The 56950-nt window shown below is 70.3% G+C and carries 54 protein-coding genes (1 of these 54 cut by a window edge); 24 read left to right on the forward strand and 30 right to left on the reverse strand.

Annotation, left to right across the window (positions count from 1 at the left end; all coding sequences use genetic code 11):
• Positions 1 to 189: 189 nt before the first annotated feature.
• Positions 190 to 315, forward strand: a complete 126-nt coding sequence (locus D457_RS37530) for a hypothetical protein (protein ID WP_017581742.1) — start codon at positions 190 to 192, stop codon at positions 313 to 315.
• Entirely contained in the window at positions 303 to 539 is a 237-nt protein-coding gene (locus tag D457_RS37060) for an alpha/beta fold hydrolase (RefSeq protein WP_017581743.1), read from the forward strand. The genes D457_RS37530 and D457_RS37060 overlap by 13 nt, the downstream gene beginning before the upstream one ends.
• A 297-nt stretch (positions 540 to 836) precedes the next feature.
• Here the strand turns inward: D457_RS37060 and D457_RS0116325 are convergent, their stop codons facing one another.
• Together D457_RS0116325 and D457_RS0116330 are read right to left on the reverse strand one after the other, a co-directional pair.
• The gene (locus tag D457_RS0116325) at positions 837 to 1727 is read right to left on the reverse strand and encodes a dihydrodipicolinate synthase family protein (RefSeq protein ID WP_017581744.1); all 891 of its coding nucleotides are present in this window, start codon (positions 1725 to 1727) and stop codon (positions 837 to 839) included.
• Positions 1728 to 1736: 9 nt separating this feature from the next.
• Positions 1737 to 3038 (reverse strand): aminotransferase class I/II-fold pyridoxal phosphate-dependent enzyme, encoded by a 1302-nt coding sequence (locus D457_RS0116330; protein ID WP_017581745.1) that lies wholly within the window; start codon positions 3036 to 3038, stop codon positions 1737 to 1739.
• A gap of 348 nt (positions 3039 to 3386) precedes the next feature.
• Here D457_RS0116330 and D457_RS0116335 point away from each other — a divergent pair, with 348 nt between their 5' ends.
• Positions 3387 to 4028 carry a hypothetical protein gene (locus D457_RS0116335; RefSeq protein WP_017581746.1) on the forward strand — a complete coding sequence of 214 codons (642 nt, stop codon included), beginning with the start codon at positions 3387 to 3389 and terminating at the stop codon, positions 4026 to 4028.
• A gap of 28 nt (positions 4029 to 4056) precedes the next feature.
• Here the strand turns inward: D457_RS0116335 and D457_RS0116340 are convergent, their stop codons facing one another.
• Complete coding sequence (locus D457_RS0116340; RefSeq protein ID WP_017581747.1) at positions 4057 to 4809, reverse strand: response regulator; 753 nt, start codon at positions 4807 to 4809, stop codon at positions 4057 to 4059.
• Positions 4806 to 6047 (reverse strand): sensor histidine kinase, encoded by a 1242-nt coding sequence (locus D457_RS0116345; protein WP_051072946.1) that lies wholly within the window; start codon positions 6045 to 6047, stop codon positions 4806 to 4808. Before D457_RS0116345 ends, D457_RS0116340 begins: the two co-directional genes overlap by 4 nt.
• A 168-nt stretch (positions 6048 to 6215) precedes the next feature.
• Here D457_RS0116345 and D457_RS0116350 point away from each other — a divergent pair, with 168 nt between their 5' ends.
• On the forward strand, positions 6216 to 7337 hold the full coding sequence (locus D457_RS0116350) for an ABC transporter permease (RefSeq protein WP_017581749.1): 1122 nt from the start codon (positions 6216 to 6218) through the stop codon (positions 7335 to 7337).
• On the forward strand, positions 7334 to 8029 hold the full coding sequence (locus D457_RS0116355; RefSeq protein WP_017581750.1) for an ABC transporter ATP-binding protein: 696 nt from the start codon (positions 7334 to 7336) through the stop codon (positions 8027 to 8029). The genes D457_RS0116350 and D457_RS0116355 overlap by 4 nt, the downstream gene beginning before the upstream one ends.
• Positions 8030 to 8329: 300 nt before the next feature.
• On the opposite strand, the gene D457_RS0116360 is transcribed toward D457_RS0116355, so the two are convergent.
• The 5 genes from D457_RS0116360 to D457_RS0116380 form a co-directional block, all read right to left on the reverse strand.
• Positions 8330 to 9109, reverse strand: a complete 780-nt coding sequence (locus D457_RS0116360) for a putative hydro-lyase (protein WP_017581751.1) — start codon at positions 9107 to 9109, stop codon at positions 8330 to 8332.
• Positions 9110 to 9147: 38 nt separating this feature from the next.
• Entirely contained in the window at positions 9148 to 10050 is a 903-nt protein-coding gene (locus D457_RS0116365) for a 5-oxoprolinase subunit C family protein (protein ID WP_051072947.1), read from the reverse strand.
• A gap of 26 nt (positions 10051 to 10076) precedes the next feature.
• Positions 10077 to 10688: a 5-oxoprolinase subunit B family protein gene (locus tag D457_RS0116370; RefSeq protein ID WP_026116709.1), complete on the reverse strand. Its 612-nt coding sequence runs from the start codon at positions 10686 to 10688 to the stop codon at positions 10077 to 10079.
• 28 nt (positions 10689 to 10716) lie between these two features.
• A complete protein-coding gene (locus tag D457_RS0116375) occupies positions 10717 to 11523 on the reverse strand; it encodes a LamB/YcsF family protein (protein WP_017581754.1) in 807 nt (268 codons plus the stop codon).
• 113 nt (positions 11524 to 11636) lie between these two features.
• Positions 11637 to 12893 carry an NRAMP family divalent metal transporter gene (locus D457_RS0116380; RefSeq protein ID WP_017581755.1) on the reverse strand — a complete coding sequence of 419 codons (1257 nt, stop codon included), beginning with the start codon at positions 12891 to 12893 and terminating at the stop codon, positions 11637 to 11639.
• A 190-nt stretch (positions 12894 to 13083) separates the two neighbouring features.
• Here D457_RS0116380 and D457_RS0116385 point away from each other — a divergent pair, with 190 nt between their 5' ends.
• Entirely contained in the window at positions 13084 to 13791 is a 708-nt protein-coding gene (locus D457_RS0116385; protein ID WP_017581756.1) for a GntR family transcriptional regulator, read from the forward strand.
• Between the two features lie 102 nt (positions 13792 to 13893).
• A complete protein-coding gene (locus D457_RS0116390) occupies positions 13894 to 14679 on the forward strand; it encodes an aminotransferase class IV family protein (protein WP_017581757.1) in 786 nt (261 codons plus the stop codon).
• Here the strand turns inward: D457_RS0116390 and D457_RS0116395 are convergent.
• From D457_RS0116395 to D457_RS0116405, 3 genes are all read right to left on the reverse strand, one after another.
• A complete protein-coding gene (locus tag D457_RS0116395) occupies positions 14639 to 16873 on the reverse strand; it encodes an MMPL family transporter (protein ID WP_017581758.1) in 2235 nt (744 codons plus the stop codon). The genes D457_RS0116390 and D457_RS0116395 overlap by 41 nt on opposite strands.
• 148 nt (positions 16874 to 17021) lie before the next feature.
• Entirely contained in the window at positions 17022 to 18509 is a 1488-nt protein-coding gene (locus tag D457_RS0116400) for an SDR family oxidoreductase (protein WP_017581759.1), read from the reverse strand.
• Entirely contained in the window at positions 18506 to 19126 is a 621-nt protein-coding gene (locus D457_RS0116405) for a DUF4383 domain-containing protein (protein ID WP_017581760.1), read from the reverse strand. The genes D457_RS0116400 and D457_RS0116405 overlap by 4 nt, the downstream gene beginning before the upstream one ends.
• A gap of 95 nt (positions 19127 to 19221) precedes the next feature.
• On the opposite strand from D457_RS0116405, the gene D457_RS0116410 reads away from it, so the two are divergent.
• Positions 19222 to 20178 (forward strand): MerR family transcriptional regulator, encoded by a 957-nt coding sequence (locus D457_RS0116410; RefSeq protein WP_239646122.1) that lies wholly within the window; start codon positions 19222 to 19224, stop codon positions 20176 to 20178.
• Here D457_RS0116410 and D457_RS0116415 read toward each other — a convergent pair.
• The gene (locus tag D457_RS0116415; protein ID WP_026116710.1) at positions 20126 to 21313 is read right to left on the reverse strand and encodes a lycopene cyclase family protein; all 1188 of its coding nucleotides are present in this window, start codon (positions 21311 to 21313) and stop codon (positions 20126 to 20128) included. The two genes, D457_RS0116410 and D457_RS0116415, sit on opposite strands and share 53 nt — an antisense overlap.
• A 90-nt stretch (positions 21314 to 21403) precedes the next feature.
• On the opposite strand from D457_RS0116415, the gene D457_RS0116420 reads away from it, so the two are divergent.
• Both D457_RS0116420 and D457_RS0116425 read left to right on the forward strand, forming a co-directional pair.
• Positions 21404 to 22228: a class I SAM-dependent methyltransferase gene (locus D457_RS0116420; RefSeq protein WP_086002207.1), complete on the forward strand. Its 825-nt coding sequence runs from the start codon at positions 21404 to 21406 to the stop codon at positions 22226 to 22228.
• Positions 22225 to 23787 (forward strand): FAD-dependent oxidoreductase, encoded by a 1563-nt coding sequence (locus D457_RS0116425; RefSeq protein ID WP_017581764.1) that lies wholly within the window; start codon positions 22225 to 22227, stop codon positions 23785 to 23787. Before D457_RS0116420 ends, D457_RS0116425 begins: the two co-directional genes overlap by 4 nt.
• Positions 23788 to 23819: 32 nt before the next feature.
• Here the strand turns inward: D457_RS0116425 and D457_RS0116430 are convergent, their stop codons facing one another.
• The 4 genes from D457_RS0116430 to D457_RS0116445 form a co-directional block, all read right to left on the reverse strand.
• Entirely contained in the window at positions 23820 to 24827 is a 1008-nt protein-coding gene (locus tag D457_RS0116430) for a DUF5914 domain-containing protein (protein WP_026116712.1), read from the reverse strand.
• A 37-nt stretch (positions 24828 to 24864) separates the two neighbouring features.
• On the reverse strand, positions 24865 to 25821 hold the full coding sequence (locus D457_RS0116435) for a phytoene/squalene synthase family protein (protein WP_017581766.1): 957 nt from the start codon (positions 25819 to 25821) through the stop codon (positions 24865 to 24867).
• Positions 25818 to 27284 (reverse strand): phytoene desaturase family protein, encoded by a 1467-nt coding sequence (gene crtI / locus D457_RS0116440; RefSeq protein WP_017581767.1) that lies wholly within the window; start codon positions 27282 to 27284, stop codon positions 25818 to 25820. Before crtI ends, D457_RS0116435 begins: the two co-directional genes overlap by 4 nt.
• A gap of 73 nt (positions 27285 to 27357) precedes the next feature.
• Positions 27358 to 28455 (reverse strand): polyprenyl synthetase family protein, encoded by a 1098-nt coding sequence (locus D457_RS0116445; protein ID WP_017581768.1) that lies wholly within the window; start codon positions 28453 to 28455, stop codon positions 27358 to 27360.
• Between the two features lie 182 nt (positions 28456 to 28637).
• Between D457_RS0116445 and D457_RS0116450 the strand changes: the two genes are divergently transcribed.
• The 3 genes from D457_RS0116450 to D457_RS0116460 all read left to right on the forward strand — a co-directional run bounded on the left by D457_RS0116450 (position 28638) and on the right by D457_RS0116460 (position 31491).
• Positions 28638 to 29147: a MarR family winged helix-turn-helix transcriptional regulator gene (locus tag D457_RS0116450; protein ID WP_017581769.1), complete on the forward strand. Its 510-nt coding sequence runs from the start codon at positions 28638 to 28640 to the stop codon at positions 29145 to 29147.
• 284 nt (positions 29148 to 29431) lie between these two features.
• Positions 29432 to 31027, forward strand: a complete 1596-nt coding sequence (locus tag D457_RS0116455; RefSeq protein ID WP_026116714.1) for a BCCT family transporter — start codon at positions 29432 to 29434, stop codon at positions 31025 to 31027.
• Entirely contained in the window at positions 31024 to 31491 is a 468-nt protein-coding gene (locus D457_RS0116460; RefSeq protein ID WP_017581771.1) for an Hsp20/alpha crystallin family protein, read from the forward strand. The genes D457_RS0116455 and D457_RS0116460 overlap by 4 nt, the downstream gene beginning before the upstream one ends.
• 72 nt (positions 31492 to 31563) lie before the next feature.
• On the opposite strand, the gene D457_RS0116465 is transcribed toward D457_RS0116460, so the two are convergent.
• The 4 genes from D457_RS0116465 to D457_RS0116480 all read right to left on the reverse strand — a co-directional run bounded on the left by D457_RS0116465 (position 31564) and on the right by D457_RS0116480 (position 37121).
• The gene (locus tag D457_RS0116465) at positions 31564 to 32898 is read right to left on the reverse strand and encodes a M16 family metallopeptidase (RefSeq protein WP_017581772.1); all 1335 of its coding nucleotides are present in this window, start codon (positions 32896 to 32898) and stop codon (positions 31564 to 31566) included.
• A gap of 108 nt (positions 32899 to 33006) precedes the next feature.
• Positions 33007 to 35328 (reverse strand): polyribonucleotide nucleotidyltransferase, encoded by a 2322-nt coding sequence (locus D457_RS0116470; RefSeq protein WP_017581773.1) that lies wholly within the window; start codon positions 35326 to 35328, stop codon positions 33007 to 33009.
• A 288-nt stretch (positions 35329 to 35616) separates the two neighbouring features.
• Positions 35617 to 35886, reverse strand: coding sequence for a 30S ribosomal protein S15 (gene rpsO, locus D457_RS0116475; protein WP_017581774.1), 270 nt, complete (start codon positions 35884 to 35886; stop codon positions 35617 to 35619).
• A 287-nt stretch (positions 35887 to 36173) separates the two neighbouring features.
• Positions 36174 to 37121, reverse strand: coding sequence for a bifunctional riboflavin kinase/FAD synthetase (locus D457_RS0116480; protein WP_026116715.1), 948 nt, complete (start codon positions 37119 to 37121; stop codon positions 36174 to 36176).
• 179 nt (positions 37122 to 37300) lie between these two features.
• Between D457_RS0116480 and D457_RS0116485 the strand changes: the two genes are divergently transcribed.
• The 3 genes from D457_RS0116485 (at position 37301) to D457_RS0116495 (ending at position 39028) form a co-directional block, all read left to right on the forward strand.
• A complete protein-coding gene (locus tag D457_RS0116485; protein WP_017581776.1) occupies positions 37301 to 38173 on the forward strand; it encodes an alpha/beta fold hydrolase in 873 nt (290 codons plus the stop codon).
• Between the two features lie 154 nt (positions 38174 to 38327).
• Entirely contained in the window at positions 38328 to 38618 is a 291-nt protein-coding gene (locus D457_RS32705) for a hypothetical protein (RefSeq protein ID WP_017581777.1), read from the forward strand.
• Entirely contained in the window at positions 38615 to 39028 is a 414-nt protein-coding gene (locus tag D457_RS0116495; protein WP_026116716.1) for a type II toxin-antitoxin system VapC family toxin, read from the forward strand. Before D457_RS32705 ends, D457_RS0116495 begins: the two co-directional genes overlap by 4 nt.
• A 12-nt stretch (positions 39029 to 39040) precedes the next feature.
• Here D457_RS0116495 and truB read toward each other — a convergent pair whose 3' ends face one another.
• The 7 genes from truB to rimP form a co-directional block, all read right to left on the reverse strand.
• Positions 39041 to 39928, reverse strand: coding sequence for a tRNA pseudouridine(55) synthase TruB (gene truB / locus D457_RS0116500; protein ID WP_017581779.1), 888 nt, complete (start codon positions 39926 to 39928; stop codon positions 39041 to 39043).
• 66 nt (positions 39929 to 39994) lie between these two features.
• The gene (gene rbfA / locus D457_RS0116505) at positions 39995 to 40435 is read right to left on the reverse strand and encodes a 30S ribosome-binding factor RbfA (protein WP_017581780.1); all 441 of its coding nucleotides are present in this window, start codon (positions 40433 to 40435) and stop codon (positions 39995 to 39997) included.
• 2 nt (positions 40436 to 40437) lie between these two features.
• Positions 40438 to 40734: a DUF503 domain-containing protein gene (locus D457_RS0116510; RefSeq protein ID WP_026116717.1), complete on the reverse strand. Its 297-nt coding sequence runs from the start codon at positions 40732 to 40734 to the stop codon at positions 40438 to 40440.
• Between the two features lie 88 nt (positions 40735 to 40822).
• On the reverse strand, positions 40823 to 43951 hold the full coding sequence (gene infB, locus D457_RS0116515) for a translation initiation factor IF-2 (protein ID WP_017581782.1): 3129 nt from the start codon (positions 43949 to 43951) through the stop codon (positions 40823 to 40825).
• Positions 43952 to 44184: 233 nt separating this feature from the next.
• Positions 44185 to 44532, reverse strand: coding sequence for a YlxR family protein (locus tag D457_RS34825; RefSeq protein ID WP_338043086.1), 348 nt, complete (start codon positions 44530 to 44532; stop codon positions 44185 to 44187).
• Positions 44507 to 45529: a transcription termination factor NusA gene (nusA, locus tag D457_RS0116520; protein ID WP_017581783.1), complete on the reverse strand. Its 1023-nt coding sequence runs from the start codon at positions 45527 to 45529 to the stop codon at positions 44507 to 44509. Before nusA ends, D457_RS34825 begins: the two co-directional genes overlap by 26 nt.
• Before the next feature lie 24 nt (positions 45530 to 45553).
• Positions 45554 to 46036 (reverse strand): ribosome maturation factor RimP, encoded by a 483-nt coding sequence (gene rimP / locus D457_RS0116525; protein WP_017581784.1) that lies wholly within the window; start codon positions 46034 to 46036, stop codon positions 45554 to 45556.
• 394 nt (positions 46037 to 46430) lie between these two features.
• On the opposite strand from rimP, the gene D457_RS0116530 reads away from it, so the two are divergent.
• Both D457_RS0116530 and D457_RS0116535 read left to right on the forward strand, forming a co-directional pair.
• On the forward strand, positions 46431 to 46976 hold the full coding sequence (locus D457_RS0116530; RefSeq protein ID WP_017581785.1) for a ferritin-like domain-containing protein: 546 nt from the start codon (positions 46431 to 46433) through the stop codon (positions 46974 to 46976).
• Positions 46977 to 47046: 70 nt separating this feature from the next.
• Positions 47047 to 47493, forward strand: a complete 447-nt coding sequence (locus D457_RS0116535) for a ferritin-like domain-containing protein (RefSeq protein WP_017581786.1) — start codon at positions 47047 to 47049, stop codon at positions 47491 to 47493.
• A gap of 71 nt (positions 47494 to 47564) precedes the next feature.
• Here the strand turns inward: D457_RS0116535 and D457_RS0116540 are convergent, their stop codons facing one another.
• The gene (locus D457_RS0116540; protein ID WP_017581787.1) at positions 47565 to 49328 is read right to left on the reverse strand and encodes a proline--tRNA ligase; all 1764 of its coding nucleotides are present in this window, start codon (positions 49326 to 49328) and stop codon (positions 47565 to 47567) included.
• A gap of 163 nt (positions 49329 to 49491) precedes the next feature.
• Here D457_RS0116540 and D457_RS0116545 point away from each other — a divergent pair, with 163 nt between their 5' ends.
• From D457_RS0116545 to D457_RS0116570, 6 genes are all read left to right on the forward strand, one after another.
• Complete coding sequence (locus D457_RS0116545; RefSeq protein WP_017581788.1) at positions 49492 to 50343, forward strand: spermidine synthase; 852 nt, start codon at positions 49492 to 49494, stop codon at positions 50341 to 50343.
• Positions 50344 to 50465: 122 nt separating this feature from the next.
• On the forward strand, positions 50466 to 51653 hold the full coding sequence (locus D457_RS0116550) for a sensor histidine kinase (protein WP_017581789.1): 1188 nt from the start codon (positions 50466 to 50468) through the stop codon (positions 51651 to 51653).
• Positions 51650 to 52324: a response regulator gene (locus tag D457_RS0116555; RefSeq protein ID WP_017581790.1), complete on the forward strand. Its 675-nt coding sequence runs from the start codon at positions 51650 to 51652 to the stop codon at positions 52322 to 52324. The genes D457_RS0116550 and D457_RS0116555 overlap by 4 nt, the downstream gene beginning before the upstream one ends.
• A 200-nt stretch (positions 52325 to 52524) precedes the next feature.
• Positions 52525 to 53853, forward strand: a complete 1329-nt coding sequence (locus tag D457_RS0116560; RefSeq protein ID WP_026116718.1) for a cytochrome ubiquinol oxidase subunit I — start codon at positions 52525 to 52527, stop codon at positions 53851 to 53853.
• A 49-nt stretch (positions 53854 to 53902) separates the two neighbouring features.
• The gene (locus D457_RS0116565; RefSeq protein ID WP_017581792.1) at positions 53903 to 54886 is read left to right on the forward strand and encodes a cytochrome d ubiquinol oxidase subunit II; all 984 of its coding nucleotides are present in this window, start codon (positions 53903 to 53905) and stop codon (positions 54884 to 54886) included.
• 609 nt (positions 54887 to 55495) lie between these two features.
• On the forward strand, positions 55496 to 55768 hold the full coding sequence (locus D457_RS0116570; RefSeq protein WP_017581793.1) for a hypothetical protein: 273 nt from the start codon (positions 55496 to 55498) through the stop codon (positions 55766 to 55768).
• An 883-nt stretch (positions 55769 to 56651) separates the two neighbouring features.
• Here the strand turns inward: D457_RS0116570 and D457_RS0116575 are convergent.
• On the reverse strand, positions 56652 to 56950 hold the 3' portion of the coding sequence (locus D457_RS0116575) for a DUF6406 domain-containing protein (protein ID WP_017581794.1). 4 nt of this gene lie beyond the right edge of the window; the window shows 299 of its 303 coding nt (coding positions 5-303); the start codon falls outside the window, past its right edge — the gene reads right to left on this strand; it ends in the stop codon at positions 56652 to 56654.

The raw sequence follows: 56950 nt of genomic DNA on the forward strand, positions 1-56950 counted from the left end.
AACTCGGAGTTGACAGCCCAGCCCGTTCCTTAACTACGCGGCCTTGGTCACTGCCTACTGTCGCCGCATGGTTGAACACTTCTCCACACAGAGGGCTCCGGCCCCGGCCTGCTGCTCGCGCACGGCGGCGGTGGCGGGGCCGAGGCCAACTTCGGTCCGCTCACGGACGATCTGACCTCGACACACACGGTGGTCGCCCCGGATCTTCCCGGTTCGGGCGCCACCCCGCGCAGCACGGTCCCGCTGGATCTGGACTCGGTGGCGTGGCTGGCGGGCTTCATCCCCGAGGGCACCCCGAACAGGTGGACCTGGTGATCGCCGCGGACACCACCGGAGAACTGGCCGACATCTCCGTGCCCACCCTGGTGGTGGCCGCGACCCTGGACCGGCTGGCCTCCCTCGAGCTCTCACGCGAACTGGCCGCGGGCATCCCGGGCGCCGAACTGGTGGAGGTGGAGTCCGGCCATCTGGTCTCCGCCGAGGCGCCGGAGGCCTGGCGGGCCGCGGTCCGGGACTTCCTGGACCGGCACCGTTCCTGACCGCTGCCGGGGAGTGACAACTGATGCCGCTCCCCGGCGCTGCGCCCACCCCGAACGGTCTTGGTTCGCTGCTCCCCCGCGTTCTTCTCCTATGCGTCCGAGTGCGCGCACCGGGTGCGCGCTCCAAGGCAGGGTGGCGGGGTCCCTCACCCCGGGGATGCCGGTTCGCCCTGGACGGTCCAAGACCTGATGACGTCGATCAGCAGCAGAGCGGTACCGCTGCGGGGGTGCGGTAGGCCGGCGCCGCAGCCACAACCTAGCGTGCGAGGCCCCCTCGGGGAGGCGTGGTAGCGCGGCTCATGACAGGTGCAGCTTCTCCACGACACGCACGACCTGCTCCCGCTGGGAAGCGGACAGCCCCAGAAGCGGGCGGGGCAGGCAGGACGGGGAGACCAACCCCAGGTGTTCGGCGATGGCCGCCGTCACCCGGAGGCTTCCGTGGGCGGCGAACAACTCCCACAACGGCCGCAGGCGCTCGGAGCGGGCCAGGGCACCCCCGGGGTCGCCCTGGCGTGCGGCGCGCACGATCGGCAGCACCGCCTCGGGCAGGGTGCCGCCCACGACGGAGAACCATGCCTGGCAGCCGGCGTTCAGACCGGTGGCTGCGGTGCCGTCCCCGGACACACCGATGCTCACGTGGTCGGGCACGACCGCGCGGATCGCCTCGACCCGCTCGCGTGCCGCGTTCGCCTCGAGCGGGACCGGGGGGATCTTGATCGCGGCCACGTTGGGCAGGACGGCGATACGCGCGTACAGCTCGGTGGAGAAGGTGAAGCGCGTGGTGACCGGGTTGTCGTAGACCACCAACGGTACCGACAGCCTCGCGGTGACGTCCGCGTAGAGCTCGAACACGTCCTCGTCGGTGAGCGGCTGGTAGCTCATGGGGGCCAACAACACTGCCGAGGCTCCGGCTTGTTGGGCGTCCTCGGCCAAGGCGTGCACGTGGGAGGTGCGCAGCGCGCCGATACCGACCACCACCGGCACCCCGCCCGCCGAACGCACGCTGGCCCGGGCGACCTGGCGGCGCTCGTCGCGGTCGAGGTAGGCGTAGGAGCCGGTCGAGCCCAGCGCGCCGATCGAGTCGACACCGGCCTCGACCAGGCGGGTGATGAGCCGGGCGTGCGCGGCTTCGTCGAAGCGGTCCTCGTTGAAGGGGGTCAGGGGGAAAGCGCTCAGTCCAGTGAACACGGGGTTCTCCTAGTTGATCGAGGCAAGGGTGGCGGACAGGCGTACGGCGAAAGCTTCGGTGTGTTCGGGGGCCAGGGTGGCGGTGGTGACGCGGATGGCCGGTCGCTGGGTCAGGGTGAACAGTGATCCGGGGCGCACGGCCCACCCGTGCTCGGCGAGCTCCTCCACCACGGCAGCCTCCGCGTCCTCGGCCAGCGGAAGCCACACGTTGAGGCCGTCGGGACCGGCCAGCCAGGGCACGCCGTGAGCGTCCAGCGCATCGGTCAGCATCCGGCGGCGACGTGAGTAGACCTGGGCGGCGTGTTCCAGACGTTCCGGTGTGGCGGGGTCGGTGAGAACCCTGGCGACCAGGTGCTGCAACAGGTGGCTGACCCACGTGGCCGCCGCCAGGCGGGCCTGCAACCGGGCCGCGGTGTCGGCATCGCACACGGTCAGGCCCAGGCGCAGGTCCGGTCCCAGGAACTTGGACACCGAACGCACCAGCGCCCACCGTGTGGATTCGGGCGGGGTGATGCGCCGGTAGGGAGTGCGGGCCAACGCCGAGAAGTGGTCGTCCTCGATCACCAGCACGTGCGGGTGCTCGGCCAACAGGGCACGCAACTCCCGGGCGCGCTGCCCGGTCAGGCTCGCACCGGTCGGGTTGTGTGCCCGAGGCGTGCACACCACCGCCCGCGCTCCGGCTTCCAGGGCCGCCCGCAGCCCCTCGGTGCTCATGCCGTGTTCGTCCATCGGCACTGGCAGAGCACGGTAGCCGTTGAGGCGGAACGTGCCGATGCTCGACAGGAAGCACGGGTCCTCGACCGCGACGGCGTCCCCGCGGGTCAGGTGGGCGCTCAGCAGACGCTCCACAGCGTCCACGGCCCCGTGGGTCAGCACGAGGGTTCCCGAGTCCCCGGTGTCGGGGAGCATGTGCCGCCGAGCCCAGTGGTTCAGCGACTCGTCGATACCGGGAGCACCGTACAGGACGGTCTCGTAGCCTTGAAGGTCGGGCAGCGGCGGTAGGAGTGCCGGGTCGGGGTTGCCGTCGGCGAGGTTGACCGTGTTCTTGGGCGCTGACGCGCCTTCGCTGGGGACGGGCACGATGCCGCGTACCACCGTGCCCCCGCGGCGGCGGGTCTCGACCACACCTGCGGCTGACAGCGCCGCGTAGGCGGCTGCGATGGTGTTGCGGTTGACCCCCTGCCGGGCCGCGAGCCCACGGACCGAAGGCAGGACCTCACCCGGGCGCAGCTCCCCCTGTGCGATCAGGGCACGTACCGAGTCGGCGATCGCGGCGGCGGTGTCTCCGGTGATGGAAGGTTCTTCGGGCATGCACGCACCATACACAAATATGTCCTAGGACAAAAAACGAAGGTGTCTGGTCGGGTGCGGTCAGACCCGGCATCTCCGACCCGGGCGCGAATCCCGATCCGGAGATGTCCGCCGCACCGGTGAAGATCCCGATCGATCCCTGGGTGCTCCCTGCGGCTCCGGGCCCCGTTGAGCCGAAGGGGACGCCGGAGGCATGGGGCAGAGTGGCCACTTCCGCGCAACCAGCTCCAAGGCACCGGGGGCCGGGAGAAGGGCTGCGGGGCGGGTGTTTGCGGGCGGAAACGGGTAACGGGCAAGCGTGGGTCGCCTCGCCGCAAACCACACCCTCCTCACCCCCTGGGAGCCTTCGTGAAACTGTACGCCGACGCCCCCGTCCGCGCCTGTCTTCAGCTCGTATCCGATCTCTTCGCGCTCGTCTGGGTGTTCGTGTGGATCTCCGCGGCCCTGTCCCTACGCGAGGTCCTCCTGTCCCTGAACCGGCCCGGGGAGCTCATGACCAGCACCGGTGACGGGTTCACCGAGCACATGAACTCCGCGGCTGAGAACGTCCGACAGGTGCCCCTGGCCGGGGACGCCCTGGCCACCCCCTTCGCCGGCCTCAGTGAGAACGGAGAATCCCTCAGCGCGGCGGGTGACTCCTTCCAGGAGAGCGTGTCCTCGCTCGCCCTCACCCTTCCTCTACTGGTGGCGGTCCTGCCGCTGCTCCTGCTGGCCGCTACCTGGCTGCCCGTGCGTGCGCGGTGGATCAGTCGCGCGACCAGCACGAAGCAGCTCATCGGGCTCGCTCCCCAGGCGCGGACCCGACTGCTCGCGCTGCGCGCCCTGTCCCTCGCCTCCCCCACGCAACTCATGGCGGTGCACGAGGACCCCGCCGGGGCCTGGCAGGAGAACGACCCCGACACGGTGACGGAGCTGGCCGCGCTGGAACTGCGGCGGCTGGGTCTGCGCACGGAGCCGATCGCTGAGCAGAAGGCCTTGGAGCCCTCCTGACCACGGAGGGCTCGGAAATCGACCGGGTTCAGTCGACCCGGATGATCCCCCGCTGCAGCGCCGTGGTGATGGCCGCGGTGCGGTTGTCCACCCCGAGCTTGTCGAACACGTGCACGAGGTGGGTCTTCACCGTCGCCTCACTGATGAACAGCTCGCGGGAGATCGCCCGGTTGGACAGCCCTTGGGCCAGCAGTCCGAGGATCTCCAGTTCGCGCCCGCTCAGCGCGGGGCGAGGAGAGCGGAGTCGGTCCATGAGGCGGTTCGCGACGCCGGGGGCCAGCGCTGTCTGGCCGCGCGCCGCCGCGTGCACGGCCTCGCACAGCTGCTCCGGCGGTGCGTCCTTGAGCATGTAGCCGGTGGCCCCGGCCTCGACCGCCGCGAGGATGTCGGCGTCGGTGTCGTAGGTGGTGAGGACGAGGACGGGCGGCGGGGAGTCGAGCTCGGTGATGTGCCGGATCGCGGTGACCCCGTCCATGCCCGCGCCCATCCGCAGGTCCATGAGCACGATGTCGACCTCTGTCTCCCGCGTTCGGGTGCCGCCCGTGCCGACGGTACCGGTGAGCACGTCCAGTGCGGCCCGGCCGTCGGCCGCCTCCGCCACCACGTCCATGTCGGGGCGCTCGGCGAACATCGCCTTGAGTCCGTGGCGCACGACCGGGTGGTCGTCCACCAGCAGGATGCGCAGCCGCGGCTCCTGGGGGAGGTCGCGCCCGGCCACTGACGGAGCGGTCCGCGCACCCCCGAGATTGCTCTCCTGGTGACGGTCGGTCGGATCGGTCACGGGTTCTCCTCATGGGTCAGGGGAAGTCGGACAGCCACGGCGGTGCCCTCGCCCGGGGCGGACTCCACCTCCAGGTCCCCGCCCAGAGCGGTCACGCGCTCCCGGAGTGCGGCGATCCCGTAGCCGGTACCGTCCGCGCGGGTGCGCGGCGCCTCCGGATCGAAGCCCTCCCCGTCGTCGTACACGTCCAGGGTGACCTCCTGCCCCAGGTAGCCGAGGGTGACCACTGCGGTGCCGGCATGAGCGTGCGCGGTGACGTTGGCCAGACTGGCCTGGGCGGCACGCAACAACGCGACCTCATAGCCGGAGGGGAGTTCGGTGGGGGTGCCGTCGGTGCGGAACCGGCAGTCGATCCCGTCGGTGCGGCTGACCCGTTCGCAGAGGCGGATCAGCGCCTCGGGCAGGTTGGCGCCGGTCAGCGAGGGCGGGGCCAGGTCCCGAACGAACCTGCGCGCCTCGGCGAGGTTCGTGGAAGCGCTCTCTCGGGCCTCGGCGATGCGGGTGGCCGCCAGATCGGTGTCCTGAGGGAGAGCGCTCTCGGCCGCGCGGAGGAGCAGGACGATGCTGGACAGCCCCTGGGCGAGGGTGTCGTGGATCTCCCGGGACAGGCGTTCCCGTTCGTCGAGGACACCCGTGCGGCGCTGGGCGGCGGAGAGTTCGTCGCGAGTGCGGGTGAGGGTGTCGATGAGTTCCCGGCGCCGCTCGCTCTCCCGGTGCAGGGCCATGTACCCGGCGGCAATCGCCACCGCGAACACGGCCCCCAGCACCGGCCCCAGGACCATGCCGGCGGTGAGGTCCCCACCGTGCAGGGCCTGCCCGAGAACCACGGAGGCGGTGATGACCACGACCGCCACCACCGAGTGGAGCCCTCGCAGCAGGTGCAGGTGGAGGAAGTACAGGGGGAAGGCCAACCACACGAAGTCCGGCCCGGCCAAGGCCAGCAGCGCCCACAGGAGGGTGACCGTCGCGAGCCAGACGAGGGAGCGGGTTCGGTGGACGTCGTGCCGGACGACCAGAGCACCGGCGCAGTAGACCGCCCCGAGCAGCACGGCTCCGCAGACGACCGCCCCGTGTGTCCACTGGGGGTGGGCCGAGTCGGAGCCGAGGTGGGTGAGCAGATATCGGAGGGTGCCGACCCCGAGCAGGAACAGGAAGCAGGCGTGCAGGAGCAGACGCAGCACCCGGAGCACCGTCGTCACCCCGGGCAGTTCGGGAGCCCGCATTCTGCTGTACCGCATCAGTGCAGCGTACGACGGTGAGGAGGGGCGGGGCATCCATCGTTCGGTTGAGTCCGCGCTCCACCTGGACGCCCCGGGGAACGCTCCGTTCGCCCGATGCCGATGATCTTGGTCCGGACGAGGCTGGAAGCACAAACCCACCGAGTGTTTCCAGGAAGGAGGGCCACCGTGTTCGTCGCCCTTCGTGACATCCGCTTCGCCAAGGGGCGGTTCGCGCTGATGGGCTCTGTCGTCGCCCTCATCACCCTGCTGATCGTCCTGTTGTCCGGGCTGACCGCGGGTTTGGCGGACCAGTCCACCTCAGCGGTCCAGAACCTGCCCGCGGACCGCATCGCTTTCGGGACGTCCGGGGACGGCGCCCCGGAGGAGTCCTACGCGGACAGCACCGTCACCCGGGCCCAGCTCGACGTCTGGACCGGCGCCGAGGGGGTGGAGTGGGCCGAGCCGGTCGGCATCACCCAGAGCCGGGTCGAGTTGGAGGACGGCAACGGCACCGCCGCCGCGCTGTTCGGTGTGTCTTCGGACGGCCGCCTGGCGCCCGAAGGTCTGGTGCCCGAGGACGGTCTGGTGGTCAGCGAGGTGATCGCCGAGGACTTCGGGATCACTACCGGCGACACCGTGACCGTCGCCGGTACCGAGCTGACCGTCAGCGCCCTCGCCCCCACCGAGCACTACAGCCACACCCCCGCCGTGTGGGCCGACATCGAGGTCTGGCAGGGCATCGACCCCCGGGTGCGGCACGCGGAGGGGGACGACGCGCCGATCGCCAATGTGATCGCTTCGCGGATCGACTCCCAGGCGAGCCCGGAGGCCGTGACCGAGGCCGAGGACGGTGCCGTGGACGGGGAGGCCGACACGGTGTCAACCACCCTGTCCGGCAGCCTCCAGGCGATCGGTTCGTTCTCCTCCGAGAACAGTTCCCTGGTCACCATGCAGGGTTTCCTCTACGCGATCTCCGCGCTGGTCATCGGCGCGTTCTTGACCGTGTGGACGATCCAGCGCAGTGGTGACATCGCGATTCTCAAGGCTCTGGGCGGATCCACCCGCTACCTGCTGCGCGATGCCCTGGCCCAGGCCCTAATCGTGCTGCTCCTCGGCACCGCGGTAGGCGGCGCCGTGGGGGTGGGGTTGGGTGCCCTGGCTGCTTCGGTCCTGCCCTTCGCGCTGACCGCGGGCACCACACTCGGCCCGGTCGCCGCCATGGTCGTGCTGGGCATGCTCGGTGCTGTCCTGGCCGTCCGCCGTATCACCTCCGTTGACCCGCTGACCGCCCTGGGAGGCGTCCGATGAGCCTGGAACTGAGCAACGTGACCCTGACCTATCCCGACGGGGACGGGGTGGTCACCGCCCTGGACCGCGTGTCGGTGCGGGTGGCCCCCGGTGAGCTGGCCGCGGTGGTCGGCCCCTCCGGTTCGGGTAAGTCAAGCCTGCTGGCGGTGGCCGCGACCCTCATCCGGCCGGACTCCGGCCGGGTGACGGTCGGCGGGATCCAGACTCTGGGGCTGCGGCCCCGGGAGATGGCCGAACTACGCCTGACCGAGGTGGGGATCGTCTTCCAACAGCCGAACCTGATCAGCTCGCTGACCGCCGTGGAACAGCTGATGGTCACCGATCACATGCGTGCGCGTTCGCTGCGCGAGGCACGGACGTCGGCGAGGGAGACCCTGGCCGCGGTGGGGCTGTCCGGTAAGGAGCAGCGGCTCCCGCACCAGTTGTCCGGTGGTGAGCGCCAGCGGGTGAACATCGCCCGCGCGCTGTCGGGGCGCCCGAGCGTGCTGCTGGTGGACGAGCCGACCGCCGCGCTGGACCACGAACGGGGCGCTCGGATCATGGAACTGCTGGGTGAGGCGACCAGGACGTTCGACGTGGCGACCCTGCTGGTCACCCACGACACCGAGTACCTGGGCTCGGCAAAGCAGGTGCTGGAGATGCGCGACGGCCGACTGAGCGCCCTTACCGCGGACGGATTCCGGACCACCTGACAGAGGGACCGTTCGAAGGCCCGGCCCCGGAGGGGCTTCTACGCTGGGGGCCAGTCGATACCCCTGGAGGCGGTCCCATGTGCCGGTCCGAGCGGTCGGAGTCCGATGTCCCAGCCCCAGAAGAGAAGGACCGGGGCCAGGATCAGGAAGAGGGCGGAGGCCGGGAAGGGGAGAAGGCCCCGCGGGAACGGCAGGGTGCCCGGCTCCGGGGCGGGCAGAACCGTTCCGACCAGTCCTTCCCCGACGCTCCGGGGCCAGCCCCAGAGGAACGCTAGAGCCGGGCTCCGGAGCGACCGGCGGCTAGGGCACCTGGTACTCGGTGTCCCTGGCGTCGGTAATCGCCATGTGGCCGGGCGCGTGGCCGATGGCGAACTCGGGGGCGGAGGCTATCACCGCGGCCTGCGGGGTCACCCCGCAGGCCCAGAACACCGGTACCTCGCCCTTCCTGACCTCCACCGGGTCACCGTAGTCGGGCCGGTCCAGGTCCGCGATGCCCAGAGCAGCGGGATCTCCGACGTGCACCGGTGCCCCGTGCACCGCCGGGTAACGGGACGTAATCCGGACGGCGTCAGCGACCTGACCGGCCGGGATCGGACGCATGGACACCACGAGCGGCCCGGAGAAGCGTCCGGCCGATCGGCAGGGCCGATCGGTCTCGTACATGGCGGCGTTCGTGCCGGCCTCGATGTGGCGGACCGGCACCCCGGCCTCCAACAGCGGGGTCTCGAAGGTGAAGCTGCACCCGATGAGGAAGGACACGAGGTCGTCCCGCCACAGGTCGGTGACGTCGGCGCACTCCTCAACGAGCTTCCCGTCGCGGTACACCCGGTAGGCGGGCAGGTCCGTGCGCAGGTCCCCGTCGAACACCGAGGCCGACACCTCTCCCGGCTCGGTCACGTCCAGCACCGGGCAGGCCTTGGGATTGCGCTGGGCGAAGAGCAGGAAGTCGAAGGCGAGGTCCCGTGGCAGGGAGATCAGGTTGGCCTGCGCGTACCCGGGGCTGTACCCGGAGGTGGGTACGCGCAGGCCGCCGCGGAACAGGGCGCGGGCCTGGGCCGGAGAGAGTTCGGTGGGTTTCATCGGCTTCTCCTCACCACACCTGCTCGTACGGCATGCGCTCACAGAACGAACCGAATACGTGTTCCCGGGCGAGCCTGGGCGGCCTTGCACAGGTCAGCGGAGCACACCACCGCCACCACCGGGTAGCCGCCGGTCACCGGATGGTCGGCGAGGAACAGCACCGGTTCCCCGCCCGGGGGTACCTGGAGTGCCCCGGCGACCATGCCCTCGCTGGGCAGTTCGCCCTCGCGCGACCTCTCCAGGGTCGGCCCGGCCAGTCGGGCGCCCACCCGGTCGCTGCGGGAGGTCACCTCGTAGTCGCCGGACAGCAGCGCCGCGAGGGCCCGCTCGGTGAACCAGTCCTCACGCGGGCCGAGCTCGACCCGCAGTTTCACCCGGTCCCCGCCCACCGCCCGGACCGGGACGTGGTCCAGGTTCGGAAAGGTCGAGGGGGCCGGACCGACCGGGAGTACGTCCCCGGCCCGGGGGACGGCGGGCCCGAGACCGGCGAGCACGTCGGTACTGCGTGAGCCCAACACGGGAGGCACCGACACTCCCCCGCGTACAGCCAGGTAGGAGCGCAGACCGCGGGCAGGTGCGCCCAAGGCGAATTCGGCGCCGTCGGGCAGGTGCAGGACCTCGTTGACCGCAGCGCCGCGACCGTTCACCCGGACCGGCGCCTCGGCTCCGGTCACCGCGACCGTGACCGCCCCGTGCGCCCGAACCCTGAGCCCGCCGAGCGTGGTCTCCAGAGCGGCTGCGCCCGGGGGGTTGGCGAGGAGGCGGTTGGCGAGAGCGTAGGAGTCGAGGTCGGCCGCGCCGGAACGCCCCACACCCAGGGCGGCGTGGCCGAAGCGTCCCGCGTCCTGCACGGTGGTCATCGGGCCGGTCTCCAGGATCTCCAAAGCCGCGGCGGTCCGTCCGCCCTGCGTTGGAAAGGCCTGCCCCGTCGGCGAGAGCACGCTTTGTCGGCGCTTGGTCTGCGGGCTCACACGACCTCCTCGAAGCGCACGCGCACACCCGGCCGCAGCAAGCCCGGCGGATTCCGGTCCAGGTCCCAGGTCACCGCGTCGGTCCGGCCAAGCAACTGCCACCCTCCCGGGGAGCTGCGCGGGTACACGCCGGTGAACTCCCCGGCCAGGGCGACGGAACCCTTGGGGACACGGGTGCGGGCCTCGCCTCGGCGGGGAACGTGCAGGCGCGGGTCGTCGCCGACCAGGTAACCGAAGCCGGGGGCAAACCCGCAGAACGCGACCGTCCATGTGGCCGAGGTGTGGGCGCGCACGACCTCTCGCGGGCTGAGTCCGGTGAGTTCGGCGATGTCGTCGAGGTCCTCCCCGTCGTAGTGGACGGGGATGGTGACGGTCTCTCCGACACCCTGGCTGGCCTCGGCGGACAGTGGAATCCCGGTGACGGCCGCGGTGACCCCGGCCGGGTCGGTGCCGGGTTCCAGCCGCAGCAGGACGGTGCGGGCGGCGGGAACGACGTCGGCGACGCCGGGTAGCGGATCCGCTTCCAAAGCGGCACCCAGGGCGATGACCTGGGCGAGGTCGGCGACCTCCACCAGTACCCCGGTGTCTGCGCATTTCAGGACGCGCACGAACGGCTCCAAATCAGGACGGGCTCGGTCAGGAGGAGGTGGACGGAGCAGTGGTGAACGAAGCGGGGGCGGACGGGGCCGCGGCGAACGGGGCGATGGTCACACCCTGCGCGCGAAGCAGGTCGGCCACGGCGCGGGCGATGTCCACGGCTCCGGGGCTGTCACCGTGCACGCACAGGGAGTCGGCCTCGACGAGGATCTCGGTGCCGTCCACGGCCTCGATCGGTTCGCCCCGGGCGATGCGCAGGCAGCGGGCGGCGATGGCCTTGGGGTCGTGCAGGACTGAGCCGGGTTCGCGGCGTGAGACGAGGGTGCCCTGCGGGGTGTAGGCGCGGTCGGCGAAGGCCTCGCGGTAGGTGCGCAGGCCCGCTTTCTCTGCTTTCTCCAGGAAGCGCGAGCCGGGCAGGCCGAGGACGGGGAGGTCGGGGTCGAAGGCGCGAACGGCCTCGACGACCGCAGCGGCCTGGTCCTCGTGGTGGACGATCGCGTTGTACAGGGCTCCGTGCGGCTTGACGTAGCGGATGCGGTCCCCGGTCAGTGCGGTGAAGGCGGACAGGGCGCCGAGCTGGTAGAGCACTTCGTCGGTGAGTTCGGCGGGGGGCACGTCCACGAAGCGGCGGCCGAACCCGGCGAGGTCCCGATAGGCCACGTGCCCGCCGACGGCGACCCCGCGCGCGGCGGCCTCGGCGGTGGTGCGGCGCAGGACCGAGGGGTCGCCGGCGTGGAAGCCGCAGGCGACGTTGGCACTGGTCACGATGGAGAGCAGGGCCTGGTCGTCGCCGAGTTCCCAGCGGCCGAAGCTCTCACCGAGGTCGGAGTTGAGGTCGATACGCAACGTACTGCTCCTCTTTCCTGGTTCTCGTACCCGGTGGTGGCACCCGCACTCCGTTGTGCCGGTACCACCACTGTGCCGGGTGTTACGGGACTGTCCCGGCGGGTCTGCCGGGGCTACTGCCAGAGGGCGGCGATACCGCCGAGGGAGTTGACCGCCATGTAGGCGGTGAGCAGCCACGCCGCGACGCCGATGACGATCAGCCAGCGCGGGTAGCGGTAGCCGTCGAGCAAGGTGCGGGAGTGGCGTGCGGCCACCCACAGGAGCAGGCCCAGGCCGACCGGAAGGATCACACCGTTGAGGGCGCCCGCCATGACCAGCAGTGTGACGGGAGCCTGGCCGGAGATCAGGTAGATCGCCAGGGAGATCCCGATGAAGCCGGTGACCAGCTTGCCCTTGTGGCGTTCCAGCCACGGGGAGAACGTGGTGACGAAGGAGACGGAGGTGTAGGAGGCGCCGATCACGGAGCTGACCGCAGCCGCCCACATGATCATGCCGAACAGGCGCATGCCGACCTCTCCGGCGGCCTGGTAGAAGGCTTCGGCCGAAGGGTTGGGCGAGTCCATGATCGCGACGCCTCCCGAAACCACGCCGAGGATCGCGAGGAAGAGGAGAACCCGCATGATGCCGGTGACGATGATGCCGGTGACGGAGGTCTGGGTGATGGCGGCGATGTTCTCGCGGCCACCCCTGCCCTGCTCGATGAGGCGGTGGGCGCCCGCGTAGGTGATGTAGCCGCCGACCGTGCCTCCGATGATGGTGATGGTGGCGAGGAAGAGGTCGCTGCTGGCCGCCTCGGGCAGCACGGACTGGCGCAGGGCCTCGCCCACCGGCGGGTTCGACACGAAGGCCACGTAGGCGGTGAGAGCGATCATGAGCACGCCGAGGACCACGAGTATGCGGTCCAGGGCCACACCCAGGCTCTTGACGGCCAGGATGACGATCGCGACCACGGCCGAGAGGACCGCGCCGACACGCGGGTCGAGGCCGATCATGGCGTCGAGGCCCAGGCCCGTGCCGGCGATGTTGCCGATGTTGAAGACCAGGCCGCCGAAGACGATGAGGACGGCGAGCAGGTAACCGGCCCCGGGGAGCACCTTGTTGGCCAGGTCCTGGGCGCGCATGTTCGAGACGCCGATGACCCGCCAGATGTTCAGCTGCACAGCGATGTCGACCAGGATCGAAACCAGGATCGCGAAGGCGAACGCGGCTCCGAGCTGTGCGGTGAAGGTCGTGGTCTGGGTGATGAATCCGGGGCCGACGGCGCTGGTGGCCATCAGGAACATGGCGCCGAGGAGACCGCTGCTCAGAGCTACGCGGCCGAATCGGGGGCGTACCGGCGCGGGAGCGGGTGCGGGGGGCTTGTCGCCCATGGCTTTCTCCAGTGTGGGGAGATCGAACGGTCCTGGTGACCAACATCATCGTTGGATTGTTGAACAATACTTCAATCGCGCGGGCTTGGTAAGGGACAGGTCAGTAAAATCCCAGCGCCCCCCGGTACGTAACATTGGTGGGACCACCCCGCCTGGTGCGGGCACGCACGAAGCAGTCGAAGGGGCTCACGTGACGGCGACCGAGGACCACATCGACCGGCTGCCCGCGCCCGCCCTGGCGCGGCCCACCAGCCAGGCCGAACGCGTCGCCGACCTGCTGCGCACCTTCGTCATCGACGGTGCGCTGGCCCCCGGCGTGCGCCTGTCCGAGGAGAAGCTCAGCCGCAAGTACCAGGTCTCCCGGAACACGCTGCGTGAGGCCTTCCGGCTCCTGAGCCGTGAGCGCCTGCTCGTGCACCACATGCACCGGGGGGTGTTCGTCAACCGCCCCACCAGCGAAGACGTTCGCGATCTGTTCAATGCGCGCAGGTCCCTGGAACTTCCCGCCGTGCGCGGGGCGAGCGACGCCCCGGCGGAACTGGTGCGCGCCGTGGGCGCCGCCGTCGACGAGGGCGAGCGGGCCCGGGCCGAGGAGGACTGGTGGCGGATGGGCAGCGCGAACATGCGCTTCCACGAGGCGCTCGCCGCTCTGGCGCGGAGTGAGCGGATCAACGAGTTCATGAGGCAGGTGCTGGCCGAGACCCGGCTGGTGTTCCACGTGATGGCCGCGCCCCGTGAGTTCCACGACCCCTACCTCAAGTGGAACCGGCGCATCCACCTGGCGCTGGTCGAGGGGAATGCCGAGACCGCGGCCGCCGAACTCACCGAGTACCTGGACACCTCGGAGGACCAGCTGGTCACCGCGTTCATCGAGTTGGAGCGGGGTTCCCGCACCTGAGACCGGTCCGGGGCGCCGATGGACCCGGGCCCTTCTCCGTCCGGACCCGGCCGCCCAACCGCCTGCTGCCAGAGGTCCCGAAGTGCCAGAATGGTGCCCGTAATGGAACTGAACGGACGCCCCGTCAGCACGGGAGAACTCGCCGGTCTCGCCCTGTACGGCTACGGGCATTTCACGACCATGCTGGTCACGGACCTACGCGTGCGCGGTCTGGATCTGCACGTGGAGCGCCTGAGCCGGGACTGCGCGACCCTCTTCGGCACCGAACTCGACATCCCGCGCGTGCGCGAACTCGCGCGCCGCTCAGCGCGTGCGCACCCCTCGCCCGCCGTGGTCCGGGTGACCGTCTACGACCCCGCCCTGGATCTGGGTCACCCCAGTGCCCGGGCCCTGCCCCAGATCCTGGTGACGACCCGTTCGGCCCCGGGGGCCGTCCCGCCGCCGATCCACCTCGGTACCCGCCTGTTCTCGCGGGACACCCCGATGGTCAAGGGCACCGGGCTGTTCGGGGCGATCCGGCAACGGCGCGCGGCCCAGCTGGACGGGTTCGACGACGCCCTGTTCACGGGTGTGGACGGCCGTGTCTCCGAGGGCCCCACCTGGAACATCGGCTTCCTGGACGGGTCAGGGCTGGTCTGGCCGCAGGCCCCCTGCCTGCCCGGGGTGACGATGCGGCTGGTCGACCAGGCCGCCGAGGCGCTCGGGATCCCGGTCTCCACCCGCCCCCTGGCGGCTGTGGCGGCCACCCGGACCGCGGGGGCCTTCGTCACCAATGCCGTCAACGGGGTCCGGCCGGTGGGCTCGATCGACGGGGTGAGCCTTCCCCGGCCGGACCTGATCCGCAAGATCAGTCAGGCCTACCGGGAGCTTCCGGGCGAGTTGTTGTAGCGGCGGTAGCGATGAGGGGCGGGGACGCGGATGCGGAGTCGGGCCGAGGCCCGTCACCGGTTCGGGCCGCCCGGCCCGGCCACCACAGGCGCGGCCCCACGTCCAGGGACAGGGCGGGGATGAGCAGCGTCCGTACCAGCAGCGCGTCCACCAGCACCCCGAAGGCCACCAGGAACGCCAGTTGCAGCAGGAAGAGCAGCGGGATCACGGCGAGCGCGGCGAAGGTCGCGGCCAGCACCACCCCGGCTGAGGTGATCACCCCTCCGGTCACCGTCAGCGCCCGCAGGACACCTTCGCGGTGCCCGCGGGTGAGGGTCTCCTCGCGGGCCCGGGACATCAGGAAGATGCTGTAGTCGATCCCCAGCGCCACCAGGAACACGAAGGCGAACAGCGGCACCACCGGGTCCGCTCCGGGTAGGCCGAGGACGTGGTCGAACACCAGAGTGCCCACCCCCAGGGCGGCGGCGAACGAGAGTACGTTGGCGGCCATCAGGAGCAGCGGGGCCACCAGCGACCGCAACAGCGGGATCAGGACCAGGAAGACGACCACCAGCACCAGTGGCACGACCACGACGAAGTCCCGTTGCGCGGTCTCCAGGGTATCGAGGTCGGTGGCGCTGACCCCGCCCACCAGGGCGTTCGCCCCCTCGATCGAACTCAGCTCGGCGCGCAGTCCGCGCACGGCCGCCACCGCCTCGGGGGATTCGGGGTCGGCGGCCAGCACCACTTCGACCAGGATGCGGCCGTCCTCCACCAGGGGCGCGGGGTCCTCGCCGGGGGTTTGGCCCGCGGGCGGTCCGGGTTCGGTGACCGGGGCGGCACCGTCGACGTCGGGCAGGCTCTCGGCGGCGGCCACTACCTCGTCCAGGTACGCCTCGTCGGCCACCACGAGTGCGGGCGCGGCGCTGGACTCGGCGCCGAATCCGCGGGTGAGTGTTTCCTGGCCGTCCACCGCCTCGACCTGGGTGCGGAAGATCTCCGCCTGTCCGGTGCCCTGCGCGCTGAACTGGGGCGCGAACACGGCCGCGGCGATCAGCAGGGCGGTGGTGCCCAGCCAGTAGGCACGCGGGCGGCGGGCGACCGCGGCGGAGATGCGACCCCAGAAGGGGTGCTGCCGCAGGACCTGGTCGGTGCTCTGGCCCTCCTCGTGGCGGGTGTGGTGCGGGGCGGTGGGCCAGAAGGCGGCCCGACCGCACAGGGCGAGGGCGGCGGGCAGGAAGGTCATCGCGGAGAGCATCGCGGCGGCCACCCCGATGGCGACCACGGGGCCAAGGCTGCGGGTGGAGGCGAGGTCGGCGGCGAGCAGGCAGAGCAGGCCGAGGATGACGGTTCCGCCGGAGGCGAGGATGGGTCCGGTGACGCCCCGGACCGCGGCGAGGACCGCTTCGGGCACGCGCTCCCGGGCGGCCAGTTCCTCCCGGTAGCGGGCGACGAGCAGCAGCGCGTAGTCGGTGCAGGCGCCCACGACCAGGATGAACAGGATGCCCTGGCTCTGGCCGTTGAGGCTGACCAGACCGGTGTCGGCGGCGGCGTAGACCAGTGCCCCGGAGAGTCCCAAGGCCAGCAGGGAGGCGACGATCACCAGGACCGGCAGCAGGGGTGAGCGGTAGACCGCGATGAGGATGACCAGGACCGCGACGACCGCGACGATCAGCAGGGTGGAGTCGATGCCGCCGAAGGCCGCCACGAGATCGGCCGCGTACCCGGCGGGCCCGGTGACCTGGGCCTGGATTCCGGGGAGGGGGTCATCGGCCAGGAGTGCGCGCAGTTCGGCCACGGAGTCGCCCGTGTCGAAGCGTTCACCGATCGGAACGACGAGCTGGGCGACGGAGGGGTCCTCGGTGCCCGGGATCGGGCCGATGACCTGGCTGGTGGCCCAGGACTCGGCACCGATTCGCTCCGCCAGGGCGCCCGCCTCGGCGAGGTCGGTGTCGGTGAGCTCGCGGTCGGCGGACAGGACCACGATCGCGGGGACGGTGTCGCCCCGATCGAAGTCCTCGGCGAGTTCCGCGGCTTCGGTGGATTCGGCTCCGACCGGCAGGAACGCGCCGGGGTCGTTGGTCTGGACTTCCCCGAGCTTGCCGAGGAACGCCCCCAGGGGGCCCGCGCCGAGCAGCCAGATCAGGCTGACCAGCAGAGCCGCGCCGACCCACCAGCGTGATCGTCTACGTGGCGGCTCGTGTCGTTCCCTCACGGCGGGAGTCCTTCCGGGTAGGCGGGTAGGGTCCAGCATTTTGCTAGAAATCCAAGCTTCTTGAAATTCTAGCCAATTGCCCCCATACGATAACGCACAGCCGGACCAGGTCACGCCGGGCGGGGCCGGTCCGGCCCCGCCCCGTGGTTCAGGTGCGTACGGCCGGTTCGTCGGTGTCCGCCGCCCGGGCGGCGATGTTGTCGGCCATCGACCCGAAAACGATCCCGTGGAAGGGCGTGACCGCCTTCCAGTACAGGTGCCCCAGCAGACCGCGCGGATGGAACAGGGCCTGCTGGCAGTACACCGTGCGTCCGTCCTGGCTCCCCACGCGCAGTTCCAGCCAGGCCAGGCCCGGCAGGCGCATCTCGGCTCGCAGCCGCAGGAGTTCGCCGGGGACGACCTCCTCGACCCGCCAGAAGTCCAACGAGTCCCCTACCCGCAGGCGCTCGGGATCGCGGCGGCCGCGTCTGAGGCCCACCCCGCCCACCGCGAGGTCGATCCAGCCGCGCGCGGCCCAGGCGAGCGGCCACGAGTACCAGCCGCGTTCACCGCCGATACCCTCGATGACCCGCCACAGCTCCGATGGGGCGGCGTCGACGTGACGCGCCCGGCGGTCGGTGTACAGGCTGCCCCCGGCCCAGTCGGGGTCGGTCGGCAACGGGTCGGACGGTGCGCTGGGCCACGCGGCGGAGGACCAGCGCGTGTCCACGCGGTCCTCGTCGATGCGCCGCAACGCCAGGCGCACCGCCTCGTCGAACCCGATGCGCTCGTGATCGCGCAGAAGCCGGGCGAGATCGTCTTCCGCCGTCACCGAGTCGTGCCGCAACGACTCCACCAGCGGCCGGGCTACCGACGGCGGAACCGGTGTGATGAGGCCGACCCACAGGCTCGACAACCCCGGGGACAGAACCGGCACCGGAAGGATCAGTCGGCGGACCAGCCCCGCCACAGCGGCGAACCTCTGGATCATCTGCGCGTAGCTGAGGATCTCGGGTCCGCCGATGTCGAAGGTCCGGTTGGTCTCCTCCGGGAGTTCGTCCGCGCGTACGAGCAGGCGCAGCACGTCCCGAACGGCGATGGGCTGCACCCGGCTGCGCACCCACCGGGGCGTGGTCATCGCGGGAAGGCGCTCCGTCAGGTGCCGCAGCATCTCGAAGGACGCCGATCCGGACCCGAGGATGACAGCGGCGCGCAGCACCACGGCAGGCACCGGCGCATCCAGCAGGATCCGCCCGACCTCCTCACGCGAGGCCATGTGCTCTGACAGTTCGACGTGCTCCGGCGCCAGCCCCCCGAGGTAGATGACGCGTCCGGCCCCGGCCTCCCCGGCCGCCTCGGCGAACCGCCTCGCGCCTTCGGCGTCCGTGTTGACGAAGTCGCGGCCACCGCCCATGGAGTGGACCAGGTAGTAGGCCACGTCCACACCGGACAGTGCCTCCAGCAGGCCCTCCCCGGAGACCACGTCGCCCCGGACCACCTCGACGCGGTCCCGCCAGGGGTAATCACGTAGTTTGTCCGGGGTCCGGGCCAGGCAACGGACGCTGTACCCGGCGTCCAGCAGCTCCGGGACCAGACGACCGCCGATGTAGCCGCTGGCCCCCGTCACCAGGGCGAGGCGCCCCGTGGCAGCACTCATCCCCGGAACTCCTCGGCGCTGTCCTCCCGCGCCGCGGAGCGCGGACCGGGGACACCGGCGGCCGTACCCCGCGGGCCCGCGAGTCGGTTCGCCCCGTGGCCCCGAACGCGGTCCTCCCCCGTCGAACCGGTCTCCCGCCCCTCGTCCCCGGTGGAGGGATCGGGGTGGCGGTGCCTCTGGAAGGGGTTGTCCTCCGGCAAGCCTCCGCTGAACCGGCCGTACATGCCGAAGGTCATGACCACGAGGCCGACCACGAAGCTGAAGATCACGTTGGGCATGGAGAAGGCCAGAACGTTGAAGTCCGTACTCATCAGGTAAAGGTTCACCAGTCCGCTGACCACGAAGGCCGCACCCACCGCGACGCACACCGTGGACGCGAACTTCCCGCCCAGAATCGCCGCCCCCACGAGGAGGGAACCGATGGCGATGGAGATGAAGCTCAGTGCGCCGTTCGTCGACAGCCCCGCGATGACCTCGCCCTGGGTGTCGAAGAGCGGCAGCCTGATCATCAGCCCCGCGCTACCGAAGCCCACCAGGACAAGCCCGGTCAACCCGGCCCCGATGCGGTAGACGAGGTCCAGGCGCCGGTCCGCCCGACGTGTGGTGTCCAGTTCCATGTCGTTGCCCCTTTCGGTGCTCTCAGGACTAGAGTCAGAGGTCAGCGGCCTGTGTCACAAGTCGCACCGATTTCGCAACGTGTTGGGGCGCCATGATGGACGCACTCAGCCCGGGGGCCACGGCACGGCTGCTCGGGATAGCACCGACCACCCTGCGCAGCTGGGACCGGCGCTACGGGGTCGGCCCGCGTGAACGCAGCCCGGGAGGGCACCGGCGTTACTCCCCCGCCGATGTCGCCCGTCTCCGGGAGCTGTGCCGTCTGGTCGGCGAGGGCATGCCCGCGGCCGCGGCCGCGCGCCAGGTCCTCACCGCGCGCACCGCCGCACCGCCGATGCTCCCGGAGCCGCGAAGCGAAGTGCGGGCCACGGCGCTGGGAACCGCCTCCCCCACGCTCCAGGGGCTGACCAGAGCCGCCATGCGCATGGACTCCGACCTCGTCGAAAGCCTTCTGCAGAAAGCCGTGGCACGTTACGGGACCGTCCTGACCTGGGAGGACCTGGCGATGCCGCTGCTGTACGGGATGGGGCGCAAATGGGAGGAGACGCAACGCTACATCGAGGTGGAGCACCTCCTCTCATGGTGTGTGTCCTCGGTCCTGCGCCGCGTGCCCGGACCGCCTCCGCCGTCCGGCGGCCGGGAACGGCCGGTCGTCCTGGCCTGCGTACCGCACGAGATGCACAGCCTGCCGGTGGAGGCGTTGGCCGCCGCTCTGCGCGAAGCAGGACTGGCACACCGCGTCCTGGGGCCCTGCACCCCCACCGAGGCGACGGTGCGCGCCGTACGCCGAGTGGGCCCGCGCGCGGTGGTCCTGTGGTGTCACAACAGCGGTCCGCACGACGCCGAAACCCTGGTCACGACCGCGCGCAGCACGGTTTCCGCGCCTGAGCGCACAGCCCTGTACACGGCGGGGCCGGGTTGGCGGGACGCAGGTTCTGCGCTGAGGGTGGCGGACGGGCACCTCGGCTCCCTCACCGAGGCCGTGTCCGTCCTGTCCGCCATCAGGGAGTGGCACGGGAGCGCAGGGAGTACCACAGATGGTCGGCCGTGCTGAGCGTCATCGCGGCGACCGGAGTGGACAAGCCCATGGCCAGTTCACGGGCGAGCCCCGACTCCCCGTCGAGGAACGCCAGCACGTCACCGAAGCGGTTGGCCGAGAAGAGACGGGTGAAGAAGTCAGCGCCCGACACCCGGCCGCTGTCCAGGGCCCGCAGCATGACGGCGTCCATAGCCAGGTGGCGGGGGCGGTGCGGGACCGGCGGCACCGGTACCCGGTCGTGTACCAGGGCTTCGGCTATCGCCGCGGCCTGCCGTCCCACCCCGCTGAACGTGTAACCGGTGGACGGTCTCGTCGCGCCCCCGGCGGTGCCCACCCTGAACAGGCGCCGCCCGGCGCGGGTCGCGAAGCGCGCGTCGGTCATCGGGATCGCACCCTGTTCGGTCGCAGTGACCTCGACTTCGGGCAGGCCCACACGCTCGCAGTAGTCCTTGAGCGCCAGGTCGTACTCGGCGGTGGTGAGGGAGGTACGGCCGAACTCGGTGTACTCCACCAGAGCCTCGCGGGTGGACAGGGGGAGCACGTAGCCGAAGGCCACCCCGTGCCGGGGCTGAGGCGGGCGAAGGTCCATGAGCACCGCCGCGGCGGGGTCGAAGGAGTCCTCGGCAGTGCGCACGAACCAGCCGCGGAAGTGCTGGAGCAGGTGGGTGCGGCCCGCGGGCGCCGGAGAGGGCGGACGCGAGTCGAACACCCAGCGCGCGGTGAGGACCACCCGGCCGCCGTCAGGCCCCAGGGCCGTGAGAGTGGCGTGGTCAGTACCGTCGGCGACTCGCTGAACGTACAGCTCCCTCTGTTCGACGTGCTCGTCCGCGGTGGCGCGTACGTGCGCCTGGACGTCGGCGGAACGAAGCATCTTGTAGACGTAGGGCGCCGCCGAGGATCGGTACTCGGCCCCGTCCGGACCCACGATCGCGAGGTCCTCCCAGCGTGCGGCCAGCAGCCGGTCCCAGGGCCCTCCGTCCGGCTCCCAGAAGCACCACGTCCGGGGCGGCGGGGTATGGGGACCGGGAGGAGGCTCCACCAGCGCCACGCGCAGCGGGGACACGCGTCGTTGGTTGACCTCCCCCATGCGATCGGCCAGGGTGAGCCCTGCGGCTCCGGCTCCGATGATCACCACGTCGTAGTCGGCCATGTCCACAAGCATGCCCCTTGGAGGAGCTCAGGGCTCCCCGCCCGGCCCCTGCCACCCTTGGAGGAACCATTGACCACCCCGACCGGGCTGATGAAGACCGGGGCGGTGACGGACGAGTTCGACAACGCCGCCTCCGCCTACGACCGGCTGGTCGCCGCCAACCCGGGTTACCACCGGGATCTGCGCACGTCGGCACGGAGGCTGCGGCTGCCCGCCCGGGGTAAGGGCCTGCTCCTGATGGACCTGGGCTGCGGCACGGGCGCCTCCACCGCGGCCCTGCTACGCGAGTACCCGCTGGCCAGGATCGTCGGTGTGGACGCCTCCGAGGGCATGCTGAGGGCCGCCGCGGCCAAGGAATGGCCGGCGAACGTCACCTTCCACCTCTCCCGGGCGGAGGACATCACCGCGGAGTGGGCGCGGGAACTGCTGGGCGGCCCCGCCGACGCGGTCTTCGCGGCCTACCTGGTACGCAACGTCCCCGACCCGGACGTCTTTCTGGAATCGGTGTGCTCGGTTCTGGCCCCGGGCGGGCGGCTGGCCCTGCACGAGTACTCGGTGGCCGATTCGGTCTCCGCCCAGGCCGTGTGGACGGCGGTGTGCTGGAGCGTGGTGATACCGGCGGGGCGGGCCCTGGCCGGACGCGCGGACCTGTTCCGCTACCTGTGGCGGAGCGTTCTGGAATTCGACGGGCGCTCCGCTCTGCTGGGGAGGATGCGCGCGGTCGGCCTGGAGTCGGTGGCGAGCGCCCCCCTGCCCGGATGGCAGTACGGGATCACGCACACCTTCGTCGGGCGCAGGCCGCTACGGTGCCCGGGCCCCGGGGAGACCGGCCCGGTGTCCGGTTCCTCCGAAGCCGGTTCCCCTCCCGGTGCGGACTGCGGGGAGGAGCCCGCTGCACCGAAGGGAGCACGGTGAACCCCGATGTGAGGGACCCGCGGGCCGAACCCGTGCTGGCACCGCCTCCGGTCGGTCCACGCCCCGAGCACAGGCCGCGCGTCGCGGTCGTCGGCGGCGGCATCGCCGGGCTGGCCGCCGCCTGCGGACTCGCCGAGCGCGATGTGGAGGTGGTGCTGCTGGAGCGCGAGCCGGGTCTGGGGGGCCGCCTGCTCGGATGGGAGACGACTCTGGCCGACGGCAGCACCGCCACGATGAGCCGGGGCTTCCACGCGTTCTTCCGGCAGTACTACAACCTGCGCGGTCTGCTCAGACGGGCCGACCCGGACCTGGACGGCCTGGTCGCGCTGCCCGACTACCCGCTGGTGCACAGCTCGGGTGCCAGGGACCGGTTCTCGGGACTGCCCTCCACCCCGCCGCTGAACGCGTTCGCCCTGGCCGCGACGAGCCCGAGCTTCCCTCTGACGGAGCTCGCCGGGGTGAACCTCCCAGCCGTGCTCCAACTCCTGGACGTGGACGTGCCCGGGGTGCACGAACGCATGGGGCACCGCAGCGCCCGGGAACTGCTGGAGGTCACCGGTTTCCCGGCCACCGCCCGGCACCTGGCCTTCGAGGTCTTCAGCCGGAGCTTCTTCGCCGCGCCCGAGCAGCTCTCCGCGGCCGAGATGGCGGTCATGTTCCACGTGTACTTCCTGGGGTCCGCCGAGGGGCTGGTGTTCGACGTACCGAGGTCGCCGTTCCCGCAAGCGCTGTGGAACCCGCTGGCGGGCTACCTGAGAGGCCTGGGAGTGGAGTTGCGCACCGGTGCGCCGGTCGACGGGATCACCCCCGGGGGGCGACTGCGCCACCGTGTCGACTGGTCGGAGGCGGCGGGCGCTCGGAGCGGGGAGTTCGACGCGGTCGTTCTGGCAGCCGACCCGCGCGGACTGCGAGAGCTGGTCTCCCGCTCACCGGAGCTGGGGTCGGCCCGGTGGCGGAGCCGGGTGTCCCGCATCCCCTCCGCCCCACCGTTCCTGGTGTCACGCTACTGGCTGGACCGCCCGGTCCGACCGCACCGGCAGGCCTTCCTCGGCACCGGCGGATACCCGACCCTGGACAATGTCAGCGTGCTGGAGCGGTACGAGGACCAGGCCCGGGAGTGGTCGGACCGCACTGGGGGCTCGGTGGTGGAACTGCACGCCTACGCGCTGGCCGAGGGGTGTGACGCGCAGGCCGAACGCAAGTCCCTGTGGGAGCAGGCCACCACGGTCTACCCGGAGTTGGCCGCGGCCCGGCAGGTGGACGCCCGGCACGAGATGCGTGCGGACTGCGCGCTCTTCCCCCCGGGGGGTTATGCAGACCGGTGCACGGTGACCACACCCGATCCTTTCCTGGTCGTGGCGGGGGACCACGTGCGCGTGGACCTGCCGGTGGCCCTGATGGAGGGCGCGGCCACCAGCGGGATGAGCGCCGCGAACGCGCTTCTGCCGCGGTGGGGGCGGCGGGGTCACACACTGTGGACCGTGCCCCGGCAGGGTCGCTCCCCAGCATTGCGCGCTCTGGCCCGGGCCGCTCGGAGGCGACGCGGGCAGAGCACGTAGCGGAGTCGCGGCCCACCGGGGCAGCACCCTTCTCAGCCCGGCCAGCGACCGGACGCCCGGAGCAGGTAACGGCGCTCGGCGTAGGCGAGGTCGTCCTTCCACAGTCGGCGGGCGACCAACCTCATCACCGGGCGCACCGCACCCGCCGCCCGCCGGGCCAAGGCGAATCCGGTGCGTTCGGAAGCGGCGACCGTGGCCTCGATAACCGCGGTGCGCGGGACTCCGTCACGGTCGACGCCGAGCGGGGTGGCGTGTGTCTCCACCACGCTGCCCGCCCCCTCTCCCTCGATGATGCGCATGACCACAGTGCGCGGTTCGGGGCAGGTGAACTCGGCGCGCACCGGCACACCCCACCTGCCCGCGACCCTGAAGCCCACGTCCACCACCATGCGGTCCGGGTCGGGATCCGGGCCCTCGGGTATCTCCGTGACCTTCAGGCCCACGAACGAGTAGGGGTGGAACCAGGAGCCGTGCCACGGATCGAGCCTGTTGGCCACGACGTCTTCGGGCTCGCACCGGCCGGCCAGACTCTCCACCGCCGCGATCGTGTTCACCCCGCGGGGGCGCTCGGGGACGACCGGTGCGTCGGTGGGTTCCTCGCCTCCGGCCGCGTCCAGGCGCACCCACACGAGCACTCCATCGTCGTGCGCCGGGTAAGGGCTCCATCCCGGGAAACCGCCGGGGCCCAGGGAGAGCCCGTGCCACCGGCATACCAGGCGACCCTGGTCGACAGCTCCCCGGCACAGCGGAGCTCCGAGGTGGGGGCAGGCGCCCGGGCCCGCGTGCACGGATCCGTCGCCGGTGCGCCAGGCGACGACTTCGGTTCCGGACACCACCCGGCCGAACGGCCGGTCGCTGCGTACCTCCGTGCTGGAGGCCAGGACGAACCAGTTCCCGGAGGGGCGGGCCAGCGCTCTCTTGAGCGCCGCGCCGATCACGGCGGGAGAGGCCTGGCGCCACGAGGGCTCCTGCCGGGACCAGGTGCCGCGGGGCATCCTGCGCAACGGAAGGCGCCGGGGTTCGGGGGACGGCAAAGTCATGGGACTCCTTCTCTTCGCTCCGGACTCCGGGTGGGGGTCACGTGGCGGTTCTGGGTCGGGGCACACTGCGCGCCCACAGCGCGCGGGCGAAAGCGGGAACAGCCGCGGCCAGCTTCCTTCCGTCCGAAACCCGGTGCCGCACACTCCACACGTCGAAGTCGGCCGCGGTGATCTCGTCCAGGATCGCGCGGTAGAGGCGGAAGGCGGTGGCGACACACGGGCTGGCGACCGGGGCGAGCATCGCGATGCCCGGCTCGGCCTGCCGGTAGAACTCCTGGTTGATCCCGACGAGGTCGGCAACCGCACGCCGTGCACGCGGGTCCGGGGTCCGCGTGCTCGCGCAGTGCTCCAGGAGAGCGCGGTCGACACCGTGGTCGGCGAGCACGTCGGCGGGCAGGTAGATCCGGCCCCGACGCAGGTCCTCCGCCACGTCGCGCAGGAAGTTGGTGAGCTGGAAGGCCTCTCCCAGTGCCGCGGCGTGCGGGGCGGCCGCTTCCCGGGGCACGGTCGTGCCGAGCACCGGGAGGACCTGGAGTCCGATGACCGCGGCCGAGCCGTACATGTACTCACGTAGGTGTGCGAGGTCCCGGTAGGCGGGAACGGCGAGATCCATGCGCATGGACGCCATGAAGGCGGTGAAGTAGTCCCGGGGCAGATCGTAGCGCCGCACCGTGTGCGCCAGGGCCCGCAGGACGGGTTCACCCGGTTCGCCGCCGGTGAAGACGCGGTGGAGGTCGGCGTCGATCGCGTCGAGACGGGCTCGCTGGTCCCCGGTGGTCAGCTCCGGACCGGGCTCGTCGACGATGTCGTCCACCCAGCGGGCGAAGCCGTACAGGGCGTGGACACCGGGTCGGCGCTCAGGCGGCAGAACACGTGTGGCGGTGTAGTAGGTACGGCCGTGGTGAGCGTGCAGAGCCCGGCAGAGCAGGTAGTCCTCCCGCAACTGACCGGGACCGATCCCGGCCGCCTGGAGTTCGGCGGTGGCGGTGCTCATCGAAGCACCCCGCTCCCGGTCCGGGAGACCACGCGGGCAGCCGCGAGTTTGCCGGAGACCAGGACCGTGGGCAACCCGACCCCGGGGGTGGTGCCGCAGCCCGCCAGCACGGCGTTCGCGGTTCCGGGCACGGTGTTGCGCGGCCGGAACGGTCCTGTCTGCGTGAAGGTGTGCGCCAGAGAGAAGGGGGTCCCCCTGGCCAGGCCCTTGCGGGCCCAGTCCGCTGGGGTGACCAGGTGTTCAGCGCGCACCGAGGCGTCCAGGCCGGTCATCCCGCGTGATTCGAGGGTGGACACGATGTGGTCGCGGTAGCGGCTCCCCTCCTCGTCCCAGTCGATGGCCCCGGCTTCCAGATTGGGCGCGGGCGCCAGCACGTAGAAGAGGTGGCGCCCCTCCGGGGCCAGGGAGGGGTCGGTGAGGGTCGGTTGGGTGACCAGCAGCGAGGGGTCGCTCATGGTCCGCCCCTGGTCGATGATCTCGGTGAACGTGCTCTGCCACGCCGTCCCGAAGGAGATGGTGTGGTGCGACAGGTGGTCCCAGGTGCGGTCGGTGCCCAGGTGCAGGACCACGGCCGAGGGCGAGAACCGCTGACGTACCGGCCTACGGGAACGGTGCCCGAGCAGCCGGTGGGCGGCCGGCAGGTCCGTGGTCAGTACCACCTGGTCACAGGCGATCCGTTCCCCCTGGTCGGTGATCACCGCGGTGACGCGGTCCCCGGAGCGCTCCAGGCGGCTCACCGACTCCCCGTAGCGCAGGTCGGCGCCGGCCTTGGCGGCGGCTGCGGCCATGGCTTCGCCGATCATCCGCATCCCGCCTCGGGGGAAGTAGACGCCGGCCACGGTGTCCATGTAGGCGATGACGGCGTAGGCGGCCAGTGCCCTGTCGGGTGCGACGCCGGCGTAGAGCGCCTGGAAGGAGAAGATCCTGCGCAGCCGTTCGTCCTTGACGTGCCGGCCCACGGCCGGTGCCAGGCGGCCGAACCCACCCATCGCGGCCAAGCGCACCAGGTCGGGGCCGAGCAGGTCCAGCGGCGAGTCGAACTGGGCGTCGATAAAGGAGCGCATCTCCACGTCGTACAGCCGGGTCAGCCAGTCACGCAGGCGCAGGTAGCCCACGGCCTCGCGGGTTCCGGCGGCACGGGCGACCTCCGCGGCCATGCGCGCGCGGTCGGTGTGGACATCGATCGTGGAGCCGTCGGCGAAGGCCGCGCGGTAGGCGGGCGCCAGAGGCACCAGTTCGATCCGGTCCCGGACGGACTCCCCCACCGCGGCGAAGGCCTCGTCCAACAGCTCGGGCATGGTGAGGACGGTGGGGCCGGTGTCCAGGCGGTAGCCCTCCATGTCCTGGCGCCCCGCGCGGCCGCCGGGGTGGTCCTCACGCTCCACCACCACCACGTCGCGCCCGGCGCCCAGCAGGTGGAGCGCGCAGGAGAGCCCGGACAAACCGGCTCCCACGACGACCACGGGACGACGCCCGCTTCCTTGAACCACGCTCACGGTTTCTCCTCGACTTCCGGGAATGTCACATATCAGGTGTTCAGGGCTGAGCGGCCGCCTGGGCGAAGGAACGCAGGCCCTCGCCGACCGCGGGGTCGAGATCGAGTGGGGCGAGCCGCCCGAGACCGCGTTCGGCCAGTTCCCGGCAGCGCCGCTGGACCAGGCTCCGGGCGCCCACACGTTCGAGTGCGTGTGCCGTGCCTTCGATGTCCACGTGTTCGGACGGTCCTCCTATCAGGCACAGCGTCCGCAGTGCCTCGGTGTCGCCCTGCTCCCGGGCCAACCGGAGTCCGGCGGCCAGCAGAAAGGTGTTCTTGCCCTCCCGCAGGTCCTCCCCGGGTTCCTTACCCGTTCGGGCGGGATCGCCGTAGAGATCCAGCAGGTCGTCCCGCAGCTGGAAGGCCACCCCCACGTCCGCGCCGTAGCCGCGCAGGGCCGCCAGGGTCTGCGCCGGCGCGTCGGCCATGGCCGCGCCCAGGTGAAGCGGCCGTTCGACCGTGTAGGTGGCGGTCTTGAGATGGTCGGCGTGCAGTGCGCTGAGCTCGGACCGCTCACCGCGAGCCTGTGCGCGCAGATCGAGGAACTGCCCGGCCATGACCTCCGTGCGCATCTCCCGCCACACCGTGTGCGCGGCGCTCCGAGTGGGCAGGCTCTCCAACGACTCGTGGAGCAGGTCATCGGCCCAGGCCATGGCGAGGTCACCGACCAGGATCGCCATGGACTCCCCGTAGCGGCGGGCGTCCCCGTAGTAACGGCGCGCGCGGTGCTCCGCGGTGTGGGCGGCGTGGAAGGAGGGCTCACCGCGGCGCATGGCTGCGGCGTCCATGACGTCGTCGTGGGCGAGGGCGAACGATTGGAGGAGCTCGATGGCCGAACAGGCGCTCAGCGCGGCTCGGGCACCGGCTCCGCGCGCTGCGCCGCCCCCGGCCAGCCACCCCCACCACGCCAGCACCGAGCGCAGCCTCTTGCCGCCGTCCAGGGTGAAGGACGCGAGCCTGACCGCGAGGTCGGCTGCGAAGTCCTTGTCCACCTTGTCAGCGCCGTTGATGCGGCCTTCGAGGTACTCGGACAGCAGGTCTCCCACGAGCGACCGGACACCGTCCAGGTCTGCTGGCAGCGTTGTCTCGTGCAGGTGCACTGAAAGCAAGGCGTCGACTCCCCTGGCAGGGCCTAAAAGTCATAGAATGTCTTATTTTCAGAGTATCTTGTATATCTAACTATTTCATGCGATGCGGCTTCACGGCCAAGCGACACCTGGGATGAGGCCTAAGATCAACAGGAACGACGGAGGGACCGTGCACAAAGCGGCGAGGGAGACCAATGACGAGCGCGCCCAACGCTGGGACCACGGAGAGCGGGGTCGTTGACGAGGTCGACCGCAGGCCCCGCGAGGAGCTCTACATGGCGCTCCAGCAAGACGGTCAGCAGCTGGCCGTGCGCCTCGTACGCCTCCTGCACCGGATGGCCGACCGCACGGGCATGAATCCGACCGACTTCCAGTGCTACATGCTTCTCCGAGCCAGCGGAACCATGACACCCGGAGAAATAGCGGACAGTCTCTGCCTGTCCACGGGGTCGGTGACCGGCGTGGTGGACCGGATGGAGGCGCACGGCCTGGTCGAACGAACACCGCACCCGCTGGACAGGCGCAAGGTCGCCGTACGACTGGTCGAGGGGGCGGAGGGCAGGATCGGCCCCACCGCTCCGGGGATGCGGCAGGCGATGATCGACCTGCACTCCGGCTACACGCTGGAAGAACTGGAGATCATCGTGGACTGGCTGGACCGTGCCGGAACGACCCTGGACTCACTCATCGAGCCCAGGACCTGACCCCGCCCCGCCCCTGCGTTCCGGCCCTCCGCCCCGGAGCGTGAACCCGTCATCCGACATGTCATGCTCTGCCGGAAACTCTCCGCATTGTGACGGTTGCTTTACTACCAGGGACGTAAGCCTCTACCATCCCACGGAACCCATCCGTGGCCGGTAGCAGGAACCGGCGCCCGACCCCCGCCCGAAACTCTCCGTGACGGGGCTGGGAAGGAGCCACCATCTCAACCCTGCGCGAATTCATCCGAGAACGAACCAACCCTCCGGTGTTCATCACTTCCGGAGCGGTGATCATCGCCTTCGTGGTCCTGGGCATCGCCTACACCGACCCGCTGCTTGAAGCCGCACAGAGCACCCGTGACTGGATCGGCTCGACGCTCGGCTGGTTCTACGTCCTGGCGACCACCTTCTTCCTCGGCGCAGCGATCTTCCTGATGCTCAGCAGGTTCGGGAAGATCCGGCTGGGGCCGGACGACTCCCGGCCCGAGTTCAGCACCATGGCCTGGTTCGCGATGCTCTTCACCACCGGTATGGGCATCGGCCTGGTCTTTTGGGGCGTGGCCGAACCGGTCAACCACTTGCACGCTCCCCGGGACGCTTCCCTGGCCCCGGGCGCCGACGGCGAACCCCAGGTCGAAGCCGCCAGCGAGGCGCTGGCCGCGAGCTTCTTCCACTGGAGCTTCCACCCCTGGGCGATCTACATCGCGGTGGGGTTGTCCCTGGGCTACTTCGCCTACCGCAAGGGCCTGCCGCTGCGGCCCGCCTCGGCCCTCTACCCGTTGCTGGGCGAACGCGCCTTCGGCTGGCCCGGCAACATCGTCGACATCCTCGCGGTGTTCGGGACCATCTTCGGTCTGGCGACCTCCCTGGGACTGGGCACCCTACAGATCAGCAGCGGCCTCAGCCGGGTGTTCGGAACCCCGGACAACTCGCTGACACACGCCGTCATCATCATCGTCATCACCGCCATCGCGCTGGTCAGCGTCCTGTCAGGGATCGACAAGGGCCTGCGCAGGCTCTCGGTCATCAACCTGTGGCTGGCGTTCCTGCTCCTGGCCTTCGTCTTCGTCGTAGGGCCCAAGCTGTGGATGATCAGCGGTATGACCACGGGCGCCGGTGAGTATCTGGGCAACCTGATCCCGTGGAGCCTGTCCTTCCCGAGCCCGCTCGCCGACGAACAGGCGGCGGGCTTCACCACGGCGTGGAGCGTCTTCTACTGGGGCTGGTGGATCTCCTGGGCACCGTTCGTCGGTATCTTCCTGGCCCGGATCTCCTACGGCCGGACCATCCGGGAGTTCATCCTCGGCGCCCTGTTCGCACCGGTCGTCGTGTCCATCCTGTGGTTCGGCGTCTTCGGCGGCGCGGGCCTGTACTACGAGTTGTTCGGTGACGGCGGCTTCCAGGACGGCAACGAGGCCGACGCCGCGTTCCACCTGATGGAGGCGCTTCCGCTGGCACCGGCCGTGGCAGTCGTGGCCTCGGTGCTGCTGATCCTCGTCGTGACGATCTTCTTCGTCACCTCGTCGGACTCCGGTTCCCTGGTGGTCGACATGCTCACCAACGGCGGCAGTACCCAGGCGTACAGACTCCAGCGCGGCTTCTGGGCGGTCAGCGAAGGCGCTGTGACGCTCATTCTGCTCGTGCTGGGCGGCACACTGGCACTCAACGCCCTCCAGGCCGCGTCGGTGGTCACCGGCCTGCCCTTCGCGGTGATCCTGATCTTCATGCTGTGGGGGCTGTTCAAGGCGCTGGGGAACGAACCGAAGCCCGGCGCGCCAAAGAAGGTCCGGGCGGAGGATCGACCGCCGACGACCCCTTCTGGGAACATCAGGGTGGGCCGTAAGGGTGAAGAAGGCACTCCAGAGGAGGCAGAGGGCACATGACACCCAAGAGGTTCAGCAACCCCTTCCACGGGGTCGTCGACATGATCACGGAGATGAACCGCATCTCCGACACCATGTCCTCGATCGAGACCAGCCAGGCTGGTGAGCGCGAACGCGGATTCGCCGACGCCTGGAGCCCGCCCACGGACATCCTCGCCCGCGGCCGCGACCTGGTGATCAGGTGCGAGGTCCCCGGCGTGTACGAGGAGGACGTGTCGGTCAGCCTCAACCACGGCATCCTGACCATCAGCGGGGAGCGGCGGCGCGACGAGGACGACGTCGTCTACTACTCCTCTGAGCGGTTCATGGGCACCTTCCGCCGGGAGATCAGCCTCCCCGACGGGGTGGGCGAGGAGCACGTGGAGGCCAGCTACGGCGAGGGCCTGCTGGAGGTGGTCGTCCACGGGGCCGCCAACCAGCGCGTGCCCAAGCGGATCAACATCTCACGGCGCAAGCGCACCTGATCCGAGCGGGCCCCAGGAGCCCAACGACCCCCGCCGGGCGCGTGCCCGGCGGGGGTCGTTAGCGTGTGAGGGCTAGAAAACGCGGTCGGGCTCGTAGGGGCCGATCACGGCCAGCGCTCGCGGGCGGGCCAGCAGCTCGGCGGCGACGGCCGCCACGTCATCCTGGGTGAGCGCGTCATACTTCGCCAGGTCCTCGTCAATGGAGGAGTGGCGCGGCCGGGTGAGCTCGTGCGAGAGCAGGCGCCCCATACGGGCGTTGGTGCCCTCGCTGCCCAGCACCATGGCGCCCTGGATCTGGCCCTTGGCGCGGGTCAGCTCCTCGGCGGTGATGCCGGAGGCGGCGACCTTGGCCAGCTCGTCGCGGCAGACCCCGATGACCTCGTCGGCCTTCTCCGGCAGACAGCCCGCGTAGATCTGGAAGGTGCCGGTGTCGGCGTACGCCGTGTGGTAGGCGTGCACCGCGTAGGCCAGGCCGCGCTTCTCACGCACCTCCTGGAACAGGCGGGAGGACATGCCACCCCCCAGAGCGGCGCTGAGCAGGCGCAGGGCGTACCAGCGCGGGTCGGTACGGGTCAGCCCCTCCGAACCCAGGATGATGTGGGCCTGCTCGGTCTCACGCGGCTGCACGACCGTGCCACCGAAGGTGCGGACCGGCTCCCCCGCGATGCGAGGGCGGGACGGGCGGGCGTCACCGGCAGCGGCCAGGCGGTCGGCGAACATGGCCTGGACCTGCTCGACCACCGTGTCGTGCTCCAGGCTGCCCGCGGCGGTGACGATGAGCTCCGAGGGCACGTAGGCGTCCCGGTACTGCTCGGCGATGCGTTCGCGGGCCAGTGCCTTGATGGTGTCGGCAGTGCCCAGGATCGGGCGGCCCAGCGGGGTGTCACCGAAGAAGTGCTCAGCGAAGACGTCGTCCACCAGGTCGGCGGGCTCGTCCTCGTACATGGCGATCTCCTCAAGGATCACGCCGCGCTCGGTCTCCACCTCGTCCTCGTCCAGGACGGAGTTGGCCACCATGTCACCGACCACGTCCACCGCGAGCGGAAGGTCCCGGTCCAGGACCTTCGCGTAGTAGCAGGTGTGCTCCTTGGTGGTGTACGCGTTGTGGTCGGCGCCCACACCGTCCAGCAGCGCGGAGATCTCCAACGCCGAGCGGGTCCCGGTCCCCTTGAAGAGCAGGTGCTCCAGGAAGTGCGCCGACCCCGCGTGCGCGGAGTCCTCGTCACGGGAGCCGGTGGTCGCGGAGATCCCGAAGGCCGCGGACCGGCCGCCGGGGATGTTCTCGGTGACCACGCGCAGGCCGCCGGGCAGTACCGTCCGACGCACCAGTCCGGAGCCGCCGTCGGGCTCCAGCAGCGTCACGGTCGTGCCCGGCTCCTGCTCTGCGGCGATGGGGACAGAACTCATGGATCCTTCTTCTTCGCGTCGGGGCATTCAGCAGAGCATACGTGTGGGACGACGGCGGGGCGGCCGCGTCGTGAAGACGCGACCGCCCCGGGTCAGACGGACTCAGGATCAGGTGTTCTCGGAACGCCCGCCGGAGCTGCGACGCCGGCGGCGGCGCGGGGCGCCTTCGCCCTTGTCGTCATCCTTGTCGGAGTCCTCGTCCGAACCCTCGGCGCTGTCGGCCTTGGGAGCGGAGTCGGCCTTGTCCGACTTGGCGTTCTCGGACTCGACGACCTCGACCGGGACCAGGGAGAGCTTCCCGCGGTCGTCGATCTCGCGGATCTCGACCTGGATCTTCTCGCCGATGCTGATCACGTCGTCGAGGTTCTCGATGCGCTGGCCGCCGTGCAGCTTACGGATCTGCGAGATGTGCAGCAGACCGTCCTTGCCGGGCAGCAGCGAGACGAACGCGCCGAAGGCGGTCGTCTTGACGACGGTACCCAGGTAGCGGTCGCCCACCTCGGGCATGGTCGGGTTCGCGATCTGGTTGATCGTGTCCCGGGCGGCCTCCGCGGAGGGGCCGTCGGTGGCACCGATGTAGATGGTGCCGTCGTCCTCGATCGAGATGTCCGCGCCGGTGTCGTCCTGGATCGAGTTGATCATCTTGCCCTTGGGGCCGATGACCTCACCGATCTTGTCGACGGGCACCTTGACGGTGAGGATGCGCGGAGCGTTCGGGCTCATCTCGGCCGGACGCTCGATGGCCTCCTGCATGACATCGAGGATGGCCAGACGGGCGCCGCGGGCCTGCTGCAGGGCCAGGGCCAGCTGCTCGGCGGGGATGCCGTCCAGCTTGGTGTCCAGCTGCAGGGCCGTGATGAGCTCACGGGTACCGGCGACCTTGAAGTCCATGTCACCGAAGGCGTCCTCGGCACCGAGGATGTCGGTCAGCGTGACGAACTGGTCGCCCTCGCTGATCAGACCCATGGCGATACCGGAGACCATCTCCTTGAGCGGCACACCGGCCGCCATCAGGGACATGGTGGAGGCGCAGACCGAACCCATCGAGGTGGAGCCGTTGGACCCGAGGGCCTCGGAGACCTGACGGATGGCGTACGGGAACTCCTCGCGGGCGGGCAGAACCGGCAGCAGGGCCCGCTCGGCCAGGGCGCCGTGCCCGATCTCGCGCCGCTTGGGCGAGCCCACCCGACCGGTCTCACCGGTGGAGTAGGGCGGGAAGTTGTAGTTGTGCATGTAGCGCTTGGTCTTGTCAGGGTTGAGCGTGTCAACCATCTGTTCCATGCGCAGCATGTTCAACGTGGTGACGCCCATGATCTGGGTCTCGCCACGCTCGAAGAGGGCCGAACCGTGCACCCGCGGCAGAATGCCGACCTCGGCGCTCAGCTGACGGATGTCCTTGGGGCCGCGGCCGTCGATGCGGACCTGGTCGCGCAGCACGCGCTCACGCATGAGCTGCTTGCTCAGGCTGCGGAAGGCGGCGCCGACCTCCTTCTCACGCCCCTCGAAGTCCTCGGCCAGCTTCTCGGCGGCGGAGGCCTTGATCTTGTCGAGCTCGCTCTCGCGGTCCTGCTTGTCCGCGATGGTGAGGGCCTTGGAGAGCTCCTCGCGCACGGCCGCCTCGACGGCGGCGTAGGCGTCGTCCTCGTAGTCGAGGAAGACCGGGAACTCGGTCTGCTCACGGCTGGTCTGGTCGGCGACGGCCTGCTGGGCCTTGCACAGCACCTTGATGAAGGGCTTGGCAGCCTCGAGACCCTCGGCGACGGTCTGCTCGTTGGGGCCGACAGCCCCTTCGGCGACCAGCTTCAGCGTCTGGGTGGTGGACTCGGCCTCGACCATCATGATCGCGACGTCGCCGTCCTCCATGACACGGCCGGCGACAACCATGTCGAAGGTGGCACCCTCGAGCTCGGCGTGGGTCGGGAAGCCCACCCACTGGCCGTCGATCAGGGCGACGCGGACGCCGCCGAGCGGGCCGGAGAAGGGGATCCCGGAGATCTGCGTGGACATCGAGGCCGCGTTGATGGCGACGACGTCGTACAGGTGCTCGGGGTGCAGAGCCAGGATCGTCTCGACGATCTGGATCTCGTTGCGCAGGCCCTTCTTGAAGGAGGGGCGCAGCGGCCGGTCGATCAGGCGGCAGGTGAGGATGGCGTCCTCGGAAGGACGGCCCTCACGCCGGAAGAACGAGCCGGGGATGCGGCCGGCGGCGTACATCCGCTCCTCGACGTCCACCGTCAGGGGGAAGAAGTCGAGGTTCTCCTTGGGGCGCTTCGAGGCGGTGGTGGCCGACAGGACGACGGTCTCGTCGTCCAGGTAGACCGTGGCCGAACCGGCGGCCTGACGGGCCAGACGGCCGGTCTCGAAGCGAATGGTACGGGTGCCGAACTTGCCGTTGTCAATGACGGCTTCGGCCGAGTAAACGCCCTCCATGGGCGACCTCCTACTACATGTTGCGGTCCGCCGCGCCGGAGCCGGACAGGCTCTCGGCACAGCGATGTACTTTCCGCGACGTGCCCCGGAGGTGATGACGGCCGGTCATCGATCGAAGCCCACGGCACACCCTTGACGGGTGGTGTCCGGAGACCACTACCGAGGACCGACCCCTGGTACCGGGGTGACGGCGCGGTGGCGTGCGAGTGACTTCCGATGACGGAGGCCACTCTGGTTACACCTTACTAACAAAGAGGGAGCGGCCGAAGCCACTCCCTCCGAATCAACCTAGCGGCGCAGACCCAGACGCTCGATCAGCGAGCGGTAGCGGGTGATGTCCTGCTTGGCGATGTACTTGAGCAGACGGCGGCGGCGGCCGACCATCAGGAGCAGGCCACGACGGCTGTGGTGGTCGTGCTTGTGGTCCTTGAGGTGCTCGGTGAGCTCCGTGATGCGGTGCGTGAGCAGCGCGATCTGGACCTCGGGGGAGCCGGTGTCGCCCTCAGCGGTGGCGTACTCGGCGATGATCTTTTCCTTGGTGGCGGTGTCGATCGACACAACGCTCCTTCTGTTTCAAGAGTCGGTACGCAGGGCGAACCCCGGTACTTGACAGGGTTCAGACGCGGTGACCGCGCGTACGAACAGTCACCGTCGCGTGTGGTGCGCGCGGCCCGTCGCCGATGGCGCGGGTGCACCGCGCTCCCGCCGAGTCCGCTCCCCGAGAGGGGCACGACTCACTGCGGGCACACGTGGACGAATCCACACTACCGCAAACCACGTGGCGAAGCGTCCTGGTCACGGGTCGTGGAAAACACAGCCGGACGCGGAATTCAGGCCGCACCCGATCAGGCCACGCCCAGGACCTCGCGGCAGCGGTCGACGTCGCGGCGCATCGCCACGATGAGTTCTTCGATGTCGTCGAAGCGCTCCTGACCGCGGATCCGCGCGGTGAAGTCGACGGCCATGCGCAGGCCGTACAGCTCCAGGTCGTCGCGGTCGAGCGCGTAGGCCTCCACCGTGCGCTCGGCGCCGTCGAACGTGGGGTTGGTACCGACCGAGATCGCCGCGGGCCAGCGGGACTCCTGGCCCTCGACGGGCGCCAGGCGGCTCAGCCACCCGGCGTAGACGCCGTCACCGGGTACGGCGGTGTCCGGGGGGAGGTCGGCGTTGGCGGTGGGGAAGCCCAGGAGTTCGCGGCCCCGGGCGGCGCCGTGCACGATCTCGCCGGACACGCGGTGCGGGCGGCCCAGGAGCTCGGCCGCTGCGGCCACGTCGCCCTCGTCCAGGAGGCCGCGAATCCGGGTGGAGGTGATGGTGTCGCCCTCGGCGACCAGGCGCACGCCGTCGGCGGTGAAGTCGTACTTCTCCCCCAGGTCGGCCAGGACGGCCACGTTCCCGGCGGCGCGGTGACCGAAGCGGAAGTCCTCGCCGACCACCACGGCCGCCGTGCCGAGCCGGTCGACCAGCACGCGCTGGACGAACTCCTCGGCGCTGAGCGAGGACAGTTCTCCGCTGAAGGGCAGGACGCACACGGCGTCGGCGCCGAGGGGCTCCATGAGCGCGACGCGGTGCTCGACGGGCGTCAGGACCGGCGGAGTGACCCCGCGCAGCACCTTCTGGGGGTGCGGATCGAAGGTGACCACGACCACGGGGAGGCCGAGTTCACGCCCGTGGGCGCGCGCGGACTCCAGGATCGCCTGGTGGCCGCGGTGCACCCCGTCGAAGACGCCGATCGCCACCACGGACCGCCCCCAGTCGGAGGGAATGTCCTCCAACCCGTCCCATCGCCGCACGTTCGGTCCCCTTGCTGTGAAGTGGTGTGGTTCGTATTGGACTAGCGTGCCATGTCGGCGCCCCCGCTTCCGACACGCGTGCGGTGTGGCCCGGCACACTCCGCTTCGCGCCCGGTCGGGTCTCTGCCGTGGGCAAAGCAGGGTTGGCATGACCCGGGAACGCGGTTTACCGTGCCCGGATGGCGATGATCGACACCGGTACGACGCGTTTGGCCTATGACGAGGCCGGGGCCGGGCCCGCGGTCGTCCTCGTGCACGCGGGTGTGGCCGACCGGCGGATGTGGGACCACCAGTTCGCGGAGCTGGCCAAGGACCACCGGGTGGTGCGCTACGACTGGCGCGGCTACGGGGGTTCGGCCGACCACGAGGGTCCGGTCCGGCACCACGAGGACCTGTTGGCGCTGATGGACGCGCTGGAGATCCCGGAGGCCGCCCTGTTCGGCGCGTCCTACGGGGGTGCCTACGCGGTCGACGCGGCCCTGGCCGCCCCGGAGCGGGTGAACGCGCTGGCGCTGGTCTGCCCGGGAATGTCAGGACACGTATGGCCGGAGGTCTTCGTTCGGACCGGACGGCAGATGGCCCTGGCCGCGGTGCCGCACGTACGGCTGGCGGCGTACCAGGAGGGCAACGCTGACCCGGACCCGGCAGACGTGGCGGCAATGGCCGACGCCCAGGCCAGGTTCATGGTCCTGGGCCCGGGCCGCTCCCCCGACGAGATGCCCGTCGAGGCCTGGGACCTGTCGCTGCTGATGCTGCGCGAGATGTACGCCCGCCGCTGGTCGAGCCCGGCCAACCACACCCGGTGGCCCGAGCACCCGGCGGTGGACCGCCTGCACGAGATCAGCGTGCCCACCCTGGTCGTCAAGGGCCTCTCCGAGGTCCCCCAGGTCCAGGACGTCGCCGACCTCTACCAGGCGGGGATCGAGGGTGCCCGCCTCCTGGAGCTCCCGGACACCGGGCACCTGCCCTCGGTCGAACGCCCCGGCGAGCTGACGGCGGCCTTGTCAGAGTTCCTCAAGGAACTCCCCCGGAGCCCTGGCTCGACTTCCTGAGAATCAGGGCCGAACTTTCGGAAAATCCGCACACATCAGGTGACGGGCAGCTACCTTCACCCAGGTGAGTAACGCACCAACACCAACACTCAGCAGAGAAGGCACCTGGTCGCGCACCGAATACGGTGATGGCATGCCGGGTAGCATAAGTAGCATGAGTGGTAACACCAAGAAGTACTCCGTCACACTGCCTGAGGACCTCGCCGAGGACGCGCGTGTCCGCAGCGGTGGATCAGGGCTTTCCGCCTACGTGACCAACGCGGTCAGACGCCAACTGCAGCGCGACCAACTGGCTGAGCTGGTCGACGCGATGGAAGCAGAAAACGGACCCGTGAGCGACAAGCGGATGAGCGAAATCCGCGACGAGATGCACCAAGCGTTGCTGGAGCAAGGTGTCATCCCACCGGACTCCGCTCAGGGGCGAAAAGAGAACGAAGCCGCGTGAATGTCAACCCCCGTACACCGGCCAGGTCCCTGGTATTGGACAGTGAGGGTCTCGCCCGAGCTGTTCGGAGGGACAGACTGGTCGGCGAGTGGATCGCCACCGCTCATCAAAATGACATGACTGTTCTGACCAGCGCGGCCACGCTCGTGGAGGTCGTGCATCCCAAAATCAAGCGCCCCGCGTTGGAATGGACACTCTCCCGGCTCGTCGTGGAACCGGTCACCGAGCAGGTCGCACGAACAGCGTGCGCCCTGCTTTCCGAGACCGGTCTCCATGGACACAAGCACGCGATTGACGCCATGCTGTGCGCGACCGCGCTCAAGGCTGAGGGCCCCGCTGTCATTTTGACGTCTGATCCAGACGACCTTCGGACCCTGTGCGCTGGCAGAGCCGCGGTCATCAAGATCTGAGGCCGGGTTGCGTCAGGCAGGACTGAAGACCACGACCGGTTTCATGTGGCCGGGGCGGTTCTCGCCCAGGGCGATGACCGTGCCGTCCGGGGCGAAGAGGCCGATGGTCCCCTCCCCCAGGGAGCTCTCGCTGATGCGGTTGCCGTGGCGGATGGCGCGGGTCTCGGCCTCGTCCATGGTGCGGACCGGGAAGGCGGCGGCCACGGCCTGGGCCAGGGGGACCTGGGTGAACTCCTTGGCGAGCTGCTCCAGGGTGCGGGCCTGCGAGAGGTCGTAGGGGCCCACGCGGGTGCGGCGCAGGGCGGTGAGGTGGCCGCCCACCGACAGGTCGGCGCCCATGTCGCGGGCTAGGGAGCGGATGTAGGTGCCGCTGGAACCGGTGATGACCGCGTCGACCTCCACGAAGGCGCCCTCGGCGTCCGGGGTGTGCCGGATGGCGGTGACGTCGAACTGGGAGATGGTGACCGTGCGGGCCTTGAGCGCGACCTCCTTACCCTCACGGGCCGACTTGTAGGCGCGCTTGCCGTCCACCTTGATCGCGCTGACCTGCGGCGGGACCTGCTGGATGGGGCCGGTGAGCTTCGCGACCGCGGCGTGCACGTCGGCGTCGGTGACGGCGGAGGCGTCCACGCGGGTGCCGGGCTCACCCTCGGCGTCGTCGGTGTTGGTGACCAGGCCCAGCCGGATCGTGGCTTCGTAGGTCTTCTCGGTCAGGGTCAGGTGGCCGAGCAGCTTGGTGCCCTTCTCGATCCCCAGGACGAGAACCCCGGTGGCCATCGGGTCCAGGGTGCCCGCGTGGCCCACGCGGCGGGTACGCGCCAGGCCGCGGGTCTTGGCGACCACGTCGTGGGACGTCCAGTCGGCGGGCTTGTCGACGACCACGACACCGCTGTCGGCCATGGGGTTCCTCCGGGAAAGCTGGGAAAAGGGCTGGGGCGGCGGTCACTGCCGCCGCCCCGGGGCTGGTTATTCGTCTTCTTCTTCGTCCTCACGAGGCGCCTTGTACGGGTCGGCTTCACCCGCGTGCTTGGCGCTGGTGGCCTTCTGGGCCACCTCCTCGTCGGACTTGCGCGCCTCGACCAGCAGCTTCTCGATGTGCTGGGCGTTCTCCTGCACCTCGTCGATGACGAAGGTCAGGCTGGGCGTGTGGCGGATGCCGGTCTGGCGACCGACCTCAGTGCGGATCACGCCCTTGGCGCTCTCCAGGGCGGCGGCGCTGGCCGCCTTCTCCTCGGGGGTGCCGAACACCGTGTAGTACACCGTGGCGTCCCGCAGGTCCGCGGTGATCCGGGCGTCGGTCACGGTGACGAATCCCAGGCGCGGGTCCTTGATTCGCCGGTCCAGCATCTCGGCGACGATGCGCTGGATACGGTCGGCGATCTTACGCGCGCGTGCGGCGTCAACCATCGTCAGTCTTCCTCTTCGTTGAAGAGCCGCTGCCTAGCGGAGAGCAGCTCCAGTTCAGGACGGCCCGCGACGAAACGCTCGCAGGTGTCCATCTGGTCCCGTGCGTGGGCGGCGGTCGGCGCGACCACCGCGACACCGATCTTGGCCCGACGGTAGAGGTCGTGATCGCCGACCTCCGAGACCGACACCGAGAACTTCCGGCGCAGTTCGGCGACGACGGGCCGCACCATCGAACGCTTCTGTTTGAGCGAGTGGACGTCTCCGAGAAGAACGTCCAAGGTCAGCGCCCCAACGTACAAAAATGATCACCTGTGGTGTTGTGTGAGCCGTCAAAGGTGGGGCCCCGGACACAGCGGTCCGGGGCCCCAGGTGGATCAGTCCTCGCGACTAGTCGCGGGGCTTCTCCTGCATCTCGTAGGTCTCGATGACGTCCTCGACCCGGATGTCGTTGTAACCAACACCGATACCGCACTCGAAGCCCTCGCGGACCTCGGTGGCATCGTCCTTGAACCGACGCAGCGACTCGACGTTGAGGTTGGCCGAGATGACCTTGCCCTCGCGGATGAGACGTGCCTTGGTGTTGCGGCGGATGATCCCGTCGCGGACGATGGAACCGGCGATGTTGCCGATCTTGGGCACCTTGAAGACCTCGCGGACCTCGGCGCTGCCGAGCTGGACCTCCTCGTAGATGGGCTTGAGGAGACCCTTGACCGCGGCTTCGACCTCGTCGATGGCCTGGTAGATGACCGAGTAGTAGCGGATGTCGACGCCCATGCGGTCCGCCAGCTGGCTGTTCTTGCCCTCGGGCCGAACGTTGAAGCCGACGATGATCGCGTCCGCGGACGACGCCAGGTTGATGTCGTTCTGCGTGATCGCACCGACGCCGCGACCGATGATCCGGATGGCGACCTCGTCGCCACCGGCGTCGATCTTGAGCAGCGACTCCTCAAGCGCCTCGACCGAACCGGACATGTCACCCTTGATGAGGAGGAGCAGCTCGGAGCGCTCGCCCTCCTTCAGGTGGTCCTTCCAGGTGTCGAGGGTGACGCGGCGGGCCGACTTCGCCTGCTGGGCGAAGCGCTCGCGCGCCTCACGCTGCTGGGCGATCTGACGGGCCACGCGGTCGTCCTTGACGACCAGGAAGCTGTCACCGGCACTGGGCACGTTGGTCAGACCCAGGACCTGGACCGGACGGGACGGCTCAGCCGACTGGACGTTCTCGCCGTGCTCGTCGAGCATGGCGCGAACGCGGCCGTAGGCGTCGCCACAGACGATGGAGTCACCGACGTTGAGCGTGCCGCGCTGGACCAGCACCGTGGCCATGGAACCGCGACCGCGGTCCAGGTAGGCCTCGATCGCCAGACCCTGAGCGTCCATGTCCGGGTTGGCCTGGAGGTCCAGGGCCGCGTCAGACGTGAGGACGATCGACTCGAGCAGGGCGTCGATGTTGTCGCCCTTGAGCGCGGAGATGTCCACGAACTGGACGTCGCCGCCGTACTCCTCGGCCACGAGGCCGTACTCGGTCATCTGGGCGCGTACCCGCTGCGGGTCGGCGCCTTCGACGTCGATCTTGTTGACCGCGACCACGATCGGCACCTCGGCCGCCTTGGCGTGGTCGATGGCCTCGGCCGTCTGCGGCTTGACGCCGTCGTCGGCCGCCACGACCAGAACCGCGACGTCGGTGACCTTCGCACCACGGGCACGCATGGCGGTGAACGCCTCGTGACCGGGGGTGTCGATGAAGGTGATCTTGCGCTCTTCGCCGTCCACCTCGGTCGCGACCTGGTAGGCACCGATGTGCTGGGTGATTCCGCCGGCCTCGCCGCCCACGACGTTGGTCTTGCGGATGGTGTCCAGCAGTCGGGTCTTACCGTGGTCGACGTGACCCATGACGGTGACCACCGGCGGGCGCGGACGCAGGTCGGCGTCGCCGCCCTCGTTCTCGCCGAACTCGATGGAGAAGGACTCGAGCAGCTCGCGGTCCTCGTCCTCGGGACTGACGACCTCGATCCGGTAGCTGAGCTCCTCGCCGAGCAGCTGCAGCGTCTCGTCGGGCAGCGACTGGGTCGCGGTGACCATCTCACCCAGGTGCATCATGACCTGGACGAGCGACGCCGGGTTGACGTCGATCTTGTCGCCGAAGTCCGACAGCGAGGCGCCGCGGGACAGACGGATGACCTGGTTGTTGCCGCTCGGGATCTTGACGCCGCCGAAGGACGGGGCCGAGAGCTCGTGGAACTCCGCACGCCGCTGCTTCTTGGACTTGCGGGCACGACCGGGACGACCACCCGGACGACCGAAGGCACCGGCCGTTCCGCCACCGCGGCCACGGCCGCCGCCACCGGGACGACCACCGAAACCGCCGGGACGACCGCCGCCACCGCCGCCACCGGGACGCGGACCCGCACCAGCGGGAGCGCCACCGCGGCCGCGGCCACCGCCGCCACCGGGACGACCGCCACCGCCGCCACCACGGCCGCCGCCAGCAGGCGAGGCCGGACGGGACGAGGGCATGTTCATCGGGCTGGGACGCGGGCCACCGGCACCGCCGGGACGCGGAGCGCCACCGCCGCCACCCGGACGCGGAGCACCGCCGCCGGGACGCGGGGCGCCTGCGGCACCGCCGGGACGCGGGGCGCGCTGGTCACCCTGCTGCGGGCCACCGGGACGGGGACCCGGACGCGGGCCACCGGCACCGCCGGGACGCGGAGCGCCACCGCCGGGGCGCGGGGCGCGCTGGTCACGGTCGCCGCCACCCTGCGGGCCACCGGGACGCGGGCCCGGACGCGGGGCACCGCCACCGGGACGCGGAGCGGCCGGCTTGGAGCCCATGCCGGAAGCGTTGGACGCGAACGGGTTGTTGCCCGGACGCGGGCCCGGACGGGGACCGCCCGGACGCTGGCCACGGCCGCCGTCACGACCACCCTCGCGGCCGCCGGAACGCTCCGGACGGTCACCGCGCTGGGGACGATCGCCGCGCTCGCCGCGACCACCGGCCGCACCACCGGGCTTGGGAGCACCGGGACGCGGGGCGTCGCCGCGAGCCGCCTTCGGCGCCGGCTTGGGGCCGGGCTTGGAGGCGGTGGGCTGCTCGGCAGCCTGCTCGAAGTGCGGAACCGCGGGCTTCTCGACCGGCGCGGCGGGCTTCTCAGCCGGAACCGCGGGCTTCTCGGCCTGCGGGGCCGCAGCGGGCTTCTCCGCCTGCGGGGCCGCGGCGGGCTTGGGGCCCGGCTTCGGGCCCGGCTTGGGGGCGGGCCCCGGCTTGGGAGCCGCGGGGCGCGCCGAGGTCTCGGCGGCAGGCTTGGGGGCGGGGCCGGGCTTGGGAGCCGAGCCGCCCTTCTTGCCGTTGCCGTCGGAACCGTTGTTGAAAGCTTCTTGCAGGCGTCGCACGACGGGGGCCTCTATCGTCGAGGACGCCGAACGGACGAATTCGCCCATCTCATTGAGCTTGGCCAGCACGGCCTTGCTCTCCACACCGAACTCCTTAGCGAGTTCGTACACCCGGACCTTCGCCACACTTCTCCTTCAGCTTCGGTCCGGGACATGGGCTTGTGCCGGACCGTCGTTAGCTCGAGTTACTCATCGCTGCGTACTCATCAGGCGCTCATCGCAATCTCGACCTGCTTCCTCATCGCTACACAACAATGGGCCAGCCCTTACGTGCCGACACAGCACTGCACGCCGACCTCGGTCTCTACAACCTTTAGGCCAGCCCAGACATTCCAACCCTATCCGGAACGACGAAGCGTTCAGTCACGCGGGGCGTCACCTAGTAGGGACGTCACAAGTGAGACGTCCCACCCGGTGTCGCCTCCACCGTTCCGGCTCCGGAAGGCGCGTGGCCACGCTCTGCGGCGTTCGGCGAGCTCAAGGCATCGCCGGTCGTGGTGCAGATAGGCGCCGCGCCCCGGACGTCGACCTCGGGTGTCGGGCGTGATGACCATGCCCACGGCCACCAGCCGCACGAGGTCGGACTGGACTGTCCGAGACCGGCACCCCACGCACGTTCGCACGGGACGGTCAGGACCGTCTCCGGCCACCTTATCGCGTCGGGACATGCCTGCGACCCGATTAACCGGCCGAAGGGGCGTCGTCATCCCCCTGACCGATGCCCTCGGCGCCCTCCTCGGAGGCCTGCGCGGGCTCGGCGTCGGAGCGGATGTCGATGCGCCAGCCGGTGAGGCGCGCGGCGAGGCGGGCGTTCTGGCCCTCCTTACCGATCGCCAGCGACTGCTGGTAGTCGGGCACAACCACGCGCGCGACCCGGGCGGCCATGTCAAGGATTTCCACGGAGTTGACCCGGGCCGGGGACAGCGCGTTAGCGACGAACACGGCGGGGTCCTCGGAGTAGTCGACGATGTCGATCTTCTCTCCGTGGAGTTCGGCCATGACGTTGCGGACGCGGCTGCCGAGCGGGCCGATGCAGGCACCCTTGGCGTTGACGCCGCCGCGGTTGGAACGGACCGCCATCTTGGTGCGGTGGCCGGCCTCACGGGCGATCGCCGCGATGTCGACGGTGTTGTCGGCGATCTCGGGGACCTCCAGCTCGAAGAGCTTGCGCACCAGGTTGGGGTGGGTGCGCGAGAGGGTCACCGAGGGACCGCGGTGGCCCTTGCGGACCTGCACCACGTAGGCGCGCAGGCGCTCGCCGTGGGTGTAGGTCTCGGTGGGGACCTGCTCCTGCGGGGGCAGGATCGCCTCGAGCTTGCCGAGGTCGACCAGCACGTTCCGCGGGTCCTTGCCCTGCTGGATGATGCCGGAGACGATGTCGTGCTCGCGACCGGCGAACTCGCCCAGGGTCAGCTCGTCCTCGGCGTCGCGCAGACGCTGGAGGATGACCTGCTTGGCGGTGGAGGTCGCGATGCGGCCGAAGCCGGTGGGCGTGCCGTCGAACTCGCCGACGATCTCGCCCTCCTCGTCGGTCTCCGAGACCCAGACGATCACGTGGCCGGTGGAGCGGTTCAGCTCCACGCGCGCCTTCTTGTCGGGGCCCTCTTCGCGGTGGTAGGCGATCAGCAGCGCGTCCTCGATGGCCTTGGCCACCAGCTCGACGGCAATGTCCTTCTCGCGCTCAAGGCTGCGCAGGACGCTCATGTCAATATCCACGGGGCTCCCCCTCTAGTCCGCCGCGTCGGCGTCGTCGGCGCGACGGAATTCCACCTGGACCTTGGCCTTGGCGATCGAGTCGTAGGCCAGGGTTCGGGGCCGTCCCTTGACGTCCAGGGTCACGCCCTGGTCGTCGGACTCGGTGACGCGACCGGTGAGGTCGCCGCCCTCGACGAGGGAGACCTTCACCAATCGGCCCTGGGAGCGCCTCCAGTGGCGAGGCAGGGTCAGCGGACGATCCACTCCGGGGGAGGTGACCTCGAGGACGTAGGGCTGTTCGCCCATGACGTCGGAGGCGTCCAGGCTGTCGTTGACGGCCTGGCTGATCTCTCCGACGGTGTCCAGGTCGACCCCGTTGTCGGAGTCCACGACCACGCGCAGCACCCGTCGCTTGCCCGCGGGTGTCAGCTCGACAGCCTCCAGGTCCAGTCCGGCCTCGGCCAGTACCGGCTCCAGCAGCTCGGCGATGCGCTCGTTGCGCGCCTGCGCTCCCATGCGTGTTAGCCCCTCAAACGGCGAAATCCCGCCCGCTCGGCCGTGTGCCGTTGAACGGGGCGGTCCAGCTCTGTACGTAGTCTGCGGCGAATTCGCTCTGTGTCTCGAAGGCCCAGTGTCTTGGAGACGCTGTGCCGTAGAGACACACGAGCACCGCACGTCGCGTGCGACGGCGGTTGTGGTGCAAGGGTATCCACACCTGAGCGTCCCCCAGGTCGGTCCGCGCGGGCGGGGCGCGTCGCGCTCGGTCCGCCGCATGGCTGGATCACCGTCCTGGCAGGGGGTACCGGTGCGGCCCGGGCCCGCCGCCGCCCGTGGAAAGATGGGGTCTGACCGCCGCTGACGGCGGTCCTGTCGACGCCGCGCCGAGCCGCGGGGCACGGGAGGAGGGCGCGTGGGCCAAGGGGATGTCAGCCGCCGCACGGTGCTGGGCCTGACGGTGACGGGTGTGGCTGTGACGGGTGTCGCTGTCGGAGCAGGCGGTTGCGGCACGGCCGACTGGTACCCCTTCGACGTGACCCCGGACGTGTCCGTGCTGCGCTCGCTCATCCGCGAGAAGGAGCGGATGGTGGTGCGCTACGAGGCCGCGCTGGAACGGGGCACCGGCCCCGCCGAACTCCTGGAACAGCTGTGGGAGCACCACGTGACCCATCTGGACGCGCTGCTCGACGCGCTCCCGGAGGAGGTGGGCGCCTACGACGCGGACCCTGATGACGTCGAGGGCGCCGGAGACGGCGAGGACGGCGAACCGGTGACCCCGCAGGAGGACCCGGCGTTGGACGCCGTACTCGACGTGGCGGGGCTGCGGGCGCTGGCCGCCGCGGCCACCAGCGCCAGGCTCGACCAGGCAGCGGCGGTCGCCGACCCGGGTCTGGCCCAGTTGATCAGCGGGATCGGCGCGTGCGAGGCCGGACACGCACACCTGCTCGCCCGGGCCTGAGCCTCAGCGCTGAGCGCTGGCGCAGCGCCCCGCGACCGAACCACCCAAGTACGTGAAGGCAGGTAGTCAGGTGACCGAGAGCCCCACCCCCGCGGAGGCCGAGGACCCCACTGCGGCGGCGCTGGCGGAGGCCCTGAGCGCCGAGCACGCCGCCGTGTACGGGTTCGAGTTCGTCGGCGGCGCCGCCGGTGACCAGCCCCGGCGGGAGCGCGCCTCGGCGGCGGCCTACGAGCACAAGGCGCTGCGGGACGCCCTGCACGCGGCCGCGGTGGAACGCGGCATCGATCCCCCGCCCGCGCTGGCTTCCTACCCGCTGCCGGAAGGGCGCGGCGGTGACGACATGGACGCCTTCGCCGCAGGCCTGGAGGAGACGACGATGAGCGCCTGCCTGTGGCTGAGCGCCTCGGCCGACACGGACCTGCGGATCACGGCGGCGCGGATCCTCCAGGAGGCGACGGTGCGGGCCCTGGTGTGGGGCTCCGAGCTGGACTCCCTGCCGGGGTTCGACCAAGCCTGACCCCGAACGCGAAAGGAGCGGCGGTCCGGGTCCCGGGCCGCCGCTCCTTCGCGGTGTCTACTCGCTCATCGCTACTCGCTGCAGGCGGCGACGGTGCGGTCGACGATCTCGCCGACCGGGACGTCGGAGCGCTCGCCGGAGCGGCGGTCGCGCAGCTCGACCAGGCCGTCCTTGAGGCCGCGGCCGACGATGACCACGGTGGGGATGCCCAGCAGCTCGGCGTCGTTGAACTTCACGCCGGGGGCCGCCTTGCGGTCGTCGACCAGCACGCGCAGGCCGCGGGCCTCCAGCTCGCCGCCGATGCGCAGGGCCTCCTCGACCTCGCCGCCCTTGCCGGTGCCGACCACGTGCACGTCGGCGGGCGAGATCTCGCGCGGCCAGATGATGCCCTTGTCGTCGTGCGACTGCTCCACGACCGAGGCGACGGCGCGGGAGACGCCGATGCCGTACGAGCCCATGGTGATGCGCTTGGGCTTGCCGTCCGGGCCGAGGGCGTCCAGCTTGAAGGCGTCCGCGTACTTGCGGCCGAGCTGGAAGATGTGCCCGATCTCGATGCCGCGCGCGGTGTACAGGGTGCCCTGGCCGTCGGGCGAGGCGTCGCCGTCGCGCACCTCGGCGACGTCGATGGTGCCGTCCGGGGTGAAGTCGCGTCCGGCCACGAGGTCGATGACGTGGTGGTCGGTCTTGTCGGCGCCGGTCACCCAGGCGGTGCCGGTGACCACGCGCGGGTCGACGAGGTAGCGGACCTTGTTGTCCAGCAGGGCCTTGGGGCCGATGTAGCCCTTGGCGAGGAAGGGGTTGGCGGCGAAGTCCGCCTCCTCCAGGAGGGCGACCTCGGTGGGCTCCAGGGCGGCTTCGAGGCGCTTGAAGTCGACCTCGCGGTCGCCGGGCAGGCCGATGGCGAGGAGCTCCCAGTCCTTGCTGCCCGGGGCGCGGGTCTTGACCAGGACGTTCTTGAGGGTGTCGGCCTCGGTGAAAGCGTCACGGCCCGGCCCGGCGTTGTTCAGAACTGTGTTGTTCAGATAGGCAACGAGGGTCTGGATGGTAGCGGTGTCCGGGGTGTGGTGCACCTGCGCCTCGGGCAGTCCCTCGACCGGCAGCTCGGCGGGAGCCGGGGTCTTCACGGCCTCGACGTTGGCGGCGTAGTCGGACTCCGTGCTGCGCACGAAGGTGTCCTCGCCGGTGGGGGCGACGGCCAGGAACTCCTCGGAGGCCGAACCGCCCATGGCGCCGGAGGTGGCGGAGACGATGACGTACTCCAGGCCCAGCCGGTCGAAGATCCGGATGTAGGCGGCCCGGTGCTTGTCGTAGGCCTCCTGGAGGCCCTCGTCGTCGATGTCGAAGGAGTAGGAGTCCTTCATGTGGAACTCGCGGCCGCGGAGCACACCGGCGCGGGGGCGGGCCTCGTCGCGGAACTTCTCCTGGATCTGGTAGAGCACGACCGGGAAGTCCTTGTAGGACGAGTACTCGCCCTTGACCAGGAGGGTGAAGAGCTCCTCGTGGGTGGGGCCGAGCAGGTAGTCGGCGCCCTTGCGGTCCTTGAGGCGGAAGAGGGTGTCGCCGTACTCTTCCCAGCGGCCGGACGCCTCGTAGTACTCCTTGGGCAGCAGCGCGGGCAGGAGGACCTCCTGGCCGCCCATGGCGTTCATCTCCTCGCGCACCACGCGGGAGACGTTCTCCAGGACCATCTTGCCCAGGGGCAGCCAGGTGTAGATGCCGGGGGCGGCGCGGCGGACGTAGCCGGCGCGGACGAGCAGCTTGTGGCTCGGCACCTCGGCGTCCGCCGGGTCCTCACGCAGGGTGCGCAGGAACAGGTTCGACATCCGCAGTAGCACGGCCACTCCTCGGTGATCGCGCCCAGAGGGGCGCGGGTAGATAGATGTGATGGATCTGGGGAAACCCAGGCTAGCGCTCCCGGGAGGGCGTTCGCGCGCCCGTTTCCGACTAGTGCCAGCAGCGCCTAACGTTGGAGGGATTTTCCGGGAGTGAGGCGGGGGCATGGGCAGACGTGTGCGTGACAGGGTCGAGGCCGAGGAGGAGATCTCGGCGGTGCCCGGGGTCGACCTGCTCGCGGACGCGGACCGGCCGAACTCGTGGTTCCTGTTGGTCGAGGGCACCCCGCAGTCCCATGTGGACCTGTCCGACCCCGGTTACCTGGACTTCTCGTACGTGCGGCGGATCGCGCACGCGGCCGACCTGGTGGCGCCCGGGGGTGAGCCGGTCGAGGCGATGCACCTGGGCGCGGGTGCGCTGACGGTGGCACGGTACGTGGCGCACAGCCGCCCGGGTTCGCGTCAGCGGGCGGTGGACGTGGACGCGGCGCTGGTGGAGACGGTCCGGCGGCGGCTGCCGTGGGACCGCAGGGCGCAGCTGCGGGTGGGGATCGGGGACGCGCGGGAGTGGATCGCGGCCCGGCACGAGTCGAGCGCGGACCTGATCGTGTCCGACGTCTTCGCGGGGGCGCGCACCCCGGCCCGGCTGACCTCGGTGGAGTTCTACGCCGAGGCCGCGCGGGTGCTGCGGCCGGGCGGCTTCCTGGTGGTCAACGTCGGGGACGGGTACGCCCTGAAGCACACGCGCGCCCAGGTGGCCACGGTGCGTTCGGTACTGCCGCACGTGGTGATGACCGCGGAGCCGGGAATCCTGCGCGGCCGCCGGTTCGGCAACCTGGTGCTGGTCGCGGGGCACCGGCCGTTGCCCGAGGAGGAGCTGGGGCGGTTGGCGCACCGGGACCCGGAGATGGCGCGGTTGGTGGCGGGCGAGGACCTGGACCGGTTCGTCTCCGGCCACTCCCCCGTGCACGACGCGGACGCCGAGGACTCCCCCGCGCCGCCGACCGACATCTTCTAGCGGGCCCAGTTTCCAGCGGGCCCGCCCCCCGGGGCCACTACTCCCCGCGGAGTAGCACCGGCCCCGAAGCGTCGCCCTGAGGGGGACGCCGTCCCGGACGCGGCAGCCGTAGTGTCGGGATCGTGGCAGCACTACTCTCACGTGTCCCTCGTCCCACCCGCGTCGACCTCTGGCTCGCCCTGGGCCTGCTGTTGCTGTCTGCGGGCAGTACCGCGCTGATCGAGGTGTTCGGCCCGCTCCCGGAGGACAGGCCCGCCTGGCCCTGGGGGTACGCGCTCATCCTGACCGCCTGCCTGCCGGTCCTGTGGCGGACCGCCTTCCCGTGCACGGTCGCGCTGATCACAGTGGTCGCCGCCACCGTCTACTACCCGTTGGCCTTCCCCGACGGCGTGGTGATGCTGAGCGCGCTCGTGATGCTCTACACCCTGGTGCGTTGGGGATACCGGATCTTCGGGTGGCTGCTGGGACCCGGGCTGTTCGTCCTGCTCAACGTGTACGGACTGCTGACCGGCGGCGGACTGCGCGCCGACACCATGGCCACACTGGCCTGGATCATCGTGCTGTTGTGCGTGGCCGAGATCCTCCGGTGGCGCGACGTCTACCGGCGGGCGGACCGGGAGCGGGAGGAAGAGAGTGCCCGGACCAGGGAGGAGGAGCTGCTGCGCAGGGCCTCCGACGAACGGCTACGGCTCGCACGCGACGTGCACGACACCGTCGCGCACAACATCTCGCTGATCAACGTGCAGGCCGGGACGGCGCTGTACCTGATGGAGTCCCAACCGGAGCGGGCCGCCGAGGCGCTGTCCACCATCAAGCAGACCAGCAAGGACACTCTGACCGAGCTCAGAGCCATGCTGGGAGTACTGCGTGCGGTGGACGAGTCCGCGCCCCGCGCTCCGGTCCCGGGCCTGGAGCGGGTCCCGGACCTGGTGGAGGGCGCGCGCGGGGCCGGGGTGGCGGTGGAGCTGCGGGTCACCGGGCAGGAGAGGCGGCTGGCGGTGGGGGTCGAAGGGGTGGCCTATCGAGCCGTGCAGGAGGCACTGACCAACGTGGTCCGGCACTCGGGCGCGGACCGGGCGTGGGCGCGGATCGACTACGGGCTCTCGGAGCTGCTCGTGGAGGTCACCGACGACGGCCGCGGGACCGTGGGCCCGCCCGCTCCGGGCAACGGCATCATCGGGATGGGTGAGCGGGCCGCGCTGATCGGCGGAACGGTGGACGCCGAACCCGTGGAGGGGGGAGGATTCCGGGTGCGGGTGAGACTTCCGGTGGACGGCGGCCCCGCGAGAGGACAGGGAGAACCAGGGTGATCCGGGTGCTGCTCGCCGACGACCAGGCGCTGGTGCGGGCAGGGTTTCGCGCCCTGCTGGACAGCGCACCCGACATCGAGGTGGTGGCGGAGGCCGCTGACGGTGCGGAGGCGGTCCGGCTGACGCGTGCCGAGCGCCCAGACGTAGTGCTCATGGACATCCGGATGCCGGGTGTGGACGGGTTGGACGCCACCGGGCGTATTGTCGCCGACCCCACACTGGAGCGGACGCGGGTCGTCATCCTCACCACGTTCGATCTGGACGAGTACATCTTCGAGGCGCTGCGCGGCGGTGCCAGCGGCTTCCTGGTCAAGGACACCGAACCGCGCGACCTGCTACAGGCGGTGCGGGTGGTGCACGGGGGCGAGGCGCTGCTCTCCCCCGGTGTCACCCAGCGGCTGATCGCCGACTTCGCGCGGCGACCGGCCAGTTCCCCGGCCCCGGACACGCGCCTGAACAGGCTGACCGACCGCGAACGCGAGGTCATGGCTCTGGTCGGCCGCGGGCTGTCCAACGAGGAGATCGCCCGGGAGCTGGTGCTCAGTCCGGCCACGGCCAAGACGCATGTCAGCCGCGCGATGGTGAAGCTGGGTGTGCGCGACCGGGCCCAGCTCGTGGTGATCGCCTACGAGAGCGCGTTGGTGACCCCGGGCTGGTCGCGCGGCGAGTAGCGGGCGATGGACACGGGCGGCCGCGGCCTCGGGGGGCCCTGAGTTCGGGTCGGGGTCGGCCCGTAAACCTACGGGAGTAGGAGCGCGCGCGGCGTACCTCCCTCGGTGTGCCCCAGGTGCCGCCCCGGAGACGATGTGGCGGGCCCGACCGTCGGCGGATGCTGTTCCGTGTCCCCACCGCCGACCACAGAGGCCACCCGATGTTGGAAGACCCGCTCGTACTGGCACGGCTCCAGTTCGCGCTGACCGCCGCCACCCACTACATGTTCGTCGCACTCACACTCGGGCTCGCGCCCTACATCCTCGGGACGCAGTTGGTAGCGGTACTGCGCGGCGACCGGTCGCGGATGCTCTCCGTGCGCTTCTGGGGCGGCCTGTACCTGGTCAACTACGGCATGGGGGTGCTGTCCGGTCTCGTGATGGAGCTCCAGCTCGCGCTGAACTGGAGCGGTCTGCACGAGACGTTCGGATACACCTTCGCCGCACCGCTGGCAATCGAGACGATGACGGCGTTCTTCATCGAGTCCACGTTCCTCGGGCTGTGGATCTTCGGTTGGGACCGGATGGGCCGCTGGGCGCACCTGCTCTGCTTCGTGGTGGTGACCGTGACGGCGTACTCGTCGGCATGGTGGGTGCTGGTCTCCAACGGTTTCCTGCGCCACCCGGTGGGGTTCGAGATGGTGGACGGGGTCGCGCACCTGACGGACCCGGCTGCCCTGATGACCAACCCGGCCGCGGTGTTCGCCTTCCTGCACGTGACCAGCAGCGCCCTGTTGGTCGGGGCCCTGGTCGTGGCTGCCGTCAGCGCCTACCACCTGCTGCGCGGAGACGACCCGCACGGGATCTTCCGGCGCGGGATGCGATTCGCGGCCGTGACCATGACCGTGATGCCGCTCGTCGTGGTGAGTTTCGGCGGCGCGCAGTTCCAGATCTTCGGCCAGGACCCGCCCACCAGCGGGCTGACCTACACCGCCGGGGAGATCGAGGCGATCGAAAGCGCCGGGCAGAGCTCGTTCGTGACCGCGGCCAACGTGACCGGTGACGTCGTGATGATGACCGCCTGGGGAGTGATGTTCTTCCTGGGGCCGGTCATGCTCGTGGCCCAGTACGCGGGCCTGCTGGACCCGCGCCGGTGGTTCCCGAACCGGTTCGGGAACCTGCCCGGGCCCGGGTCCCTGAGCGCCCTGGCCCCCGCCTGGTTCCGGCCCGGCCGGTGGGGGCTGGCCGTGCTCCTGTTTTCCCCGTTCATGCCCTACCTGGCGAGTGTCGGCGGCTGGATCTATCGGGAGACCAACCGCCAGCCCTGGGTGGTGGTGCACCATCTGACCACCGCGGACGCCGTGACACCCATGTCGCCGGGCGCGGCCCTGGTCTCCTTCACCCTGTTCACCGTCGCCTTCGCCGCCCTGGCAGCCGTGACTTACTGGCTGCTGGTCCGCTTCGCCCGGCTGGGCCCCGGGGGAGGCCCTCTGGCGGAGCGCCGCGAGGAGGAGTCCCGGGAGACCCGTGAGCCCGTGCACACGTTCTGAGAGTCCCAGTCTCCGAGAATCTGAGTGTCAGAGGGAAACAACCATCATCATGGACCTCCTGTCCGCATCATCGCCGTCCGCCGTGCTCCTGGCCCTGTTCGTGGTGGGCTACCTGGTCCTGGCCGGGTCCGACATCGGCCTGGGCATGCTCATGCCGCACGTGGCGCGCACCCCCGCCGAACGCCGCCGGGTGGTGGCCGCGATCGCCCCCTACTTCCTGGCCTCCGAGGTGTGGCTCGTCGCCGCGCTCGGGGTGATGGCCGGGCTCTTCCCCGTGTTGGAGCACCACGTGATCGGCGCCCTGTGGCCGGTGCTCGTCGTGCTGACAGCCGGGTGGCTGTTCCGGGACGCGGGGCTGTGGTTCCGGGGCCGGGTGGACAGCGCGCGGTGGCGGTTCACCTGTGACACCGCGATCGTGGCGGGTAGCTGGACGCTGGCCGTCTGCTGGGGGCTGGCGCTGGCCGGTCTGCTCGGCGGCGGAGCACCCCTGAACCTCTTCACCGTTCTGGGCGCGGCCGCGGTGGTCTCGCTGTTCGCGCTGCGCGGTGCGGCCTTCGGCGCGGAACGTCTGGTGGGGCCCGACGATGCCGAGAGCGGGGCTGAGAGCGCAGACGCGGCCGCCCGGGCGACCCGGACGCTGGCGCGGGTGGCCCTGGGCGCCGTCGCGGTGACCGCGGCCGTCGCAGCTACCGGAACGGGTTCTGGCGGTGCGGGCTCTGGTGGTTCGGACGGTCTCGTGCTGGCCGAACCCGGGGTCGCGGTGCTGCTGGTGACCGTCCTGCTGGCTGTCCTGGGCGCGACCAGCGGACTGACCGGGCCGATGCTGTCCCGGCACACCTCGGCGCTGGCGATCGCCGTTCCCGGGCTGCTGGTGGCGCTGTGCGCGCAGCTGCCGACGGCGGACATTCCCGGCACGACCGGGGTGTTCGTGTGGTCGATGCTGCTACCCGCGGTTCCGGTCATGCTCATCGGTCAGGTTTGGCTCTACCGAATGACCCGCCGACCCGCGGCATCAGCGAGCTTCTTCGCCTGACTCCGGTGGTGAAAGCGGTGGTCAGCCGGGTGTGTCGCGCAGGGTCCCGACCCGCCCGCCTTGGGTAACAGGAGGGTAAGGTTCCCGTCCCTGATTGGGAAAGCCGGACAACGGGCACCTCCTGTGGCGGGAAACGTACTCGTGGCGCCACCTTCCGTCCGGAAGCCCTGGCGTGATCGCGCACGGGTACGCCACCGACCCTGAGGAGGGACCGTGCTCGACCCCCTGACCAGAACACCGCCCCAGCACGGCTGCAACTGCGGCTCGAACTGCACCTGCGGCTGCCAGGAAGGCAACGCCTGCGGCTGTGGTGCCAGCTGCGGCTGATCCGCCCCCGGCTGGGGACCCCGTCTCCGTGACCGGTCCCCCGCCGTAGGCCAACGGGCTGTCCCTCCCCTTGGGGGCAGCCCGTACCTCTTGTTGGGGACAGACCACAACCCACACTCCGCGACATTCGGCGACGATATGTGTACTCTTAGTCACAGCGCTTTCCCTGACGGGATGAGCCGCTGCGTATCCGCCCGTTGGGGGAGATCAGCGATGCCGCCGTTCACGAAACCAGCGACACGGAGGGGACGCCTCTCCGAACACGCGAGGCTGCTTCAGTGCGTGCAGCAGATCCTGGAGCGATCCGACCGGGCGGTGCCCTGGGATCCGGATACCGTGGGCCTACCCGAGGCCCCTTCCGACAGCGCCCTGGCCCGCATCAACGACGTCGCCTTCTACGCCAACGCCCGCAACGAGGTGTCCACCCTCGCGAGCGTCTGCGCGGACCTCCTCCATCTACACAGCCCCGGCGAGGAGAACGAGCACCGCTGCCGGGGCTGTCAGCTGCCCTGGCCCTGCCCGACCTTCGGCGAGATCGCCCGACTGATCAGCTAGCCGCCGGACCTCGCGGGACCCACGCGGACACCGGGGAAAGCCGCAAAAACGGACGTCGCTCGCCGAAGTCGGGGCGCGATCCGACTTCGACGGGCGACGGTCCTTCGGTTCGCCTGCCGCCAGTGACACCCCACGACCGAACTGTTGGGTGCCCTCACCGGGCAAGGCATACCCAGAGGCTAATACTGGAACGTGTTCTATCGCAAGACCCGAGCGCCACTCGGTTTTCCGAAGAAAGCCCTCCCATCCTGAGAAACCAGTCGATCCAGGACAGCAAGATCTTCTGTAACAGGATCTACTCCCGCGGGACTGCCGGGGAAGCGGCGCAACGAGAAAGCCGCCCGGTGCGCGGAGCGGCGCACGGAGCGACTCGACAAGAGGGACCGGGGAGAGCAAGAAGGGCCCCGGAGTGACGGAGAAGGGGCCCGGAGAGAGGGGCCAGCCAGGCCCAGGGGCGGGGGACAGCCCCTGGGACCGGCAGCGACCAGGCGCGACAACCCGTACCCCAGGTGGACGAAGGACCCTCCCACACACTTCGGGGCGCACCATGCACCACAGACGTTAACGAGGCACCGGTAACGCGAACACCCCCCTTCAGATAACCGGAATGTCTCGATTCACCCTGAGCGAGACCAGCGTCACCCCTTTTGGCCTGCGGTGACGCAGCGCCACCGCACCGTAGCTCCCATTAGGGCAGGTCACGGCGGGCGGGCGAGAACAGCCCGGAAAGAACCAGCAAGAAAAAGGGGCAAACAAGAAGGCCCTCGCCGGAAAACCGAAACAGGAAACGCTCCGCCACAACCAGGGGAAAGGTTGCAGGGGGTTGCAATTCCAGCGAGGGCCCAACACAAATCCTCCCCGGGATCAACACCGGGGAGGGAGTTCAGCTAATCCGGGTAGCCAGCAGATACGCACCGGGCGAATCTGCGTCAACGATATCCGTAACCCGCCACACCTGGCCGCCGACGCTGAACACATCACCCACCCGGACATCGATCATGGGCGTGGGGCGCCAGTCTTTCGGACCGCCGATCTTGGCCACCGGCTGACCGTCGTCGTCGGTCCAGAAGCTCCCTCCGCCAACGGGTCCGCCCGCGAAGCGGTCGTTGCGACCGTAACTGATCTTCTCCTGCGCGCCGATCTCGTGGACCACCGTGGATTCAGTCCCAACCGTCTCGAATT

The organism is Nocardiopsis valliformis DSM 45023, assembly GCF_000340985.1.
Classification (GTDB): Bacteria; Actinomycetota; Actinomycetes; order Streptosporangiales; family Streptosporangiaceae; genus Nocardiopsis; species Nocardiopsis exhalans.

Excerpts from the sequence above, each read along its gene's own strand:
- D457_RS0116330 (WP_017581745.1), bottom strand. The coding sequence starts at position 3,038 with ATGCCCGAAGAACCTTCCATCACCGGAGACACCGCCGCCGCGATCGCC.
- D457_RS0116345 (WP_051072946.1), bottom strand. The coding sequence starts at position 6,047 with ATGCGGTACAGCAGAATGCGGGCTCCCGAACTGCCCGGGGTGACGACG.
- D457_RS0116355 (WP_017581750.1), top strand. The coding sequence starts at position 7,334 with ATGAGCCTGGAACTGAGCAACGTGACCCTGACCTATCCCGACGGGGAC.
- D457_RS0116360 (WP_017581751.1), bottom strand. The coding sequence starts at position 9,109 with ATGAAACCCACCGAACTCTCTCCGGCCCAGGCCCGCGCCCTGTTCCGC.
- D457_RS0116380 (WP_017581755.1), bottom strand. The coding sequence starts at position 12,893 with ATGGGCGACAAGCCCCCCGCACCCGCTCCCGCGCCGGTACGCCCCCGA.
- D457_RS0116390 (WP_017581757.1), top strand. The coding sequence starts at position 13,894 with ATGGAACTGAACGGACGCCCCGTCAGCACGGGAGAACTCGCCGGTCTC.
- D457_RS0116400 (WP_017581759.1), bottom strand. The coding sequence starts at position 18,509 with ATGAGTGCTGCCACGGGGCGCCTCGCCCTGGTGACGGGGGCCAGCGGC.
- D457_RS0116405 (WP_017581760.1), bottom strand. The coding sequence starts at position 19,126 with ATGGAACTGGACACCACACGTCGGGCGGACCGGCGCCTGGACCTCGTC.
- D457_RS0116410 (WP_239646122.1), top strand. The coding sequence starts at position 19,222 with ATGGACGCACTCAGCCCGGGGGCCACGGCACGGCTGCTCGGGATAGCA.
- D457_RS0116415 (WP_026116710.1), bottom strand. The coding sequence starts at position 21,313 with ATGGCCGACTACGACGTGGTGATCATCGGAGCCGGAGCCGCAGGGCTC.
- D457_RS0116420 (WP_086002207.1), top strand. The coding sequence starts at position 21,404 with ATGAAGACCGGGGCGGTGACGGACGAGTTCGACAACGCCGCCTCCGCC.
- D457_RS0116430 (WP_026116712.1), bottom strand. The coding sequence starts at position 24,827 with ATGACTTTGCCGTCCCCCGAACCCCGGCGCCTTCCGTTGCGCAGGATG.
- D457_RS0116435 (WP_017581766.1), bottom strand. The coding sequence starts at position 25,821 with ATGAGCACCGCCACCGCCGAACTCCAGGCGGCCGGGATCGGTCCCGGT.
- D457_RS0116450 (WP_017581769.1), top strand. The coding sequence starts at position 28,638 with ATGACGAGCGCGCCCAACGCTGGGACCACGGAGAGCGGGGTCGTTGAC.
- D457_RS0116460 (WP_017581771.1), top strand. The coding sequence starts at position 31,024 with ATGACACCCAAGAGGTTCAGCAACCCCTTCCACGGGGTCGTCGACATG.
- D457_RS0116465 (WP_017581772.1), bottom strand. The coding sequence starts at position 32,898 with ATGAGTTCTGTCCCCATCGCCGCAGAGCAGGAGCCGGGCACGACCGTG.
- D457_RS0116470 (WP_017581773.1), bottom strand. The coding sequence starts at position 35,328 with ATGGAGGGCGTTTACTCGGCCGAAGCCGTCATTGACAACGGCAAGTTC.
- D457_RS0116485 (WP_017581776.1), top strand. The coding sequence starts at position 37,301 with ATGGCGATGATCGACACCGGTACGACGCGTTTGGCCTATGACGAGGCC.
- D457_RS32705 (WP_017581777.1), top strand. The coding sequence starts at position 38,328 with ATGAGTGGTAACACCAAGAAGTACTCCGTCACACTGCCTGAGGACCTC.
- truB (WP_017581779.1), bottom strand. The coding sequence starts at position 39,928 with ATGGCCGACAGCGGTGTCGTGGTCGTCGACAAGCCCGCCGACTGGACG.
- rbfA (WP_017581780.1), bottom strand. The coding sequence starts at position 40,435 with ATGGTTGACGCCGCACGCGCGCGTAAGATCGCCGACCGTATCCAGCGC.
- D457_RS34825 (WP_338043086.1), bottom strand. The coding sequence starts at position 44,532 with ATGACGACGCCCCTTCGGCCGGTTAATCGGGTCGCAGGCATGTCCCGA.
- nusA (WP_017581783.1), bottom strand. The coding sequence starts at position 45,529 with ATGAGCGTCCTGCGCAGCCTTGAGCGCGAGAAGGACATTGCCGTCGAG.
- rimP (WP_017581784.1), bottom strand. The coding sequence starts at position 46,036 with ATGGGAGCGCAGGCGCGCAACGAGCGCATCGCCGAGCTGCTGGAGCCG.
- D457_RS0116545 (WP_017581788.1), top strand. The coding sequence starts at position 49,492 with ATGGGCAGACGTGTGCGTGACAGGGTCGAGGCCGAGGAGGAGATCTCG.
- D457_RS0116560 (WP_026116718.1), top strand. The coding sequence starts at position 52,525 with ATGTTGGAAGACCCGCTCGTACTGGCACGGCTCCAGTTCGCGCTGACC.
- D457_RS0116565 (WP_017581792.1), top strand. The coding sequence starts at position 53,903 with ATGGACCTCCTGTCCGCATCATCGCCGTCCGCCGTGCTCCTGGCCCTG.